59 protein-coding genes and 1 pseudogene (2 of these 60 cut by a window edge) are annotated in these 55,162 nt (G+C 62.9%); 39 read left to right on the top strand and 21 right to left on the bottom strand.

The genetic code is table 11. The features are described 5' to 3' along the window. The 6 genes from ACYG9Z_RS27335 to ACYG9Z_RS27360 all read right to left on the bottom strand — a co-directional run. Window positions 1-548: the 5' portion of an ABC transporter ATP-binding protein gene (locus ACYG9Z_RS27335; RefSeq protein ID WP_023670982.1), read on the bottom strand. It extends 514 nt beyond the left edge of the window; only the first 548 of its 1,062 coding nucleotides appear in the window; the start codon lies at window positions 546-548; its stop codon lies beyond the left edge, outside the window. Between the two features lie 39 nt (window positions 549-587). Then, the gene (locus ACYG9Z_RS27340; RefSeq protein WP_023726672.1) at window positions 588-1,409 is read right to left on the bottom strand and encodes a carbohydrate ABC transporter permease; all 822 of its coding nucleotides are present in this window, start codon (window positions 1,407-1,409) and stop codon (window positions 588-590) included. Next, window positions 1,410-2,348: a carbohydrate ABC transporter permease gene (locus ACYG9Z_RS27345; RefSeq protein WP_023693414.1), complete on the bottom strand. Its 939-nt coding sequence runs from the start codon at window positions 2,346-2,348 to the stop codon at window positions 1,410-1,412. It lies immediately after the preceding gene. Then, window positions 2,348-3,685, bottom strand: coding sequence for an ABC transporter substrate-binding protein (locus ACYG9Z_RS27350; RefSeq protein ID WP_023752214.1), 1,338 nt, complete (start codon window positions 3,683-3,685; stop codon window positions 2,348-2,350). The genes ACYG9Z_RS27345 and ACYG9Z_RS27350 overlap by 1 nt, the downstream gene beginning before the upstream one ends. 66 nt (window positions 3,686-3,751) lie before the next feature. Beyond that, complete coding sequence (locus tag ACYG9Z_RS27355) at window positions 3,752-4,411, bottom strand: GntR family transcriptional regulator (RefSeq protein WP_023752215.1); 660 nt, start codon at window positions 4,409-4,411, stop codon at window positions 3,752-3,754. 23 nt (window positions 4,412-4,434) lie between these two features. Continuing rightward, entirely contained in the window at window positions 4,435-5,319 is an 885-nt protein-coding gene (locus ACYG9Z_RS27360) for a dihydrodipicolinate synthase family protein (RefSeq protein WP_023684663.1), read from the bottom strand. A gap of 250 nt (window positions 5,320-5,569) precedes the next feature. Between ACYG9Z_RS27360 and ACYG9Z_RS27365 the strand changes: the two genes are divergently transcribed. After that, the gene (locus tag ACYG9Z_RS27365; protein WP_023684664.1) at window positions 5,570-6,712 is read left to right on the top strand and encodes a hypothetical protein; all 1,143 of its coding nucleotides are present in this window, start codon (window positions 5,570-5,572) and stop codon (window positions 6,710-6,712) included. A 236-nt stretch (window positions 6,713-6,948) separates the two neighbouring features. Here the strand turns inward: ACYG9Z_RS27365 and dprA are convergent, their stop codons facing one another. Genes dprA through ACYG9Z_RS27385 form a run of 4 tightly spaced genes read right to left on the bottom strand, consistent with a single transcriptional unit; the run spans window position 6,949 to window position 10,971 of the window. Beyond that, window positions 6,949-8,076 (bottom strand): DNA-processing protein DprA, encoded by a 1,128-nt coding sequence (gene dprA / locus ACYG9Z_RS27370; RefSeq protein ID WP_023684665.1) that lies wholly within the window; start codon window positions 8,074-8,076, stop codon window positions 6,949-6,951. Beyond that, window positions 8,073-8,678 carry a glycerol-3-phosphate 1-O-acyltransferase PlsY gene (plsY, locus tag ACYG9Z_RS27375; RefSeq protein WP_023752216.1) on the bottom strand — a complete coding sequence of 202 codons (606 nt, stop codon included), beginning with the start codon at window positions 8,676-8,678 and terminating at the stop codon, window positions 8,073-8,075. The genes dprA and plsY overlap by 4 nt, the downstream gene beginning before the upstream one ends. Before the next feature lie 44 nt (window positions 8,679-8,722). Then, complete coding sequence (locus tag ACYG9Z_RS27380; protein WP_023752217.1) at window positions 8,723-10,009, bottom strand: dihydroorotase; 1,287 nt, start codon at window positions 10,007-10,009, stop codon at window positions 8,723-8,725. Next, on the bottom strand, window positions 10,006-10,971 hold the full coding sequence (locus ACYG9Z_RS27385; RefSeq protein WP_023752218.1) for an aspartate carbamoyltransferase catalytic subunit: 966 nt from the start codon (window positions 10,969-10,971) through the stop codon (window positions 10,006-10,008). Before ACYG9Z_RS27385 ends, ACYG9Z_RS27380 begins: the two co-directional genes overlap by 4 nt. Window positions 10,972-11,167: 196 nt before the next feature. Between ACYG9Z_RS27385 and ACYG9Z_RS27390 the strand changes: the two genes are divergently transcribed. From ACYG9Z_RS27390 to ACYG9Z_RS27400, 3 genes are all read left to right on the top strand, one after another. Continuing rightward, window positions 11,168-12,796: a DNA alkylation response protein gene (locus ACYG9Z_RS27390; protein WP_023700749.1), complete on the top strand. Its 1,629-nt coding sequence runs from the start codon at window positions 11,168-11,170 to the stop codon at window positions 12,794-12,796. Window positions 12,797-12,920: 124 nt separating this feature from the next. After that, window positions 12,921-13,508 carry a hypothetical protein gene (locus ACYG9Z_RS27395; protein WP_023688597.1) on the top strand — a complete coding sequence of 196 codons (588 nt, stop codon included), beginning with the start codon at window positions 12,921-12,923 and terminating at the stop codon, window positions 13,506-13,508. Further along, complete coding sequence (locus tag ACYG9Z_RS27400) at window positions 13,508-13,849, top strand: DUF6105 family protein (protein ID WP_023752219.1); 342 nt, start codon at window positions 13,508-13,510, stop codon at window positions 13,847-13,849. Before ACYG9Z_RS27395 ends, ACYG9Z_RS27400 begins: the two co-directional genes overlap by 1 nt. Here ACYG9Z_RS27400 and ruvX read toward each other — a convergent pair. Continuing rightward, a complete protein-coding gene (gene ruvX, locus ACYG9Z_RS27405; RefSeq protein WP_023724364.1) occupies window positions 13,767-14,273 on the bottom strand; it encodes a Holliday junction resolvase RuvX in 507 nt (168 codons plus the stop codon). The genes ACYG9Z_RS27400 and ruvX overlap by 83 nt on opposite strands. Window positions 14,274-14,454: 181 nt before the next feature. Between ruvX and ACYG9Z_RS27410 the strand changes: the two genes are divergently transcribed. From ACYG9Z_RS27410 to ACYG9Z_RS27440, 7 genes are all read left to right on the top strand, one after another. After that, a complete protein-coding gene (locus ACYG9Z_RS27410; protein WP_023684673.1) occupies window positions 14,455-15,162 on the top strand; it encodes a metal-dependent hydrolase in 708 nt (235 codons plus the stop codon). 44 nt (window positions 15,163-15,206) lie between these two features. Further along, window positions 15,207-15,623, top strand: a complete 417-nt coding sequence (locus tag ACYG9Z_RS27415) for a hypothetical protein (RefSeq protein WP_023670998.1) — start codon at window positions 15,207-15,209, stop codon at window positions 15,621-15,623. Window positions 15,624-15,733: 110 nt separating this feature from the next. Further along, window positions 15,734-16,021, top strand: a complete 288-nt coding sequence (gene gatC, locus ACYG9Z_RS27420) for an Asp-tRNA(Asn)/Glu-tRNA(Gln) amidotransferase subunit GatC (RefSeq protein ID WP_023670999.1) — start codon at window positions 15,734-15,736, stop codon at window positions 16,019-16,021. A 7-nt stretch (window positions 16,022-16,028) separates the two neighbouring features. Next, the gene (locus ACYG9Z_RS27425; protein ID WP_023726661.1) at window positions 16,029-16,484 is read left to right on the top strand and encodes a GNAT family N-acetyltransferase; all 456 of its coding nucleotides are present in this window, start codon (window positions 16,029-16,031) and stop codon (window positions 16,482-16,484) included. Next, entirely contained in the window at window positions 16,484-18,049 is a 1,566-nt protein-coding gene (locus tag ACYG9Z_RS27430) for an amidase (RefSeq protein ID WP_023752220.1), read from the top strand. Before ACYG9Z_RS27425 ends, ACYG9Z_RS27430 begins: the two co-directional genes overlap by 1 nt. Before the next feature lies 1 nt (window position 18,050). Then, window positions 18,051-18,581 (top strand): hypothetical protein, encoded by a 531-nt coding sequence (locus ACYG9Z_RS27435; RefSeq protein ID WP_023752221.1) that lies wholly within the window; start codon window positions 18,051-18,053, stop codon window positions 18,579-18,581. A gap of 7 nt (window positions 18,582-18,588) precedes the next feature. Next, entirely contained in the window at window positions 18,589-19,386 is a 798-nt protein-coding gene (locus ACYG9Z_RS27440) for a YdcF family protein (RefSeq protein ID WP_023752222.1), read from the top strand. Here the strand turns inward: ACYG9Z_RS27440 and ACYG9Z_RS27445 are convergent. Continuing rightward, window positions 19,335-20,078, bottom strand: coding sequence for a DUF599 domain-containing protein (locus ACYG9Z_RS27445; protein ID WP_023671004.1), 744 nt, complete (start codon window positions 20,076-20,078; stop codon window positions 19,335-19,337). The two genes, ACYG9Z_RS27440 and ACYG9Z_RS27445, sit on opposite strands and share 52 nt — an antisense overlap. Before the next feature lie 273 nt (window positions 20,079-20,351). On the opposite strand from ACYG9Z_RS27445, the gene ACYG9Z_RS27450 reads away from it, so the two are divergent. The 4 genes from ACYG9Z_RS27450 (at window position 20,352) to ACYG9Z_RS27465 (ending at window position 23,804) form a co-directional block, all read left to right on the top strand. Then, on the top strand, window positions 20,352-21,755 hold the full coding sequence (locus ACYG9Z_RS27450) for an L-serine ammonia-lyase (RefSeq protein WP_023724370.1): 1,404 nt from the start codon (window positions 20,352-20,354) through the stop codon (window positions 21,753-21,755). 78 nt (window positions 21,756-21,833) lie between these two features. Then, a complete protein-coding gene (locus tag ACYG9Z_RS27455) occupies window positions 21,834-22,271 on the top strand; it encodes a DUF1489 family protein (RefSeq protein WP_023752223.1) in 438 nt (145 codons plus the stop codon). 103 nt (window positions 22,272-22,374) lie between these two features. Then, window positions 22,375-23,106, top strand: coding sequence for a hypothetical protein (locus ACYG9Z_RS27460; protein WP_023752224.1), 732 nt, complete (start codon window positions 22,375-22,377; stop codon window positions 23,104-23,106). Beyond that, window positions 23,106-23,804 carry a DnaJ domain-containing protein gene (locus ACYG9Z_RS27465; protein ID WP_023752225.1) on the top strand — a complete coding sequence of 233 codons (699 nt, stop codon included), beginning with the start codon at window positions 23,106-23,108 and terminating at the stop codon, window positions 23,802-23,804. The genes ACYG9Z_RS27460 and ACYG9Z_RS27465 overlap by 1 nt, the downstream gene beginning before the upstream one ends. Window positions 23,805-23,850: 46 nt before the next feature. Here the strand turns inward: ACYG9Z_RS27465 and ACYG9Z_RS27470 are convergent, their stop codons facing one another. Continuing rightward, window positions 23,851-25,245 (bottom strand): D-alanyl-D-alanine carboxypeptidase, encoded by a 1,395-nt coding sequence (locus tag ACYG9Z_RS27470; RefSeq protein WP_023748392.1) that lies wholly within the window; start codon window positions 25,243-25,245, stop codon window positions 23,851-23,853. A 68-nt stretch (window positions 25,246-25,313) separates the two neighbouring features. Between ACYG9Z_RS27470 and ACYG9Z_RS27475 the strand changes: the two genes are divergently transcribed. The 4 genes from ACYG9Z_RS27475 to clpA all read left to right on the top strand — a co-directional run bounded on the left by ACYG9Z_RS27475 (window position 25,314) and on the right by clpA (window position 29,013). Next, window positions 25,314-25,589, top strand: a complete 276-nt coding sequence (locus ACYG9Z_RS27475) for a hypothetical protein (protein ID WP_156931558.1) — start codon at window positions 25,314-25,316, stop codon at window positions 25,587-25,589. Beyond that, window positions 25,586-25,915, top strand: coding sequence for a phasin family protein (locus tag ACYG9Z_RS27480; RefSeq protein ID WP_023671011.1), 330 nt, complete (start codon window positions 25,586-25,588; stop codon window positions 25,913-25,915). The genes ACYG9Z_RS27475 and ACYG9Z_RS27480 overlap by 4 nt, the downstream gene beginning before the upstream one ends. Before the next feature lie 275 nt (window positions 25,916-26,190). Then, a complete protein-coding gene (clpS, locus tag ACYG9Z_RS27485; RefSeq protein WP_023671012.1) occupies window positions 26,191-26,517 on the top strand; it encodes an ATP-dependent Clp protease adapter ClpS in 327 nt (108 codons plus the stop codon). Between the two features lie 6 nt (window positions 26,518-26,523). Then, window positions 26,524-29,013, top strand: a complete 2,490-nt coding sequence (clpA, locus tag ACYG9Z_RS27490; RefSeq protein WP_023684681.1) for an ATP-dependent Clp protease ATP-binding subunit ClpA — start codon at window positions 26,524-26,526, stop codon at window positions 29,011-29,013. 99 nt (window positions 29,014-29,112) lie between these two features. Here the strand turns inward: clpA and ACYG9Z_RS27495 are convergent, their stop codons facing one another. From ACYG9Z_RS27495 to ACYG9Z_RS27515, 5 genes are all read right to left on the bottom strand, one after another. Next, the gene (locus tag ACYG9Z_RS27495; RefSeq protein ID WP_352811741.1) at window positions 29,113-30,210 is read right to left on the bottom strand and encodes a phosphatase PAP2 family protein; all 1,098 of its coding nucleotides are present in this window, start codon (window positions 30,208-30,210) and stop codon (window positions 29,113-29,115) included. 118 nt (window positions 30,211-30,328) lie between these two features. Further along, complete coding sequence (locus ACYG9Z_RS27500) at window positions 30,329-30,757, bottom strand: HIT family protein (RefSeq protein WP_023684683.1); 429 nt, start codon at window positions 30,755-30,757, stop codon at window positions 30,329-30,331. 96 nt (window positions 30,758-30,853) lie between these two features. Next, window positions 30,854-32,068 (bottom strand): GNAT family N-acetyltransferase, encoded by a 1,215-nt coding sequence (locus ACYG9Z_RS27505; RefSeq protein ID WP_023684684.1) that lies wholly within the window; start codon window positions 32,066-32,068, stop codon window positions 30,854-30,856. A gap of 55 nt (window positions 32,069-32,123) precedes the next feature. Continuing rightward, the gene (locus ACYG9Z_RS27510) at window positions 32,124-32,852 is read right to left on the bottom strand and encodes a glycerophosphodiester phosphodiesterase (RefSeq protein ID WP_023684685.1); all 729 of its coding nucleotides are present in this window, start codon (window positions 32,850-32,852) and stop codon (window positions 32,124-32,126) included. A 14-nt stretch (window positions 32,853-32,866) separates the two neighbouring features. After that, complete coding sequence (locus tag ACYG9Z_RS27515) at window positions 32,867-33,331, bottom strand: RidA family protein (protein WP_023684686.1); 465 nt, start codon at window positions 33,329-33,331, stop codon at window positions 32,867-32,869. Window positions 33,332-33,469: 138 nt separating this feature from the next. Here ACYG9Z_RS27515 and ACYG9Z_RS27520 point away from each other — a divergent pair, with 138 nt between their 5' ends. From ACYG9Z_RS27520 to tsf, 6 genes and pseudogenes are all read left to right on the top strand, one after another. After that, entirely contained in the window at window positions 33,470-34,300 is an 831-nt protein-coding gene (locus tag ACYG9Z_RS27520) for a cell envelope integrity EipB family protein (protein WP_023684687.1), read from the top strand. A 44-nt stretch (window positions 34,301-34,344) separates the two neighbouring features. Continuing rightward, window positions 34,345-34,623, top strand: coding sequence for a DUF4031 domain-containing protein (locus tag ACYG9Z_RS27525; protein ID WP_023671020.1), 279 nt, complete (start codon window positions 34,345-34,347; stop codon window positions 34,621-34,623). A 68-nt stretch (window positions 34,624-34,691) separates the two neighbouring features. Next, a pseudogene (locus tag ACYG9Z_RS27530) lies at window positions 34,692-35,023 on the top strand (LysE family translocator). Beyond that, window positions 34,969-35,229 (top strand): LysE family translocator, encoded by a 261-nt coding sequence (locus ACYG9Z_RS27535; RefSeq protein ID WP_280938670.1) that lies wholly within the window; start codon window positions 34,969-34,971, stop codon window positions 35,227-35,229. Before ACYG9Z_RS27530 ends, ACYG9Z_RS27535 begins: the two are co-directional and overlap by 55 nt. A 177-nt stretch (window positions 35,230-35,406) precedes the next feature. Then, window positions 35,407-36,195, top strand: a complete 789-nt coding sequence (gene rpsB, locus ACYG9Z_RS27540; RefSeq protein WP_023671022.1) for a 30S ribosomal protein S2 — start codon at window positions 35,407-35,409, stop codon at window positions 36,193-36,195. Between the two features lie 108 nt (window positions 36,196-36,303). Next, window positions 36,304-37,224 carry a translation elongation factor Ts gene (tsf, locus tag ACYG9Z_RS27545; RefSeq protein ID WP_023684688.1) on the top strand — a complete coding sequence of 307 codons (921 nt, stop codon included), beginning with the start codon at window positions 36,304-36,306 and terminating at the stop codon, window positions 37,222-37,224. 33 nt (window positions 37,225-37,257) lie between these two features. On the opposite strand, the gene ACYG9Z_RS27550 is transcribed toward tsf, so the two are convergent. Further along, entirely contained in the window at window positions 37,258-38,184 is a 927-nt protein-coding gene (locus ACYG9Z_RS27550) for a LysR family transcriptional regulator (RefSeq protein ID WP_023684689.1), read from the bottom strand. Window positions 38,185-38,283: 99 nt separating this feature from the next. Between ACYG9Z_RS27550 and ACYG9Z_RS27555 the strand changes: the two genes are divergently transcribed. The 13 genes from ACYG9Z_RS27555 (at window position 38,284) to lpxB (ending at window position 51,427) form a co-directional block, all read left to right on the top strand. Next, window positions 38,284-38,811, top strand: a complete 528-nt coding sequence (locus ACYG9Z_RS27555; protein ID WP_023752226.1) for a nuclear transport factor 2 family protein — start codon at window positions 38,284-38,286, stop codon at window positions 38,809-38,811. A 34-nt stretch (window positions 38,812-38,845) separates the two neighbouring features. After that, window positions 38,846-39,955 carry an aldo/keto reductase gene (locus ACYG9Z_RS27560; RefSeq protein ID WP_023745113.1) on the top strand — a complete coding sequence of 370 codons (1,110 nt, stop codon included), beginning with the start codon at window positions 38,846-38,848 and terminating at the stop codon, window positions 39,953-39,955. Between the two features lie 150 nt (window positions 39,956-40,105). Continuing rightward, window positions 40,106-40,828, top strand: a complete 723-nt coding sequence (gene pyrH, locus ACYG9Z_RS27565; protein ID WP_023671026.1) for a UMP kinase — start codon at window positions 40,106-40,108, stop codon at window positions 40,826-40,828. Window positions 40,829-40,929: 101 nt separating this feature from the next. Then, window positions 40,930-41,484: a ribosome recycling factor gene (gene frr / locus ACYG9Z_RS27570; protein WP_023671027.1), complete on the top strand. Its 555-nt coding sequence runs from the start codon at window positions 40,930-40,932 to the stop codon at window positions 41,482-41,484. Between the two features lie 31 nt (window positions 41,485-41,515). Next, a complete protein-coding gene (locus ACYG9Z_RS27575) occupies window positions 41,516-42,238 on the top strand; it encodes an isoprenyl transferase (protein ID WP_023748403.1) in 723 nt (240 codons plus the stop codon). A gap of 11 nt (window positions 42,239-42,249) precedes the next feature. Next, a complete protein-coding gene (locus tag ACYG9Z_RS27580) occupies window positions 42,250-43,065 on the top strand; it encodes a phosphatidate cytidylyltransferase (RefSeq protein ID WP_023752227.1) in 816 nt (271 codons plus the stop codon). Window positions 43,066-43,168: 103 nt separating this feature from the next. Continuing rightward, window positions 43,169-44,311, top strand: a complete 1,143-nt coding sequence (gene rseP / locus ACYG9Z_RS27585; RefSeq protein WP_023752228.1) for an RIP metalloprotease RseP — start codon at window positions 43,169-43,171, stop codon at window positions 44,309-44,311. 217 nt (window positions 44,312-44,528) lie between these two features. After that, a complete protein-coding gene (gene bamA / locus ACYG9Z_RS27590) occupies window positions 44,529-46,931 on the top strand; it encodes an outer membrane protein assembly factor BamA (RefSeq protein ID WP_023752229.1) in 2,403 nt (800 codons plus the stop codon). Between the two features lie 77 nt (window positions 46,932-47,008). Beyond that, window positions 47,009-48,067, top strand: coding sequence for a UDP-3-O-(3-hydroxymyristoyl)glucosamine N-acyltransferase (gene lpxD / locus ACYG9Z_RS27595; protein WP_023688576.1), 1,059 nt, complete (start codon window positions 47,009-47,011; stop codon window positions 48,065-48,067). 1 nt (window position 48,068) lies between these two features. Then, window positions 48,069-48,521 (top strand): 3-hydroxyacyl-ACP dehydratase FabZ, encoded by a 453-nt coding sequence (fabZ, locus tag ACYG9Z_RS27600; RefSeq protein ID WP_023671033.1) that lies wholly within the window; start codon window positions 48,069-48,071, stop codon window positions 48,519-48,521. Between the two features lie 15 nt (window positions 48,522-48,536). Beyond that, complete coding sequence (gene lpxA / locus ACYG9Z_RS27605) at window positions 48,537-49,370, top strand: acyl-ACP--UDP-N-acetylglucosamine O-acyltransferase (protein ID WP_023752230.1); 834 nt, start codon at window positions 48,537-48,539, stop codon at window positions 49,368-49,370. Then, on the top strand, window positions 49,357-50,259 hold the full coding sequence (locus ACYG9Z_RS27610) for an LpxI family protein (protein ID WP_023752231.1): 903 nt from the start codon (window positions 49,357-49,359) through the stop codon (window positions 50,257-50,259). Before lpxA ends, ACYG9Z_RS27610 begins: the two co-directional genes overlap by 14 nt. After that, window positions 50,249-51,427, top strand: coding sequence for a lipid-A-disaccharide synthase (gene lpxB, locus ACYG9Z_RS27615; protein WP_023752232.1), 1,179 nt, complete (start codon window positions 50,249-50,251; stop codon window positions 51,425-51,427). Before ACYG9Z_RS27610 ends, lpxB begins: the two co-directional genes overlap by 11 nt. Before the next feature lie 107 nt (window positions 51,428-51,534). Here lpxB and gltA read toward each other — a convergent pair whose 3' ends face one another. Continuing rightward, entirely contained in the window at window positions 51,535-52,866 is a 1,332-nt protein-coding gene (gene gltA, locus ACYG9Z_RS27620) for a citrate synthase (protein ID WP_023671037.1), read from the bottom strand. 181 nt (window positions 52,867-53,047) lie between these two features. Continuing rightward, window positions 53,048-54,472, bottom strand: coding sequence for a glutamate--tRNA ligase (gltX, locus tag ACYG9Z_RS27625; protein WP_023752233.1), 1,425 nt, complete (start codon window positions 54,470-54,472; stop codon window positions 53,048-53,050). Window positions 54,473-54,933: 461 nt separating this feature from the next. Between gltX and arr the strand changes: the two genes are divergently transcribed. Continuing rightward, window positions 54,934-55,162: the 5' portion of an NAD(+)--rifampin ADP-ribosyltransferase gene (arr, locus tag ACYG9Z_RS27630; protein WP_023752234.1), read on the top strand. The gene runs 188 nt beyond the window's last position; only the first 229 of its 417 coding nucleotides appear in the window; the start codon lies at window positions 54,934-54,936; its stop codon lies beyond the right edge, outside the window.

The raw sequence follows: 55,162 nt of genomic DNA on the forward strand, positions 1-55,162 counted from the left end.
AGCCGCTGGTGCAGCGCCTTGATCTCGCCGCGCATCTGCACGCGCAATTTGGCGTCGAGATTGGACAGCGGCTCGTCGAACAGGAACACCTGCGGGTCGCGCACGATGGCGCGGCCCATGGCGACGCGCTGGCGCTGGCCGCCGGAAAGCTGACGCGGATAGCGGTCGAGCAGCTTGTCCAGGCCGAGAATGCTGGCGGCCCTGCCGACGCGGCCGGCGGTGTCGGCCGGATCGGCTTTCTTGATCTTCAGGGCAAAGCCCATATTGTCGGCCACCGTCATATGCGGATAGAGCGCGTAGTTCTGGAACACCATGGCGATGTTTCGGTCGCGCGCCCTGAGATTGTTGACGACGCGATCGCCAATGGCGATCCTGCCGCCCGAGATCGTTTCCAGTCCGGCAATCATGCGCAGCAGCGTCGACTTTCCGCAGCCCGACGGCCCGACCAGGATGACGAATTCGCCATCGGCGATGTCGACGCTGACATCGTGGATGATCTTGGCGGCTCCGAAAGCCTTCTGAACGTTGTTGATTGTTACCGATGCCATTGGATTTCTCCCGGAAATGAGTGATGTCGGGGCCGTGCCTCAGCCGCCCTTGACGGCGCCTGCGGTCAGCCCGGCGACGATCTGCCTTTGCGCGAACAGGGTCAGCACCAGCACCGGCAGCGTCACCACAAGTGCCGCGGCGGCGAGCGGACCCCAGCTCACCTGCTCGTAGGAAAGCATGTTGTAGACGGCGACCGGCAGCGTGCGGGTCTCGCGGCTGGCGAGCACAATGCCGAAGACGAAATTGTTCCATGAGAAGATGATCGACAGGATCAAGGCGACGACAATGCCCGGCTTGGCGATGGGCAAGGCGACCAGCCGGAACACCTGCCAGGAACTGGCGCCATCGATGTTGGCCGCTTCTTCCAGCTCCATCGGCGTGGTCTCGAAATAGCCGATCATCACCCAGACCACGATCGGCACCGTCACCACCAGATGGATGATGATCTGCGGCCACAGTGTGCCGAGAATGCCGACCCACTGGAACAGCAGGAACAGCGGAATGAGATAGGAAAGCCCCGGCGTCATGCGGGCGATCATGATGACCACCGCCGAGCGTTCGGCCTTGAGCCGCGCGATGCCATAGCCGGCCGGCACGCCGATGAGCAGCGCGAGCAACGTTGCCGTGCCCGTCACCAGAACCGAATTCCAGAAATAGAGCAGGAAATTGTTCTCCTCGAATACCTTCACATAGTTCGACCAGGCGAGATGTTCCGGGATCAGGATCGGCGGGTATGCACCGTTGTCGATCTCGAACTTCAGCGACAGCGAGATCATCCAGAGGAAGAACAGGATCGCCGGCGAGACGAAGACCAGAGCCGCGAAAAACAGCCCGATCCGGTTGAGCAGCCGTGAACTCATCTATTTGCCCTCCACCCCGATCCATTGGGAGCGCTGGCGCAGCATCAGCAGGATGAAGGACAGCGCGACGATGACGATGAAGAACACCACGGCCATGGCCGAGCCATAGCCGATGTCGTAGTAGGAGAAGGCGGTGTTGTAGAGATAGATGTTGATGGTTTCCGAGGCCGTGCCCGGTCCGCCCTGGGTCATGGCATAGATGATGTCAAAACTTTTCAGCGCATCGATGGTGCGGATGATCATCGCGATCATCAGGAACGGCGCGATCATCGGCAAGGTGAGATAGCGGAATTGCTGCCAGGCGTTGGCGCCATCGATCTCGGCGCTCTCGAAGGGCTCGCGCGGCACGGAGGCCAAGCCGCCCAGCACGATCAGCATCACCAGCGGCGTCCACTGCCATGTCTCGACCGCAACCAGGGACGGGATGACCGTCCTGGCATTAAAGATCCATTCCTGCGCCGGGATGCCGACCAGCGACAACAGATAGTTGAGCACGCCGAGCTGGGGATGGAACATCATCGTCCAGACCAGCGCCACGGCGACTGGCGTTGCCATCATCGGCATGACGAAGACGCCGCGCAACAGGCCGCGCAGCGGAAATTTGGCGTCGAAGATCAGCGCGGCGACAGTGCCGAGGAACATCGGCGCCGCAACCGAAAGCGCCGTGTAGGTCAGCGTATGGAAAAGCGATTCCCAGAAGCGTTGGTCGACGGCCAGCCGCAGGTAATTTTCCATCCCGGCAAAGCTTCGCGCCTGGCCGAGGGTCCAGCGGTTGACGCTCATCCACAGTGTGAAGGCCCAGGGAAAGACGATCACGGCGCCGACGACGACGAGCGCCGGGACGACGAAAGGCCAGTAGTTGGGAGCCAGCCGGATGGTCTGGCTCCCTTCGATGGCTTGCGTCGTCACCCCGGTGCGTTCTGGGGTGATGGCGGACATCAGCCTTGCTCGCTCCGGTCGAGCACCGGCTGGAACTGCTCGGTGGCCTTCTTCAGTTCCTCCGCCGGATCGGCGCCGGCGATCAGATTGGTCAGCGCCACGCCATAGATGTCGCGGAACTCGGTGACCGGAATGATGACCGGCAGCGACAGCCGGCTGACATTGCCCGAGCCGACCACGGCATCGAGCCAACTCGCCGGCATGGTGACGCCTTCGCGCACCTTGGGATTTTCCAGCACCGACTTGCGGAACGGCACGCCGGCACCCGCCTGCAGCAGGCGCGCGCCCATCGCGGGCGAAATCGCCCACTGGCAGAAGAGGTAGGCGGCCTCCTTCTTCTCGCTGGCGGCCGTCACGCCGAGGCCGTCGCCAAAGGTGCCGGCGGCATGCGCCTTAGGCCCCTTGGGCATGACGCCGTAGCCAACCTTGCCGACAACTCGTGACTTTTCCGGATTTTCCATTGGCGGGGCAAAGCCGACGCCATCGAACCACATCCCGATCTTGCCTTGCAGGAAGGCGGACTGGGCTTCGGCCCAGTTGAATCCGGTGACGCCTGGAGGCGCCGACTTGGTCATCAGCCGCTGGTAGAGGCTGGCCGCCTCGACCGCCTCGGGCGAGGTCGTGCGCAGCTTGCCCTTGTCGTCGAGCGGCGTCATGTCGTAGCCGAGCATAAGCGACGTCCACACCGGCGTGTTGGCGTTCTTGAGGCCGCGGGCGACAAAGCCGTAGGTGTTGGTCGACGGGTCGGTCAGCGCTTCGGCGGCCGCCATCAGTTGCTCGAAGGTTTCAGGGTATTTGAGGCCCTTGGCCTCGAACAATTCCTTGTTCCAGTAGACGATCCAGTAGTCGACTGAGAACGGCAGCGAGCGCAACACGCCCTGGCCGTCCTTGGCAAACAGCATGCCGGCATCGGCGAAATCGGTTTCCACCAGCGCAGGATCGGTCAGGGTCGAGTCAGCGAGATAGCCTGATATGTCGGCCAGCCAGCCGCCCTTTTCGAACTGCCGCTTCTGCACGTGGTAGCTCAGATGCACTACATCGAAGCTCGGCTTGCCGGAGCTGAGTTCGATCACCGTCTTCTGGCGCTGCTGCTGTTCCGGCGTCGCTTCGGCATTGACCTTGATCCCGGTCAGTTCCTCGAACTCGGCGATATATTTTATCAGCGTGTCGCTGCGCGGGCTTTTCACCAGATTGACGTCAAGCGTCGTTCCCGCAAAGCGCTTCCAGTCGACGCCGGCGGCAAAGCTTGGGCGAACACCGGCAAAGCCGGCGGCGGCAAGGGCGGCGGTTCCCTGGAGGAGTTGCCTCCTGGTTGGGTTGAACAGATTGGACGACATTTTCTTCCTCCCGGTTGTTGTCGTTGTCGATTGCGCCGCAGCGACCGCGGCGCGGCTCATGCTTCCTCAGATTTGCAGCGCCAGCCGGCGCGCCTTATCGATATGCTGGCTAATGGCCTCGACAGCCTTGCCAGGGTCGCGGCTCTGCATCGCATCGATCACCGCCAGGTGCTCGCGCATGACCGGCACGACGCGCCCGTCGATACGGAACCGTTCCTGGTGGATCAGGCGGATCTTCACCGAATTGACCAGATAGGCCTTGGCGATGATCTCGTTGCCCAGCGCATCGATGAACGTGTCGTGCATGGCCCAGTCGATGGTCTGCGCCTTGGCCTCCATCTCCGGCGTCGGGGTCTGCTCCAGCGCCTGGGCAAGCATGTCCTCATGCTCGCGCCGCAAGCGGGCAAGCTCGGCATCGGAGGCGCTTACCGTAAACAGCGCCACCGCTTCACGCTCCATGAACAGGCGGAACTGAAAGGCCTCGCGGATCAGGCTGATGTCGATATGGGCGATCTGCATGCCGCGCTGCGGGATGGTCGTGAGAAGTCCTTCAGCCTCGAGACGCGGCACGATCTCGCGAATGGCGCCGAGCGGCAGTCCGGTGAAGGCAACCAGTTCGCGTTGCGACACGAACTGGCCCGGCAGGAGGTCGCGGGCCAGCAGATGCCGCGTGAAGCTGGCATAGGCCTTCTCCCTGAGGGTGGTCGGTTCGTTGCCGTCTTCCATTTCGGCGCGCTTCCCTTTGCCGGTCAGGCCGGTTCCCTGGCAAACAAGCTGTCATAGGCTGCGGCAAGCTGCTGCTGCCCTTGCAAAGCGATCGGCTCCAGCGGCGGACGGACCGCCAGCCAGCGCTCGTCGCCGGTCTTGCGCGCCACCATCACCTTTACCGCGGGGGTGACCTGATATTTGAGCAATTCGAGCACAAAACTTTCGACGCGAGGATCGTCGCGCCCGTCCTCGGCCATGGCGCGGATTTCGCCCGGGACGAAATTGGCCATGCCCGAGATTGCGCCTTGAGCACCCAGTCTCACCGCACGCGCCAGATGCCTTTCATCGCCGATCAGGATCACCAGATCGCCATGGGCGGCAAGCAGCGCCTCGCTGTAGCTCCAATTTCCACCGGAATCCTTGACCCCGGCGACCACGTCGGGAAAAGCAGTGCGCAACCGGCCGATCAGGCCAAGCGAAAGCTGCACCATGGTAACCGAAGGGATGTTGTAGAGCAGCACGTCACGGGCGAGGGGGCCAAGCGCGGCAAAGACGGCGGAGAACCAGCCGAAAAGGCCATCGTCGCCGACATTCTTGAAGTAGCTCGGCGGGGCCAGCAGAATGTTTCGGGCGCCTCGCTGCAAGGCATGCTGTGCCTGTTCGGCGGCGTCTTCGGCGGCGTCGACCAGCACGCCGGCAACGAGTTGATGCGGCAAGATTCCAGCAGCCAGCATGGCTTCGTTCACCGACCGCCGCTCCGTCGTGCCCACCGATGCGCCTTCCCCTGTGGTGCCGAAAAGCGTCACGCTGCCGCAACCCTGCGCCAGGCAACTGTTGGCCTGAGCGATCATGAGGGCGGTGGCGATCTGCCCTCGGGCATCGAAAGGTGTGGCGAGAGCGGCCGAAAGGCCAAAGCGTGATGTCACCGGAAGGTCTCCGAAGTAGGTGTGTATGCCGCGTTAGCACACTAACATGTTAGTCGTAAATTGGGGTGGTGCGCTTTTTTAACAGCGGAGGGCCTTATCGAGCGGTTCACGGGTTCGAAGCTCATGGCGGATCGAGACCATTGGCGAAACAGCAGGATGGCCCAGTGTTCGGGCGCGGAGCGGCAGCTCCAACCTTGTCCCCATCCCAGTCGATGGCTAAACTCAGCCTTTCCCAGGGGAGGGTTCTGACATGACACTTCAGCTTTCGGCGGATGCTGTCGCTCCTAAGGCGGCGGCGCCTCAAAAGTACCTCTTCGGCCCGGTCGCCGATTTCCTCATGCTGGGCGGCAGCGCCTTTCTCATCCTGCCGGTGCTGTTTCTCGTTCCGCTCGAATATGAAGGTCCGGTGGCCGCAACGATGGTCTTCGTAGCCTATCTCGTGAACTATCCCCACTTCGCCCACTCCTACCAGCTCTTCTACCGCAATTTCGGGCGCAAGGTGACGGGCGACGGCTACGACAGGAGCCTGCAGCTCCGCTACATTTTCGCGGGCGTTGTCGTGCCCCTGGTCATGGCCGGGTTCTTTGCCTATGGCGCCGCGGCGGCGAACACGCGCCTGCTCGGCTATGCCACCAACGCCATGTTCTTTTTTGTCGGTTGGCACTACGTCAAGCAGGGCTACGGCATGCTGATGGTGGATGCGGTGCTGAAGCGCAAATTCTTCGACGACCGCGACAAGAAGGTGCTGCTGGTCAACTCCTATGCCGTGTGGATCCTGGCATGGCTGCAGACGAATACGGCGGTCACCCAGGGCAAATATTATGGCCTGGACTATTACACATTCGCGGCCCCTTCCTGGATTACCGACATCGGCGTGCTGGCGGCCGTTGCGTCGACGGCGGCCACGCTCTTGATGCTGGTCAATCGCTGGCGGAAGAACGGTGGCGGCCTGCCCTATAACGGTTTGGTGGCCTATGTCGCGTCGCTCTATCTCTGGATCCTGATTGCGCGCGTAAACCCGCTTTGGCTGCTGATCGTTCCCGCGCTCCACTCGCTGCAGTATCTCGCCGTGGTCTGGCGCTACCAGACGAACGTCGAGCGAGACAGTTCCGATGCCGAAGGCGATCCGCAGCCGAAAATCCTGTCCTTTCTTGGCCCCCTCTACAGGTTTCGGCTCCTCGGCTTCATCGTCGGCGGCACGGCCCTTGGCTATCTCGGCTTCTGGCTGATCCCATCCGCGCTGACGGCTTTGATTCCCTATGACAGGCAAGTGCTGGGGTCATCGCTGTTCTTCTTCATCGTGCTCATCTTCATCAATGTGCACCATTATTTTCTCGACAATGTGATGTGGCGCCGTGGCAATCCGGAGGTATCGAAGTATCTGTTCCGCTGACTGATGCGCAGCCTGTCGAGCCCGGTTTTCGTCAGCTGTCGAGTATGCCATTGCGAGCGTGATCGTCAGTGCAACGGAGAGCCCTGGAATGGCGGAGTGCTTTTCCGAGAGCCGCCTGGAAAAATACCCTGCGGTGGCATCTGTACCGGCGTTGGCGACTATGCCGAGGTTGGCGCCGCCGGCGTGACCCTCGACGCGTGAGTTGCGGCCGACGTGCGGCGGGATCGGCTGGAACGTCACGAAACCAGTGAGACATTGCCGCCGGCATGGCGCTCGATGCGGCCGGCAAGGTCGAGTTCCAGCAGCACCATGGAGACTTGCGCGGCGTTGAGGCCGGTGTGGCGGATGATCTCGTCCACGCCCACCGGCGTTGGGCCCAGCGCCTCGAGCACGCCGCTGCGTTCGTCCTCACCGGGCGGGGGTGTTGCCGAAAAATCGGGTGCCTTTTCTGGCGGCGCAATGCTTCGCGTTCGCGTGCCCGCCAGGGGTGCGATCGCACCGGAAACGTCGGCCGCCTCGGTGACCAGGGTGGCGCCATCCTTGAGCAGCCCGTTGGAGCCGGCGCAGCGCAGATCGAGCGGCGAACCCGGTACGGCAAAGACCAGCCGGCCCATCTCGCCGGCCAGGCGCGCGCTGATCAGCGAGCCGGAGCGTTGCGCAGCTTCGATCACCACCAGTCCGAGGGCGGCGCCCGCGACAAGCCGGTTGCGGCGCGGAAAATCCTGCGCCCGCGGCTGCCAGCCGAACGGCATTTCCGAAATAACGGCGCCGCCACGCTCGGCAATGTCTTCGCACAAGCCGATATTTTCGGGCGGGTAGGGGACATCGAGCCCACCGGCCAGCACGCCGACTGTGCCAGTGGAAAGACTGCCTTGGTGTGCGGCCGTGTCGATGCCGCGCGCCAGGCCGGAAACGATGACGTAGCCGTCGCGGCCAAGATCCGCCGCCAGCATGCGCGCCATCTTGATGCCGGCGAGCGACGCGTTGCGGGCGCCGACGATGGCCACCGCCGGCAGGCGAAAGACGGCTGCCTCGCCCTTCACGGCAATCAGCGGCGGCGGATTGTCCATGTTTTTCAGCATCGGCGGGTAGTCGGCCTCGCCGATGCCGACGAAGCGGGCGCCGTTTTCACTGGCTGCGTCGAGTTCTGCTTCGGCTTCCTCGACGGAAGGAATGCGCATGATCCTTTTGGCTCCGCCCGAAATCATCAGCTCGGGCAGCATCTCCAACGCCGCCTCGGCCGAACCAAAGCGGTTGATCAATTCGCGAAACGAGGCCGGGCCGACATTTTGGGTGCGGATCAGCCGCAGCCAGCTCAGCCGCTGCCGGTCGCTGAGGCGCGGCCCGGCGGCGGGCTTGCTCAACGCTTGGCTCCGATCTTGCCTTCGGTGCCGGCAAGAAGGCGCGAAATGTTGGCGCGGTGTTTGAAGATGACGATCAGGCTCATCACCAGGAACAGCCCGGCGGTCTCAGGTGTGCTCCAGAAATAAAGCGCGATCGGCACGATGACCGCCGCCGTCAGCGCTGCCAGCGAGGAATAGCGAAACAGAAAAGCCATCGCCAGCCAGACGACGATAAAGATCAGCGCCACATGCCAGCCGAGCGCGATCAGCACGCCGAGATAGGTCGCCACGCCCTTGCCGCCCTTGAAACCGAGCCAGATCGGAAACAGGTGGCCGAGGAAGGCGCCAACGCCCGCCCAGAGTCCAAGGCCGGCCCACAATCCGAAGTCGTGTCCAAAATGGCGCGCGATCATCACCGCCGCCGTACCCTTCAACGCGTCGAGCACCAGCGTCGCGGCGGCGAGGCCCTTGTTGCCGGTGCGCAGAACGTTGGTGGCGCCGATATTGCCGGAGCCGATCTTGCGCACATCGCCGAGGCCGGCCGCGCGGGTGATCAAGAGGCCGAAGGGAATCGAGCCGAAGAGATAGCCGAACAGCAATGCCAGGATAACGTCGTAACTCATTGTTTCCCCCGCATTCCCCGAGCAGAATATCGGTCGCGATCGCTCTAGGTGGAAAACACTGTGCGGCCCGCCACCAGCGTTTGCAAGACCATGCCTTGCAGCCGCGCACCTTCGAAGCAGGTGTTTTTCGAGCGCGAACGGATGCCGCTTTCACTGACGATCCAGGGTTCTCCGAGGTCGATCAGCGCAAGATCGGCCGGCGCTCCCGGCTTCAGCGTGCCGCCCGGCAGGCCGAACAGCCTTGCTGGTGCGGTGGACAGTGTTTCGACCAGCCGAAGCAGCGGCACGTCGCCATTGTGGTAAAGCCGAAGCGCTGCTCCAAGCAGCGTCTCCAACCCGATCGCGCCGGCAGCTGCATCGGCGAAGGGCAGGCGCTTGGTGTCGACATCCTGCGGGTCGTGCGAGGAGACGATGATGTCGATCGTGCCGTCCTTGACCGCCTCGATCATGGCCAGCCGGTCTTCCTCGGCGCGCAAAGGCGGCGTCAGCCGGAAGAAGGTGCGGTATTCCCCGACATCGTTTTCGTTCAGCGACAGATTGTGGATCGCCACGCCCGCCGTGACATTGGCCTGGTCGGCTTTCGCGCGCGTCACCGCTTGCGCTGCCGTCGCCGTCGAGATCTTGGCCGCGTGATAGGCGCCGCGCGTCAGCCGCGCCAGCGCCAGGTCGCGCTCCAGCGGGATGGACTCGGCCTCGCGCGGAATGCCGGCAAGGCCGAGCCAGCTAGCATACAGGCCTTCATTCATCACGCCTGCCGAAGCGAGGTCGCCATCCTGTGTCTCATGTGCGATGACGCCACCGAAATCGCGGGCATAGGTGAGAGCCCGGCGCATCACCAGTGCGCTGGATATTGTGTGCCGCCCATCGGTGAAGGCGACCGCACCGGCCTCGCGCAACAGGCCGAATTCGGTCATCTCGCGACCGGCGAGGCCTTTGGTGATCGCCGCCGCCGGAAAGATGTTGACGCTTGCCGTGTCCCGGGCGGTGCGCAGCACGAATTCGACCAGCGCGACATTGTCGATCACCGGGTCGGTGTCGGGCATCATAACGACGGAGGTGACGCCGCCGGCCGCCGCCGCAACGCTGGCCGAAGCGATGGTCTCGCGATGTTCGCCGCCCGGTTCGCCGATGAAGACGCGCGCGTCGATCAGGCCGGGAATGATAGCCTTGCCGGCGCAGTCGACCACGGTGGCTCCCGCCGGCAGGCCCTGGTTCAGGGCAGCCTTGCCGGCGGCAACGATCTTTTTCCCTTCGACGATGACGGTGCCGACCTCGTCGATGCCGCGTGACGGGTCGACGATGCGGGCGCGCTCAAAGACCGTCGTGCTCATGGGCCGCGGCCCTCTGCATTGCTGCGGGGATCGAGCAGCGCTTCCATGACCGCCATGCGCACGGCCACCCCCATCTCGACCTGTTCCTGGATGACGCTTTGCGGCCCGTCGGCGATCTCGGAGGCAATCTCGACGCCGCGGTTCATCGGACCTGGATGCATCACCAGCGCGCCGTCCTTGGCGGCCTTCAGCTTTTCGGCATCGAGGCCGAAATAGCGGAAATATTCGCGCACCGAAGGCACGAAGGCGCCTTCCATCCGCTCACGCTGCAAGCGCAGCATCATCACCACGTCGGCGCCCTTGAGGCCCTCGGCCATCGAGCGCGAGACGATGACGCCCATTTTCTCGATGCCGGACGGCAGCAGCGTCGAAGGCGCCACGACCCGCACCTGCGCGCCAAGCGCGTTCAACAGCATGATGTTGGAACGCGCGACGCGCGAATGCAGGATGTCGCCGCAGATCGCCACGATGAGCTTCGACAGCGGCCCCTTGGCGCGCCGGATGGTCAGCGCGTCGAGCAGCGCCTGCGTTGGGTGCTCATGCGCGCCGTCGCCGGCATTGACCACCGAGCAGCCGACCTTCTGCGCCAAAAGGGCGGCGGCGCCCGCAGATTGGTGGCGGATGATCAGGATGTCGGGGCGCATGGCGTTCAGAGTCATGGCCGTGTCGATCAGCGTCTCGCCCTTCTTCACCGAAGAGCTCGCCACCGACATGTTCATGACGTCGGCGCCGAGCCGTTTCCCGGCCAGTTCGAACGACGACTGCGTGCGCGTCGAGGCTTCGTAGAAGAGGTTGATCTGGGTGCGGCCGCGCAGCGTCGAGGTCTTCTTTTCGGACTGCCGCGAAATGGCGACGGCGCGATCGGCCCGGTCGAGCAGAAGCTCGATGTCACCGGGGGAAAGATCGCGGATGCCCAGAAGATGGCGGTGAGGATAAAGCGGCAGGGACGAAGCGTCGGTCATCTCAAGGCGCTGCTATAGGGGGGAGAATTCCTTGCCGCAAGCGCAAGCTTGGGATTGCGGCCTTTCTCCCCGGTATTTTCGTCGCGCGCGCCGCCTGCCTTGGGCTATATCTAGCCGATTGCTTCGGATTCGAAGCCTTGTGATGATGAGGCCTTTCTAGCGTTAGAAGGCCCTTCTACTTTCAGAAGGATTGGGCGTGACCGACGACGTGACCAACCAGCCGCCGCCGCTGACGGGCGGCAACGCCTGGCGGGGCGATCCGTTGCTGATCCAGCTTGCCGAGCGTTTTTCCGATCCGGTGCGCAAGGACCTCGACGGGCTTGGCCGGTTCGTCCTGACGCAGGAGGCGCAGGAGCTGGCGCGCCTCGCCAACGTCGAGACGCCGAAGCTCCGCACGCATGACCGTCAGGGCCGGCGCATCGACCTCGTCGAATTCCATCCGGCCTATCATGCGCTGATGCGCCGCTCGGTTGCCGGCGGCCTGCATTCCTCGATCTGGGAAAACGGCGATAGCGAGATCGGCCGTCGCCATCAGGTGCGCGCCGCGCGTTTCTACCTGACCGCCGAACTCGAGACCGGGCATCTCTGCCCCATCACCATGACCAGCGCTTCGCTGGCCGCCCTGATGGCCAGCCCAAAGCTGTTTCGCGAATGGGCGCCGCGCGTGACGACGCGCAAATACGACCAGAGTCAGAAGCCGCCGGTCGACAAGACAGGGCTGACGCTCGGCATGGGCATGACCGAAAAGCAGGGCGGCACCGACGTGCGCGCCAACACCACACGGGCCGAACGCGCGGGCAGCGGCTTTTATCGCCTCACCGGCCACAAATGGTTCATGTCGGCGCCGATGTCAGACGCTTTTCTCGTGCTTGGACAGGCGCCGGAAGGGCTTTCCTGTTTTCTCGTCCCGCGCATCCTTGGCGACGGTTCCGGCAACGGCTTCCGCTTTCAGCGGCTGAAGGACAAGCTCGGCAACCGCTCCAATGCCTCGTCGGAGGTAGAGTTCGTCAACGCCATCGGCGAGATGGTCGGCGAGCCCGGCGCCGGCATAAAGACGATCATGGACATGGTCACGCTGACCCGGCTCGACTGCGCCGTCGCCTCGTCGGCAATCATGCGGGCGGGGCTGGCTGAGGCCGTGCATCACGCCCGTCACCGCCAGGTGGCCGGCTCGACGCTGATCGAACAGCCGCTGATGCAGCGCGTGCTGGCGGACATGGCGCTCGATGTCGCCGCCGCCACGGCACTCTCGTTCCGACTGGCGCGCTCCTTCGACGAGGCTGCCGGCGACCGCGGCGAGGCTGCCTTTGCCCGCGCCATGACCCCGGTGGTCAAATACTGGGTCTGCAAGATCGCGCCGCCACTGCTCTATGAGGCGATGGAGTGCCTCGGCGGCAATGGCTATGTCGAGGAAGCGCCGCTCGCCCGCTACTACCGCGAAGCCCCGGTCAATGCGATCTGGGAGGGCTCAGGCAATGTCATGGCGCTCGACGTGCTGCGCGTGCTCGGCCGCGCGCCCGGCCTGTTCGAGGAGGTGCTGGCCGGCATCGACCGCGATCTCGGCGCCGGCGGACGCGGAACCATTGGCGTGCTCAAGGCGGCCATGCAGGTCGCCGGCACCGATGAGGGGTCGGCCCGCCTGCTGACCGAACAGCTGGCGCTGTCGGCGGCAGCTGCGGAATTGCGCCGGCTGGGGGCAGGGCGGATTGCGGACGCCTTCGTCGAGACGCGGCTCGCCGGCCAGTGGCGCAACACCTATGGCATGCTCGATTCGCGCCACGATGCGCGCATGATCATCGACACGCTCTATCCGCCGGTGAATTGAGGGCCTTCCGCCAGGCCGTGAACGAATTTGCCTGCCTGTGGACAGCCGTTAACCTTAACGAATGGTTTCCGTTGCAGCCGCAGGCCGCAGACCCCACTGTCTTTGTCACCAAAGCAGGAATGCCATGCGGCACATTTTGACGTCCTTTCTGGCCTTGCACTGGGCGCTGGTTTTCGCCCTGCTGGCGTTCATCTGTGTCGATGGAAACCGCGGCGTTGCGGGCGCTCTGGGCGTGCTCGGCGTGGTCGTGGAAAACACTCGTCTGGCCGATCTCGACAATGCTGCCGTCGTGGCGCCGCTGGCCATCGCCTTGCTGGTCGTGGCGGTGCTGTTTTGCTGGGTCTTCGTCGAGAGCCTGGTTAACGCCGCAGCGAGCCCGGACGGAGCCGACAGTGTGGCGCGGACCGCCTTCATTTCGGCATCCGCGGTGTTGTCGCTGATCCTGATCGGCGGCGCAGCGCGAGGCATCAACGGCCTGTTTTTGGTTGTCGCCGTGCAATTGGCGGCACTTCTGGCCTCCTATGTCGCCATGCTGGCAGAGCGGAGGTCGGTCTTCGCCGTCATGGTTTCGCGGGAGGCAGAGAGCCGCGCCACCGCCCATGCCATGGCCAAGGGTGCCGCGCACGGCTCCTTGCTGTCGCGCATTTCCGGCCGTCCGGACATTGGTCCCAGCGGTCCCAGAGGCGGTTCCAGCCGCAGGGACGGTCACTGATGCGCACGCTGTTCGCATTGTGGGCAACGCCACTCGCTCTGTTCTGGGGCTGGTTCTTCCTGTCGCTCAACGACATCAATTTCGGCTACGTCATGCTCAGCCGGCAGCTGCATGATTTCGTGTTCCAGCTCTACGGGCAGATGCTGGGCATCGATCCGGCGATCATTCCGGGCATGGTGGCAAGGGCCTGCGTCTTTGACGGCTTCCTGCTGATGGCATTGTGGGCGTTTCGCCGCCGCCGCAACATCACGGCCTGGGTCAGGCGGCAGGCGGGGAATCCGGTTCCGTCCGATCGCGTGGGTCAAGCGACTGGAGCCGGTCCAGAACTCCCTGCAGAATAAAGGCCGCAGCCGCCGAATCGATCTTGCCGGCGCGCTTTCGGCGCGAGAAATCCATCTCGATCAGCGTCCGCTCCGCCGCCACCGTCGACAGCCGCTCGTCCCACAGCACGAAGGGCAGGTCGGTTATGCCTGCCATGTTGCGCACGAAGGCGCGCGACTTCTGGGCGCGGGGACCTTCCGAGCCGTCCATGTTGATAGGAAGGCCGAGTACAAACGCGCCGACATTATCCTTCTGCAGCTGGGCGAGCAGCGCTGCCGCATCCAGCGAAAACTTTTTACGCAGGATGACAGGGCGCGGATGGGCAAAGGACAGGCCGCGGTCGGAAACGGCGACACCGATCGTCTTGTCGCCGAGGTCGAGTCCGGCCAGCGTCCTGCCGCCCTCCAGCCGTGCCGGCAGATCCTCGATTGCTATGATGCCCAACGGCTTTCCCCAACCAGCTTTACCGTGACCCAGTCTAACCGTGACCCAGACTTACCGTGACCCAGACTTGCCGTCACAAAGAGCGCGACACGTTCTTTTGAACCGCGAGCACACTATGTCACTTTAATTTTGCTGCCGGCGTTCTATCTTCCGGCGCAACCAAAATCGAGGAACACGATCGATGAAATTGACCTGGTACGGACATTCCGCCTTCCGCGTCGAGACATCAGGCGCGACCATCCTGATCGACCCCTATCTCGTCGGCAACCCATCATGGACGAGCGGCTGGGAGGGGCCGGCGGAAGGCGTCACCCATGTGCTTCTGACCCACGGCCACAGTGATCATGTCAGCGGCGCGGTGGAGGTGCTGAAGAAGAGCGGCGCCCAGCTGGTCGCCAATTACGAGATCTGCATGTACCTGGTCGGCAAGGGCGTCGACGGCAAGAAGATCAATCCCGGCAATCATGGCGGCACCGTCGATTGCGGTGCCTTCACCACCACATTCGTGCAGGCACTGCATTCCTCGTCGTTTGGGCTCGATGGCGGCCAGAACGTCTACCTCGGCAATCCCAACGGGCTGGTCCTGCATTTCCCGGAGGACAAGACGCTCTACCATATGGGCGACACCGACATCTTCTCCGATATGGCGCTGATCGAGGAATTGCATGAGCCGAAGATCGGCCTCGTGCCGGTCGGCGACCGCTTCACCATGGGCGGCGCGGTGGCGGCCCTGGCCTGCCGGCGCTTCTTCCACTTCGACACCGTCGTGCCATGCCACTTCGGCACCTTCCCGATCATCGACGCGACGGCGGAGAAGTTCGTGGCCGGCCTCGAAGGATCAGGTGTCGACGTAGCCTTGCCAGCCATCGGCCAAACGATCACACTATAGAGCGATCGTTGAAACGATCCCTTGTCGCAAAGGGGAATTAAACCATGGGTTTGAGAGAGACTCTTTGCGTTTCGATGCTGGTCGCTGCGTCGCCCGCATCCGCCGCCGAGGACTTCATCAAGGGCGTTTACCTCCAGACCCAGGAGCTTTGCGCGCAAGCCAAAAAGGACACGCTGCAGACGCTGATTGACACCGGCAATGTCATCTTGTCGGCGGACGGCCTGCAAAGCGTCGAGTATAATTGCGAGTTCGTCCAGGTCACCAAGGCGACGCGCTCGCCGAGCTGGGCGGTCACTGCCATCTGCCAGGAGCCGGGCTTTCTCTTTCCCGATATACTGTCGATCACGCAGATGAACGCGACCCAAATCGACATCGTCTCGGTGCGCCCGACCGCCGACGAAGGCGAGCAGGCCGGCAATGGCGGCAGCTATTATCTGTGCGAGGGTGTATCGCTGCCCTAGGCTGAAATGCCGCCCTGGCATGAACGGGCTCTATCCCCAAGCACGATCGATGTTGCGCGGCACGCGCCACGCCGCTATAGCGCCATCTGGTTTTCCCAAAGGCTAAAGACATGTCCGTTGATCTGCAAACTGTGAAGCGCGTCGCGCGTCTCGCCCGCATTGCGGTGAGCGAGGAGGATGCCGAGCGCATGACCGGCGAGCTGAACGCCATTCTGGGCTTTGTCGAGCAGCTGAACGAGGTCGATGTCTCCGGCGTCGAACCGATGACATCGGTGACGCCGATGGAGATGAAGAAGCGCCAAGACATCGTCACCGACGGCAACAAGGCTGCCGATATCGTCGCCAACGCGCCGGCCACTGACGAGAATTTCTTCCTCGTGCCGAAGGTCGTGGAGTAGCTGGCCGATGGCAATCGAGATCGCCGTCGAAACGCCGCTGCAGGACGATGTCCGCGCTTTGGTCGAGGAGCTCAACGCGACGCTGCTCGAACTGACGCCGCCGGAGCATTGCTACCATCTGACGGTCGAGCAGATGGCTGGCGACGACACCACCGTGTTCATCGCCCGCGACGACGGGCAAGCCATCGGTTGCGGCGCGCTGAAGCGCCATGACGCCCGCGTCGGTGAGGTCAAGCGCATGTACACGCGGCCCTCGCATCGCGGCAGGAAGATCGGCGCCAAGATCGTCGAGCATGTCGAAACGCTGGCGCGCAGCGAAGGGCTGAAGCGCCTGGTGCTTGAAACCGGCGACCGCCATCCCGCCGCCTGGACCGTCTACGAACGCGCCGGCTTCTCGCGCTGCGGGCCGGTGCTGGATTATCCCGATTCCGAGTGGTCGGTGTTTTACGAAAAGAGCCTTTGATGAGCGGATTGACCCATCTGACAATTTCGCAGGCGCGCGCCAAGCTGCGCGCCAAGGAGATTTCGGCCGTCGAAATCACCGAGGCCTATCTCGGTGCCATCGAGCGCGCCAATCCGGTGCTCAATGCCTACATCGTCGTCACCGGCGACAAGGCGCGCGATATGGCCAAAGCTTCCGACGCCAGGCTCGCCAAGGGCCAGGGCGGTGCGCTGGAAGGCATCCCGCTCGGCATCAAGGACCTGTTCGGCACCGAAGGTATCCACACCCAGGCCTGCAGCCATGTGCTGGACGGCTTCAAGCCGCGCTACGAATCGACCGTCACCGCCAATCTGTGGGCAGACGGCGCCGTCATGCTGGGCAAGCTTAACATGGACGAGTTCGCCATGGGCTCGTCCAACGAGACCTCCTATTACGGCCCTGTCGTCAATCCGTGGCGGCGTTCGCGCCTCGACACGGTGGTGATGCCGACCACGCATCAGGGCGATGGCGGTTTCGTTTCGGCCGGCGGCACCAAGACCGCGCGCACGCTGGACAATGCCCAACTGGTGCCGGGGGGCTCGTCGGGGGGCTCGGCTTCCGCCGTCTCGGCTTTCCTGTGCGCCGGCGCCACCGCCACCGACACCGGCGGCTCGATCCGCCAGCCAGCCGCCTTCACCGGCACCGTCGGCATCAAGCCGACCTATGGCCGCTGCTCGCGCTGGGGCATCGTCGCCTTCGCTTCGTCGCTCGATCAGGCCGGCCCGATCGCCCGGGACGTGCGCGATGCCGCGATCATGCTGAAGTCCATGGCCTCGGTCGACCCCAAGGACACCACTTCCGTCGACCGGCCGGTGCCGGATTACGAGGCGGCGATCGGCAAACCGATCAGGGGCATGAAGGTCGGCATTCCCCGGGAATACCGCGTCGACGGCATGCCGGAAGAGATCGAGGCGCTGTGGCAGAAGGGCATTGCCTGGCTCAGGGATGCCGGCGCCGAGATCGTCGACATCTCGCTGCCGCACACCAAATACGCTTTGCCGGCTTATTATATCGTTGCGCCCGCCGAAGCGTCATCCAATCTGGCGCGCTATGACGGCGTCCGCTACGGCCTGCGCGTGCCGGGCCAGGACATTGTCGACATGTACGAAAAGACCCGAGCCGCCGGGTTCGGTCGGGAGGTCAAGCGTCGCATCATGATCGGCACCTATGTGCTGTCGGCAGGCTATTACGATGCCTACTATCTGCAGGCGCAGAAGGTGCGCAATTTGATCAAGCGCGACTTCGAGACGGTTTTTGCCGACGGCGTCGACGTCATCCTGACGCCGGCGACGCCGTCGGCCGCCTTCGGCATCGCCGACGAGGACATGGCCGCCGATCCGGTGAAAATGTACCTCAACGACATTTTCACGGTGACCGTGAACATGGCCGGACTGCCGGGCATTGCCGTGCCAGCCGGCCTCGATGCCAAGGGACTGCCGCTCGGCCTGCAGCTGATTGGCCGTCCCTTCGACGAGGAAACCCTGTTCCAGACAGCCGCCGTCATCGAGCAGGCGGCGGGAACCTTCCAGCCGGAGAAGTGGTGGTAGCATGCCGCCTCCGTCTCGCATTTCCATCGTCGAGACGGGAAACGAACTGCTGATCACGAACCCGCCACGCACCTCGGATTTCAGGACAGTCTTTGTCCTGATCGGGGCCGCGATCGTCGCCTACACCGGCTACATGGGATTGACGGATATGTCGTCCGCAACGCTCACCAGCGGCACGCTCGGCCTGCTGTCCTTCGTGGCGGTCATTGCCCTCTTCACCTATTTACTGGGCAAGGATTTCATCTGGCGGGTGTTCGGCAGGGAAACCCTGCGGCTGACCGACACCGCAGCCGTGCGCTCGGTGAGGGGTTCTTTGCGAAATCGGTGGTCACTGCCTTTGAAAGGGCATCTTAGGGTCGAAATCCTCGACCACACCTATCCCACGGACGAAGTGGAACTGTCGGAAGTCATCAGCTTAACCAACGCGAACGGCGTGCTTGTTTTCGGCAGGGAGTTAAGCCGCCTCGAAGCGGAAGCGGTAGCGAATGCGGTCGAGCACTTCATCGGCCGTCACAATTTGAGCTGGAGATAGGCAGGCAATGTTCTTCTATCTCTCCAAGATATTCTGGTTCTTCGTCCAACCACTCAACCTGGCGATCTTCCTGCTGCTTGCCGGCTTGCTCGCGGCGCTGATCGGCCGCCGGCGATTGGCGGCGACGGGCAGTGTGTTCGCCTTCCTGATTCTGGCGCTGTCGGCCTGGACGTCGCTTGGCGCCATGATGCTCAATCCGCTCGAAGAGCGCTTCCCAAAGCCGCCGCTGCCGCGGAAGGTCGACGGCATTGTCGTGCTCGGCGGCGGCTTCGAGGGCGCCATCAACTTGGCGCGCGGCGGCTATGAGCTGAATTCGGGCGGCGACCGCATGGTCGAGGCGGCGATCATTGCCCGGCGCTTTCCCGAGGCGAAAGTGGTTATCTCCGGCGGCACCGGTGAACTGTTCATCAATGGCGAGGGCGATGCGGCCACCGCGCCGCGCCTGCTCGGTGCGCTTGGCGTCGACGCCGATCGCCTGATGCTCGAGAACAAATCCCGCAACACCTATGAGAATGCGGTCTTCACCAAGGAACTGGTAACGCCGAAACCGGGCGAGACCTGGCTGCTGGTGACCTCCGCCTTCCACATGCCGCGCGCCAAGGCGCTGTTCGACAAGGCCGGCTTTCAGACGGTCCCGTGGCCTGTCGACTATCGCACCTCGGGCAAGGAAGGCTTTGGCCTGTTTCGCGACAACGCACCCGATTCGCTGCAGACCACGACCATGGCGATCCGCGAATGGATCGGGCTCGCCGCCTATTGGCTATCGGGCCGGATCGACCAGCTTTTCCCCGGCCCGGGCGGCTGACCGATCACCGCTTGTCGCGCCGCTGAAAAGAACTGGCGCCGCACCAGCACCGCCAGAAGCAGCAGCGTCGACAGCACGAACACGATCGGGTCGACGAACCAGCCGAGATAGCCGATCGAGAAGAACACCGCGCGCAGCCCTGAATTGAAGTGCTTGCCGGCCAGCATGTTCATGCGCGCCGCGCGCCACACCGCCGTTTCGCTGACCGGGTTGCGTGACGCCTCGCCATAGGGGATCGGCACCGCGCCGATCAGGATCGTGCAGTAGTTGAAGAGACGGTAGGCCCAGCCGAACTTGAAGAAGGCGAAGGCCAGGATCAGCACCAGGCCAAAGACCTTGATCTGGAAGGCGGAGCGCGATGAGGTCGCGTTCAACGGCAGGTCGTTCAGCACGGCAAGGACCTGATCCGAGGCGCCAAGCAGCGCGAAACAGCCACCGAGCGCAATCAGCGAACTGGAGGCGAAAAAGGCGGTGCCTTGCTGCAGGCCGCTCATGATGGCGGTGTCGACGATGCGGATTTCGCGCTCGGCCATGGTGCGCATCCAGGCCTCGCGCTGCACGTTCATGGCCATCGTCAACGACACCCGGCTGACCAGTCTGCCGTCGGACGCCAGCGTATGCAGCAACCAGGCGAGCAGGAAGAAAGCCAGCGCCGCCAGATCGGCCGTCGACAGGTGGAAGGAATCGCCCATGCCCCCTTTTACCACAGGCAAAGCGGTCAGTTCGATGCTCCAAAGCATGTCGCCCAGAAGTGAGCTTCGGTTCTGGGACAACGACATGCATTAAAACAAGAACTTAAAGCGCGTCGCATGAATCCGTTTTCAGCGCGACGCGCTTTAAGCCGGTGATGTCGCTGCCGGAGCAAACAAGGTCGGCAGGTGCAGCGCCGCAATCCGCAAAACAGCACAAACATCATGGAAAGTCCTATATGTAGGCCTTGATCTCATTTCCGGAGACGGCGCAGCGTGTTTCTTTCGGTTTTCGACCTGTTCAAGATCGGCATCGGACCGTCGAGTTCGCACACGATGGGACCGATGACGGCGGCGCGGCGGTTTCTCGACGAGATCGCCGGAGATGACTGGCCGCGCCCGGCCGGCGTCAAGGTCGATCGCATTGGCGCCAGCCTGCACGGCTCGCTCGCCTATACCGGTATCGGCCATGGCTCGGATCGCGCCGTTGTCCTCGGCCTTGCTGGCCTGACACCGCAGACGGTCGATCCCGATCAGGTCGAGGGCATCGCCACGCGCATCGCAGCCGAGAAGCGGATATCGCCCCGCGGCCATCCCTCCTACCGCTTCGATCCGGCGACGGATCTGGTGCTCGACCGCAAGACGTCGCTCACCGGCCACGCCAACGGCATGGCCTTCTACGCTTACGATGCCGGCGACCGGCTGCTGCTCAAGCGCATCTATTATTCCATCGGCGGCGGCTTCGTGGTGTCCGAGGAAGAGCTGCAGCGGATAAAGGTGAAGGGCTCGGTGACCACAGAAGGCAAGAAGGTGCCCTATCCCTTCAAGAATGCCGTCGAGATGCTGAAGATGGCAGGCAAAAGCGGCCTGTCTATCGCCGACATGAAGCGCATCAATGAAGAGACGCATATGTCGCGCGAGGAGCTCGACAGCGGCCTCGATGCGATCTGGGGCGCTATGAAGGGCTGCATCGACCGCGGCCTGTCGCAGGACGGCATCATGCCGGGCGGGCTGAAAGTGCGCCGTCGTGCCCGCATGCTGCACGACAAGCTGCAGGAGCAATGGCAGCAGAACAAGCCCAACCCTTTGCTGGCCAATGACTGGCTGTCGATCTACGCCATGGCGGTGAACGAAGAGAACGCCGCCGGTGGACGCGTCGTCACCGCGCCGACCAATGGCGCGGCCGGCACATTGCCGGCTGTGCTGCGTTACTGGCTGCATTTCCACCCCGAGGCCGACCAGCCGAGCATCCGCGACTTCCTGCTCACGGCGGCCGCCGTCGGCGGCATCATCAAGACCAATGCCTCAATCTCCGGCGCCGAGGTCGGCTGCCAGGGCGAGGTCGGTTCGGCCTCGGCGATGGCTGCCGCGGGTCTCTGCGCCGTGATGGGCGGCACGCCCGAGCAGGTCGAGAACGCCGCCGAAATCGCGCTCGAACATCATCTCGGCATGACTTGCGATCCGGTCGGCGGTCTGGTCCAAGTGCCTTGCATCGAGCGCAACGCGCTCGGCGCCGTCAAGGCGGTCACCGCCGCCTCTCTGGCGATCAAAGGCGACGGCGTCCATTTCGTGCCGCTCGACGCCGCGATCGAAACAATGCGCCAGACGGGCCTCGACATGAACGAGAAGTACAAGGAAACCAGCCTTGGTGGGCTCGCCGTCAATGTCGTGGAATGCTGACCGTGCAACGCCACTGGCACTGTGGAGAAGTCGGGCAGGGCCGTTGACGCAATCGCGCGCCGGACTAAACCTTAAGCGATGGCACTCAATCTCCTAAAACTGTGCGTCGGTTGCGACAGCGTCGAGGACCTCGAAGAATGGATCGCCTTCCGCCTCGATGAGCGCCGCCGCGCCGGCGAACCCGCCGAGCACTGGCACACCACCCGCATGGTGCCTACGCGCGGCGCCGAGGTCACCGATGGCGGTTCGCTTTATTGGGTGATCAAGGGCAGCGTGCAATGCCGCCAGCTGATCACTGATATCAGGCCCTTCACGGACGATGAAGGCATCGGCCGTTGCCGCCTGATGCTCGACCTCGACGTGGTGCGCACCGACTGGCAGCCGCGCCGCGCCTTCCAGGGCTGGCGTTATCTCAGACCTTCGGATGCGCCCGCCGATATCGGCAAGGGCAAGGCCGGAATGGTCGAGATGCCGCCGAAACTGAAGCGCGAGCTCGCCGATCTGGGCTTGCTGTAGAGCCAAGGGCGCGGCCGCTTCTCCCAGAGCGTCGAGCGCTGGCCCTTCATCTTGTCCAAGGCTGGACTTGCAAGGGGCCCGACAACGCCACATCTTGCTTCTTATGAGCGACAAGAAGCAGCGCGTGCCCGCAAGGGCCAGTCCTGCGCCGGTCAAGCCTCAATCCAATGCCGGCGAGATCGACGCCTTCATCCGTCAGGCCCGGACGCTTGCCGCGTCCGCGACCGGCTCCGGGCGGCTGATCCTTGCGCTCGACGCCACGATGAGCCGCCAGCCGACCTGGGATCTCGCCACCAAGCTGCAGGGCGAAATGTTCGACGCCGTCGGCAAGGCCGGAACTCTCAGCGTCCAACTGGCCTATTTTCGCGGGTTGGGCGAGTGCCGCTCGTCGGCTTTTGTCGCCGATACTGATGCCCTGAAGCAGCTGATGACGCGGATCGACTGCCGTGCCGGCCACACCCAGATCGGCAAGGTGCTGGCGCATGCGCTAAAGGAAACGGCGGCGGCCAAGGTCAACGCTCTGGTCTATATCGGCGACGCCATGGAAGAGGATATCGACGAGCTGGCGCAGAAGGCCGGCAGCCTCGGTCTGCACGGCGTTCCCGTCTTCGTCTTCCAGGAAGGCCATGATCCCGGCGCAGAAAAGGCGTTCAAGGAGATTGCGCGGCTGTCCAAAGGGGCTTGGTTCCGATTTGATCGGCGGGCTGCCGCGACCTTGGCCGGGCTGCTTTCGGCGGTTGCCGTCTATGCGACCGGCGGATTGAAGGCGCTCGAGGCAAGGGACAGGCCGGGAGACCGGCTGCTGATCGAGCATCTCAGGGGCGGCGGGAATTGATGGGCGCTATCATTGCACTTGTTGCACTTTTTCTGGTGCTGCTCGGCGCGGCGACGATCTTTGTCCGCGCCGATGCGCAAAGACTGGCAAGCGGCATGCGCACGCTCGGGCCGGTGCTTCTGGCGCTGGTCGGGCTTGCCGTTCTGGTGGTCGGGCGCGAAGGCATTGCCGGCCTCATCCTGGCCGCGGCCCTTGCCTGGTACGGTTCGATGCGAATGAAGCGGCCGTCGGTCGGGCCGGCGCCCGGCAAGCGCTCGACGGTGCGGACCGCCGCACTGGAAATGGAGCTTGATCACGATACGGGCGGGCTTGAAGGCCTGGTTCTGGCCGGCCGCCATGAAGGCAAGATGCTGGGCGCGATGGGCCTGGCCGAGCTGCAGCAGCTTTACCGCGAACTCCCCGGCGACCCGGAGAGCCGCCAGCTCCTAGAGACGTATCTTGACGGCCGTTTTCCCGTCTGGCGCAAAGACGCTGAGGCGAACGGTGGCGAAGGGCTGGGTGTTGCGCCAGGTGCGGGCGCCATGACTAAGGAGGAGGCCTACAAGATCCTTGGTCTTGAAGCGGGGGCCGCCGCGGCGGATGTCCGCAAGGCGCACCGCCGCCTGATGCAGCGCCTGCACCCCGACATCGGCGGCACGTCTTTCCTGGCGGCGCGGATCAACGAAGCCAAGGACGTCTTGCTCTCCAATCACAACTAGTCTCCTTCGACGCAGTAAATTTCCGGGAGATGGTTCCGACGCCGCCCTACTGTTGGACGGCGTAGCAGGCGATTTTCTTTTTCTTCAGGGCATTGCAGGCATTCCAGGCCGCGTCCTTCGAGCGGAAGCCGCCGAACCGGGCGCGGTAATAGGTCTCGCCATCCTTTTCGAAGGCGACGGTGAAACCGGAAGCAGCCCCAAGAACTTTGGGCGCCTGCTTGGCGGTCTTGTCGAGGAAAGCCTGGGCTTCGGACTGCTTGGGCGACGACGCCACCTGCACCGCCCAACCAGCCGGCACCGAGGCCGTGTTGACCGGGTCGACCGCCTGTGGGGATACAGGCGTGGGTTCGGCATAGGCAGCCACAATCTGCGCAGTTTCGACCTTCGGCGCCGTCACGATGACGGTCTTGACCTTCCTGGTCTTGACGACGGGGGCGGGCTCTTCGACCGCGGCCACCGTCTGTTCGTCGGCAGACTGGCCTTCAGCAGACTGCTCGTCAGCGGATGTCGGATCGTCATTGGACGCTACGGCATCGTCTTCAACGATCGGCTTGCCATCCGGCGTCGGCGCGTCATGCTTGGGCAGGAAGACCTTGGCCAGCGCCTTGACCGGATTGTCGCCGCCGGCCTTGGCGACCAGGGCGCCGCCGCCGCGGGTCGATGCGCGCGGCATGTAGGCGTTGATCAGGCCGGCCATCTGGTTGTCGCGGCTGCGCCCCGAAGTGCCGCCCATGACGACGGCGACGAGGCGGCGGTTGCCATCCGAAACCGACGAGACGAGGTTGAAGCCGGAGGCGCGGGTATAGCCGGTCTTGATGCCGTCGACGCCCTTGATGCGGCCGAGCAGACGGTTGTGGCCATTGATGCGCTGGCGGCCGTAAAGGAAGGAGCGCTGCGAGAAATAGCCGTAATACTGCGGATAATGTTCCCTGAGCGCTATGCCGAGCATCGCCATGTCGTGGGCGGTTGTGAACTGGCCGGGATCGGGCAGGCCGTTGGCATTGCGAAACACGGTGCCGTCCATGCCGAGCGCGCGCGCCTTGGCGGTCATCATGCGGGCGAAATTGCTTTCGCTGCCGCCGAGCAGTTCGCCGAGCGCGGTCGCCGAATCATTGGCCGACTTGGTCACCATCGACAGGATGGCGGTTTCGACCGAAACCGCTCCGCCCGCCTTGACGCCGAGCTTGGTCGGCGGTTCGGCCGCCGCTTTGGCCGAGAACGGCACGGGCGTGTTCCTGCTGATCCGGCCCTTCGCCATGGCCTCGAAGGTCAGATAGAGCGTCATCATCTTGGTCAGCGACGCCGGGTAGCGCCGGCCGTTGGCATCGGACGAATAAAGCACCTTGCCGGTCTTGGCGTCGACGACGATCGCCGAAGACCTGGCGGCCATCGAGGACGCGGCATCCGCAACGACAAATGACATCGCCAAAGCGAGGATCATGATCGTTTTGAGGGAAGATGCGGATTTTGAACCGAAGACCGACAACGCCTGACGCACTGATAGTTCCTTTGAAACTCATTGCCATGGAGGCGGCAAAGGGATCCGACCTCACTTGTCGTCAAACTATCGCGGCCAGCGTTACCAATCCGTTTATGGTAACCGGCGCGTTCACCATTTTCCTCGGGCTTGAGCCTTTCTTTATTCGAATTTTAGCTGTTGCCGGCGCAGCGCGGCCTGATGCCGCTGTAATCTTGACTTTTGTGCAGCGCACAATATATTCTCGTGCATTGCACAATTGCGCTCAGGCAAGGGCGCTTCAAAACGCCAAGGGAAACGTCAAATGACCCAGACCTACGAGGACTTCTCGAAATACGGCAAGGAGTTTGCCGATACCGGATTGAAGAGCTTCACCTCGCTCTCCAAGGGCGCGCAGGCGATCGCCACCGAAGCTGGCGAATACACCAAGAAGAGCTTCGAAGCCGGTAGCGCCGCGGTCGAAAAGCTGTTCTCCGCCAAGTCGCTGGAAAAGGCGGTCGAGATCCAGTCCGACTTCGCCAAGCAGAGCTATGAGAGCTTCGTTGCCGAGGCGACCAAGTTCGGCGATCTCTATGCCGATCTCGCCAAGGAGGCTTACAAGCCCTTCGAATCGATTGTCGCCAAGGCGAAGTAATTTCGCTCGAGAATACCAGGCACGGCCTTTCGGGCTTGCAAAACAGACCCGGTCGCGGATGCGCGGCCGGGTTTTTTCATGCCGGTTCAATTCCGGGGCTTTGGCGGTTCACGATTTTGAAAATCGCCTCGGTTTCCCCACCTAGCCATATTGTCAGCTAACAAGAAGGGCTTAAAATCGTCCATCGAACACCTACATATCGAACTCGCATGGGGATTCGAAAGAGGCAGGACTACGTGACTTCAGGTTTGACTGCCACGACAAGCGTGGTGCGGATGCAAAGTGACGGCGACGGCAATGAGGCCGGTCGCGGCACAGCCGTCATTACGCGCACGAAGACCAAGACCAAGAAGCCCAGCCTTTACAGGGTCCTCATCCTCAACGACGACTACACGCCCATGGAGTTCGTGGTTCACGTCCTGGAGCGTTTTTTTCAAAAGGACCGCGAAGCCGCCACACGCATCATGCTTCATGTTCACAATCATGGGGTGGGAGAGTGCGGGGTCTATACATTCGAGGTGGCCGAGACCAAAGTGTCTCAGGTCATGGATTTCGCCCGACAGAATCAGCATCCGCTGCAATGCGTGATGGAGAAGAAGTGAGGTAACATGCCGGCTTTCTCCCAAGGCCTGGAAAAGGCGCTTCACCAGGCGCTGACGCTCGCCAATGAGCGGCACCATGAATATGCAACCCTAGAACATCTGCTGCTCGCCCTCATCGACGACACTGAGGCGGCCGCCGTTATGCGCGCCTGCAACGTCGATCTCGACGAGCTGAAGCACACCGTTCTGACCTATATCGACACCGAACTCGACAATCTGGTCACCGGTTACGATGAGGATTCCAAGCCGACCGCCGGCTTCCAGCGCGTCATCCAGCGCGCCGTGATCCATGTGCAGTCATCCGGCCGCGAGGAAGTGTCCGGCGCCAACGTGCTCGTCGCCATCTTTGCCGAGCGCGAGAGCCATGCCGCTTATTTCCTGCAGGAACAGCAGATGACCCGCTACGACGCGGTCAACTACATCTCGCACGGCATCGCCAAGCGCCCCGGCGCATCGGAGACGCGCTCGCCGCGCGGCGCCGATGACGAGCAGGGCGGCCAGAACGGCGCCGAGCCGCAGGAGGAAGGCGGCAAGAAGAAGCAGCAGCAGGATGCGCTGACGGCTTATTGCGTCAACCTCAACAACAAGGCCAAGGCCGGCAAGATCGATCCGCTGATCGGCCGCGAGAGCGAAATCAACCGCACCATCCAGGTGCTGTGCCGCCGCTCCAAGAACAACCCGCTCTATGTCGGCGATCCCGGCGTCGGCAAGACGGCGATTGCCGAAGGCCTGGCCAAGCGCATCGTCGAGGGCGATGTGCCCGAAGTGCTGCAGGACGCCACCATCTTCGCGCTCGACATGGGCACGCTGTTGGCCGGCACGCGCTATCGCGGCGATTTCGAAGAGCGGCTGAAGCAGGTCGTCAAGGAGCTCGAGGATTATCCGGGCGCCGTGCTGTTCATCGACGAGATCCACACCGTGATCGGGGCCGGCGCCACGTCAGGCGGCGCGATGGATGCGTCGAACCTGTTGAAGCCGGCGCTGTCTTCGGGAGCCATCCGCTGCATCGGCTCGACCACTTACAAGGAGTTCCGCCAGTTCTTCGAGAAGGACCGCGCTCTGGTGCGGCGCTTCCAGAAGATCGACGTCAACGAGCCGACCATCGAGGACGCCATCGAGATCATGAAGGGCCTCAAGCCCTATTATGAGGAATTCCACAAGGTGAAGTTCACCAACGAGGCGATCAAGGCTTCGGTGGAACTGTCGGCCCGCTACATCAACGACCGCAAGCTGCCGGACAAGGCGATCGACGTGATCGACGAGACCGGCGCCTCGCAGATGCTGGTGCCGGAAGCCAAGCGCAAGAAGACGATCGGCATCAAGGAGATCGAAGCCACGATCGCCACGATGGCCCGCATCCCGCCGAAGACGGTTTCGGCAGACGACGAGAAGGTGCTGCAAGGCCTCGACATCGAGCTGAAGCGCGTCGTCTATGGCCAGGACACCGCCATCACCGCGCTGACCTCGGCGATCAAGCTGGCGCGTGCCGGCCTGCGCGAACCGGAAAAGCCGATCGGCTCCTACCTGTTCTCAGGCCCGACCGGCGTCGGCAAGACCGAAGTCGCCAAGCAGTTGGCTGCCTCGCTCGGCGTCGAGCTGATCCGCTTCGACATGTCGGAATATATGGAACGCCACACCGTCTCGCGGTTGATCGGCGCGCCTCCCGGCTATGTCGGCTTCGACCAGGGCGGTCTGCTTACCGACGGGGTCGACCAGCATCCGCACTGCGTGCTCTTGCTGGATGAAGTCGAGAAGGCGCATCCGGACCTGTTCAACATCCTGTTGCAGGTCATGGACCACGGCAAGCTGACCGACCACAACGGCAAGCAGATCGACTTCCGCAACGTCATCCTGATCATGACCACCAATGCGGGCGCATCGGATGCGCAGCGCGCGGCGATCGGTTTCGGATCGACCAAGCGCGAAGGCGACGATGTCGAGGCCATCAACCGGTTGTTCACGCCGGAGTTCCGCAACCGTCTCGATGCGATCATCCCGTTCGGCTCTCTGCCGGTCCCGGTCATCCACCAGGTGGTGCAGAAGTTCGTCATGCAGCTCGAGGCCCAGCTCTCCGAGCGGGGCGTCACCTTCGACCTGTCGTCCGACGCGATCGCCTGGCTGGCCGACAAGGGCTATGATGAGCGCATGGGTGCGCGGCCGCTCGGCCGGGTCATCCAGGAGCACATCAAGAAGCCGTTGGCCGACGAGGTGCTGTTCGGCAAGCTCAAGAAGGGCGGCACGGTGCGCGTCACCGTCGAGAAGAAGGAAACCGGCGAAACCGGCCTGAAGCTCGAATCACTGGCCGACGAAGCCCCGGTGCAGCCGAAGCAGGAGCCGGAAGAGACGCCGAAAGCCCGCAAGGCGGTGGCCAAGAAGCCCGTCGCCAAGAAGGCGGTGGCGCAGAAGCCTCAGCCCAAGGGCAAGGACGAGCCTGAGCCCAAGGGCAAGGATGGCGGCAAGCGCAGCCTGGTGCCGCAACTGCCGCGCAAGAGCTGAAAGGTTCGCCTATGAAGGGCCCGGTGACGGGCCCTTTTTTCATTGGCTGGCCGGTTTGCCGACACAGCGCCCCTGCTTTTCAGGGCAGATGTTGTTAGGTCAGGCGGCGACGCCCTCGGGTGCAAACTTGCCCAGGAAGTACCCGCACGCCTTCCAGATGGCGATCGAAATCAGAACGCTCGCATAGCCATCCACGGCATAATGCCAGCCAAGGACGACCGAGCCGACCATGATGATTGCGGCGAATGCCCACATCAAAAGGCCGGCCAACCGTGAGCGGCGTGTTGCATAAAGCGCGAAAAGCACCGCCATCGCTACATGCATGGACGGGAAGGCGGATATGCCGAGACTGCCTGGCGTCGCCCCGATATAGCCGCTCCACACAATGTCCTGCGTGCTGAGCGCCCAGATCGGATAGATGCGATCGGCGGCGGCGAGTGCTTGCATCAGGGAATGATAGTCGCTGCCCAGCCCCAGTCGCTCGTAAAAGCACGGCCCTGCCGAAGACAGGCCCATCGCCAGGAAAAAACCCGCCAGTATCCACACGAGCATGAAGCTCATCAGGAACTGGTGACGCAGCTTCGTGTCCGTGCGCGTGATGCAAGCGATGAAGACCGAGGCGATAAGGACGACGAACCAGGAATTGTAAGCCAGGTTGAACGATCTTACGGCGAGCGGCGACTGGACGATAAACCACAGCCATTCATGGGGCGCTCGGCCGAAATGCAGCACCCGGTCGGCCTGAGCCAATGCGTGATCCCATGCGAATGGCGAAAGGATCGCGACCGCGCCTTTCAACACACCGAAAGCGGATATGAGCGCAATGCACGCGGCCAGACCATTCAGGCTGTTGGCGTTGCGCTCGGCGTCGCCGAAGACGCCGCCGATCGATCGCAGAAAAGTGCCGAGCGGCTCAGGATCCCGCTTGATGAGTGCAAGGTGAAAAAAGCTGCCGAGTGCGAAGGCGCAGCCACCGATCCAGAAAGCGAAAAGAAGGTATTGGGAATAGTCTTCCAGCACGCCGAAATCCGGCATGTTTCCGGTGCGCAGGCCGACCGCGGCTGCCAAAAGCAGGGCAGCGATGGCCATCGCGTGCAGCAGGCGGTGTCGCCGGTACGCGTCCGCCAAGGTGCGCAGAAAGGCCCGCCCGGCAGCTGCTTTTACCAACGGCTCTGATGTCGCAACCGAATGTTCCACGATTTTGAAAACCCAAACGCATCCCGGTACGGAGCACGTTATCACGGCGTGGTTTGATATTTTCCTAACCGACGTGGTGGATTGTGGCTGAGCGCATCGCCCTGAGGCGCGCGCCACCTCAACCGTTCAGCGCTGCTCGGATCTTCGCCGCGTTCTCCGTCAGCACTTCGGGCTTCTCCATCTGCCCCGTATGCGGCTTGAGCGCGATGCCTTCGAACCGCGGGATGACATGGACATGTAGGTGGTAGACGGTCTGGCCGGACGCCGGTTCGTTGAACTGCAGGATGGTGACCCCGTCAGCGCCGAAAGCCTTTTTGACCGCCAGCGCGACCGTTTGGACCGTGGTGAACAGCCGGCCGAGCGTCGCGGGATCGGCATCGAGCAGATTGCGCGACGGTGCTTTGGGCACCACCAGCGTGTGACCGGGGCCTTGCGGCATCACATCCATGAAGGCGACCACGGCATCATCCTCGTAGATGCGGTGCGAGGGGATTTCGCCGCGCAGGATCTTTGCGAAGATATTGCTGGGGTCGTAGGCCTCGGTCATGGCGGCGCTCCGGGAGTATGCTCCCGGTGTAGCGAAGCTGTCCTGGACCGGCAAGATGGTCAGGTAAGATGGTCAGGCGAGGGCAGGCGCGGATCGCTATTCCTCAAGATCCTTGCGGAACGGCGTATGCTCTTCCAGAATTTCGCCCATCCGCTCGACCTCGCGCCGCTCACGCCGGAGATAATCGGCCACAGCATTGCGCAGGCCGGGATGTGCGATGTAGTGCGCCGAATGCATGGTCACGGGACGATAGCCGCGCGCCAGTTTGTGCTCACCCTGCGCGCCGGCCTCGATCACCTTCAGCTTGCGCTCGATGGCGAAGTCGATGGCCTGATGGTAGCAGACTTCGAAATGCAGGAACGGGTGGTCCTCGATGCAGCCCCAATTGCGGCCGTAGAGCGCATCGGAGCCGATGAAGTTGATGGCGCCGGCGACATAGCGGCCATTGCGCTTGGCCATGACCAACAGGATGTCCTGGGACATGCGCTCCCCGATCAGCGAGAAGAACTTGCGGTTGAGATAGGGCCGGCCCCATTTGCGGCTGCCGGTATCCATGTAGAAGGCGAAGAAATCGTCCCAGGCCTTTTCGGACAGGTCCTTGCCGGTGAGCCGGTCGATCGAGATATCGTTGGCGAGCGCCTCGCGCCGCTCCTTCTTCATCGCCTTGCGCTTGCGCGATGCCAGCGTGGCGAGGAAATCGTCATAGGTCGAAAAGCCTTCGTTGAAGAAGTGGAACTGCTGGTCGGTGCGGTGCAGGAAGCCGGCTGCTTCCAGCGTTGCAACGTCGCTTTCACTGGCGAAGGTGACATGCGCGGACGACACGCCGAGCTTTTCCGTCACCGCCTTCAGGCCCGCTGCGAGACCGGCCTTCACAATGGCGCTGTCCTCGCCCTTGCTGACCAGCAGGCGAGGGCCGGTGACCGGAGAGAACGGCACGGCGCATTGCAGTTTCGGATAGTAGTTGCCGCCGGCGCGTTCGAACGCATCGGACCAGCCGTGGTCGAAGACATATTCGCCCTGGCTGTGCGATTTGAGATAGCAGGGCACGGCGCCCAGCAATCTGCCTTGGGCATTTTCCAGTCTGAGATGATGACCTTGCCAGCCGGTACGCCGCACGGCGCAGCCGGAATCTTCAAGCGCGCTCAGAAAAGCATATGAAACGAGAGGGTTATAGCCATTTTCTGTGTCGCTGCGGGTTGTGCCGGTAAAGCCGTTCCACTCGTCGCAGGTGAAGGCATTGATGCCGGCGGCGACGCGGATGGAAAACTCCGCATTCGCCGTTTGCCCGTCGCCTTCATCACCCTGATCCATGGGGCTTATTTAAGCTCTGTCGGGGCCGCTACAAGTCACGTTTCAGGCACTTCCATCAGGCGACATTGACCAGATCGGGTTCGAACCCTTCGAACGTCATCTGGTCGGCGTATTTGAAAGTGAGATCCACCGCCGGCTGGTCATGCACAGTCCAGGTGATGACAGGCATTTTAAGCCTTTCGCGCACGAAGCTGACGAACGGGTTCGGCAGATCGCCCGCGGCATAGGAGGTGAAGGCGAGGTCATGCGCCAGCATGGCGAAATGCGCCTCGATCAACTGGTTGTCCTTGCCATAGGCAGTGAGCCCGCCCGGAATTCCTGGCGCATCCCTGGGGAAATCGCGGACCAGCCAGTGGTCGAACGACATGATCGCCGCCTTGCCCTTGTAGCGCTCCAGCATCTTGCCGACGCTTGCCACCAAGCCCTCGTCGTAACCGGGCACACCCTTCAGTTCGACAACCATCGGCACACGGCCGTCGACCAAGTCGAGCGCTTCTTGCAGTGTCGGCACATGGTCCTTGGTGCCGCCGATCCTGAGCGCCGCCAGTTCCGCTGCCGTGCGCTGCCAGACGAAGCCGTCCTGGCCGGTCAACCGCCTGAGATCGCCGTCATGAATGATGACGGGGACGCGGTCGGACGACAAATGCACGTCGCATTCGATCGCATAGCCGCGCTCGGCGGCAGCAGCGAAGGCCGACAGCGTGTTTTCCCAGCGCGTCTTGTTCATGTCGTGAAAGCCGCGATGCGCCACCGGGCGGGCGGTCAGCCAGGAAAGGTCGGTCATTGTCTTGGTCCTGCTCATGCGACCTCGAAGACGGCTTCGATTTCCACTGCGGCATTAAGCGGCAGACAGGCGGTGCCGACGGCGGAGCGGGCATGCTTGCCGCGCTCGCCAAGGGCTGCGACCAGGAAATCGGAGGCGCCGTTGGCGACCAGATGCTGCTCGACGAAATCCGGCACTGATGCAACAAAGACGGTGATCTTGACCAGCCGCTGGATTTTTTCGAGATCGCCAAGTGCTGCTTTTGCCTGGGCCAAGACATTGATTGCGCAGTACTTTGCGCCTTCCTTGCCGGTTGCGGTATCGACGTCGCGGCCGAGCAGGCCGCTTGCCTGCAGCTTGCCGTCCTTGAGCGGCAACTGCCCGGCGGTGAACAAAAGATTGCCGGACCTGCAATAGGGCACATAGTTCGCGGCGGGCGCTGCGGCGGCAGGTATCGTCACGCCGAGATCGCTTAGCCGCTTTTCGATTGTTTCACTCATCGTATTTCCCTATTGCTTGGAGACGCCGCGCTGGCCGGGCCGAAATTGCTATTTTTGCCTCGCTTCCGCCACGACTTTTTTTAAGCTGGACCATCTTTACCTGCGGCCTGCCATCAGCTGCGACGATCGGAGCCCCTTATGCGCGCAACGCGCCTTGCCTTCCACGCCGTTCTCGTTCCGGTGCTTTTCTCGATGGCTCCAGCCTTTGCCGTGCCGGCGCTGCAGGCGCATCGCGCCGTCTACGATCTTACCCTCGACAAGGCGTCGGACCGCTCGGGCATCACCGGCATTTCCGGCCGCATGGTCTATGAGTTCAACGGCTCGCCCTGCGAGGGCTATACGGTAAAATTCCGTTTCGTCACCCAGATCGCCACCGGCGACAACACCAGGCTGACCGACCAGCAGACGACCACGTTCGAGGACGCCGAAGGCAAGACCTTCTCGTTCGTGACCAAATCCTTCGTCGACCAGAACCTAGACAAGGAGGTCAAGGGCACCGCCACGAAAGAGACCAAGGGCCTCAAGGTCGACATCGACAAGCCCGAGAAGAGCAGCCTGGAACTCGCCGCCACCCAGTTCCCGACCCAGCATCTGGTCGAACTGATCGGCAAGGCCGAGAAGGGCGAGAATTTCTACGAAACCAGCCTGTTCGACGGTTCGGAGGATGCCAACAAGGTGATGACCACCACCGTCATCGTCGGCAAGAAGGCCGAGGGCGACAAGGCCGACCCCGAAGCGCCGGCGCTGGCCAAGCTTGCCGGCGACAAATACTGGCCGGTCGACATCGCCTATTTCGACGAGACCGACAAATCGGGCGAAGAGGTGCCGGAATACCGCATCAGCTTCAAGCTGCACGAGAACGGCATCACCCGCGACCTCACAATGGACTATGGTGAGTTCTCGATGACCGGAAAGCTGGTCAACCTGTCGCTGTTCGATCAGACCAAGCCTTGCCCGGTCTCGAAATAGCAACAATGCGGCGCTGGCCACGGCAGGCTTGATGGCAGTTCCCGATGGCGGTCTATGTCGATGCGGCGATCTGGAAATGGGCCGGCCATCGCTGGTGCCACCTGATGGCCGACGATACGGACGAACTGCATCGTTTCGCCGCCGAACTTGGCGTCAAGCGTTCGTCCTACCAGGGGCCGCCCAGGACATCGGCGCCGCACTATGACATAACCGGCTTCGAGCGCGACCGCGCGGTGCGGCTCGGCGCCATCGAATGCAGCCGCGAGGAGATCGTTGCGATCTTCAGGCGCGTACGGGTACCCAACGGAAAGGGCCGATCGTGACGCTAATGGCATTCCTGGCTTATTGCCTTGCCATCACACTTGCCGCCGCCACGCCGGGACGACCGGCGATGTTCACGGTGATCACCAACGGCGTGGCACGCGGCTTCCTGCGTGCGTTCGTCGCCGGAATGGGCATTGCCGCCGGTGATGCCGTGCTGGTCACCTTGGCACTGCTCGGGCTGGTGGCGCTGGCCCAGACCTCGAATGGGTGTTTCTCCTGTTGAAATACGCCGGTGCGGCCTACCTGATTTTCCTCGGCATCAAGATGTGGCGGGCCGCGGCCGCGCAATCGGCCGCGCAAGGAATCCCCCAAACCGGATTGTCGCGTTCCTGCTTGGCGCCTCCGTGGCGCTCGGCAACCCGAAGGCGATCCTGTTCCACGCCTCGATCATGCCGCTGATCCTCAACCTCGACACCATGACGTTTGCCGACGGCCTGCTGGTGGTGGCAGTCGTCGTCGGCGCCAATATTCTCACCATGGGCATCTACGCCGCGCTGGCGGGGAGGGCATCCGGCTGGTTCAGGACGCCCGAACGCATGCGGCTGATTAACCGGTTCGCCGGCAGCGCCATGATCGGCACCGGAGCGCTGATTGCCGCACGCTGAGCGATGAAGCACCTCACCGCTTGCGTTTGCAGCGCTTCCCCTCTATATGCGCCCTCATTCCACACACGGACTTTGGTGTCTGCCCGGGAGAAATCCGGCTGAAACCTCCGGTGGCGTTCGAGGACAAAGTCCAAAAATGCCTGTGTCCGTGGAGGCTAACCGGAAAAGGAACTAAGAATGGCACTGCCTGATTTCAGCATGCGCCAGCTTTTGGAAGCTGGCATTCACTTCGGCCACCAGACCCACCGCTGGAACCCGAAGATGGCGCCTTACATCTACGGCGCCCGCAACAACATCCACATCATCGACCTGTCGCAGACGGTGCCTTTGCTGCACCAGGCTCTGAAGCAGGTTTCCGACACCGTTGCCAAGGGCGGTCGCGTGCTGTTCGTCGGTACCAAGCGCCAGGCTTCGGATATCGTCGCTGACGCGGCGCAGCGTTCGGCCCAGTATTATGTCAATTCGCGTTGGCTCGGCGGCATGCTGACCAACTGGAAGACGATCTCGAATTCGATCCAGCGCCTGCGCAAGCTCGACGAGATGCTGGCCGGTGAGGCCCAGGGCCTGACCAAGAAGGAACGCCTGAACCTCGACCGCGAGCGCGAGAAGCTCGACAAGGCGCTCGGCGGTATCAAGGACATGGGCTCGACCCCCGACCTGATGTTCGTCATCGACACCAACAAGGAAGCGATCGCCATTCTCGAGGCCAAGCGCCTCGGCATTCCGGTCGTTGCCATCATCGATTCGAACTGCGATCCGGACAAGATCGACTTCCCGATCCCCGGTAATGACGACGCGGCGCGCGCCATCCAGCTCTATTGCGACCTGATCGCCAAGGCTGCCATCGACGGCATCGCCCGCCAGCAGGGCGCGCTCGGCGTCGACATCGGCGCCTCGGTCGAAGCTCCGGTCGAACCGGCGCTTGATCCGGCTCCGGCCCCGGCTGCGGACGCTCCGGAAGCTTGACAATCGAAGGCCGGTTGCGGCCTTCATCATTCTCACATTTGGCACGCTAGACGGACGCATCACCGATTACCGGTGGTGCGTCGGTGCATTTGAAACAAAGAGGCGACAATGAGCATTTCGGCTGCACAGGTCAAAGAACTCCGCGACTTGACCGGCGCGGGCATGATGGACTGCAAGGCGGCGTTGACGGAGACCAACGGCAACATCGAAGAGGCCGTCGACTGGCTGCGCAAGAAGGGCATTTCCAAGGCCGACAAGAAGGCTGGCCGTACTGCCGCCGAAGGCCTGATCGGCGTCGACTCCGGCGTCCGCGAGGCCGCCATCGTCGAGGTTAACTCCGAGACCGATTTCGTGGCCCGCAACGAGCAGTTCCAGGAGATCGTTCGCAATGTCGCCAAGGTCGCGCTTGCTTATGGCACGACGGAGGCTGTCTCTGCCGCAAAGTATCCGGGTTCGGACAAATCGGTCACTGACACCATCAAGGACGCCGTTGGCACCATTGGCGAAAACATGAGCTTCCGCCGTTCGGCCAAGCTCACCGTCCCGCACGGTGCTGTCGCAACCTACGTCCACAATGCGGTTGCCGATGGTCTTGGCAAGCTCGGCGTTCTGGTCGCGATCGAGACCACGGGCAATGAGCATGCCGCGAACGCCTTTGGCCGCCAGGTCGCCATGCATGTCGCCGCCACCAACCCGCTGGCGTTGACCGCCGAGCAGATCGATCCGGCAGCGGTCGAGCGCGAGAAGGCGATCTTCGCCGACCAGGCGCGCCAGTCCGGCAAGCCGGAAGCGATCATCGAAAAGATGGTCGAAGGCCGCCTGCGCAAGTTCTACGAGGAAGTCGTGCTCCTCAAGCAGGCCTTCGTGCTCAATCCCGACATCACTGTCGAGCAGGCGCTGAAGGATGCCGAGAAGGACATCGGCGCTCCGGCCAAGATCTCCGCCTATCTGCGCTTTGCGCTGGGCGAAGGCATCGAAAAGGAAGAGACCGATTTCGCGGCGGAAGTCGCCGCGGCGGTGAAGAAGTAGTTTTAAAAATAGCCCCGAAAAGGGCTTCTCAGCTCAGGCAACTCGGCCGGGTGTCCGCAAGGATGCTCGGCCGATTTCTTGTGCGGTGTCGATGAAGGCCCTGAGCTTTGGCGCCGTCGACGCCCTGCGCGGGAAGTAAAGGAAGAGGCCGGGCTCCTCGATCGCCGTTTGCGGCAGGATCTGAACGAGGCGGCCGGCGGCCAATTCCGCGCGCACCAGCGGCTCGAACACATAGGTCAGCCCGACGCCGGCAAGCGCAAGGTCGATCGCGGCCAGCGAATCGGTGACGATGACCGTACCCTTCGTCTCGGCCACGACATCCTTGCCGTCCTCGGTCAGGTCCCAGCGATAGAGTGCGCCGGAGCGCACAAGCCGGTAGCCGATGCAATTGTGGTCCGAAAGATCCGCCACACCGCGCGGACGGCCATGCCGGCCGACATAGGCGGGGGAGGCGACGATCACGGCGTTGAATGGCGGCGTCAGCCGGACCGTGACCATGTCCTGTGCGATCATCTCGCCCAGCCGGATGCCGGCATCGAAACCCTCGCCGACAATGTCCACCAGCCCCTGGTCGGTGAGCAATTCGATGGTCACATCAGGATAGCGTTCAGCCATCGCGGCGGCCACGGGAGTGACGGCAAGTGGAACGGCGATGTTGGGAACGTTCAACCTGAGCAAGCCGGAGGGCCGGCCCTTGATGGCTCGGATGCGGTCCATCCGGTCGGCGATATCCTGGAGGGCAGGGGCTGCCGTGTCCACCAGCGCCTTGCCGGCTTCCGTCAGCGAGACGCTGCGCGTGGTGCGCGCAAACAGCGGCTGGCCGATCCGCTCCTCCACGAGGCGCACCGCATGGCTGACGGCGGATGGGGACATGCCCAGTTCGGCCGCAGCAAGCGCAAAGCCGCCGCGTCGGGCAACGGCGACGATGACAGGCAAATGACTGAGCAGATCCCGGTCCATTCATGCATGATATCGCATAGTCCTTGCGAACACTTCAATCTTCTCGATGCCGACAGGCTGACCCATATTGCCATCACCGATGCACAAAGGAGAAGAGAGATGGATGCCTTGAAACACGCTACCTTCGCCGCAGCCCTTGCTCTGGCGCCGGCTGATGCCGGCGGCGCCGAGCCGTCCGGTTGGCGCGCGCTCGCCGACGAACGCGCCGTCATCCGCATCGCCGATGCCATCGACCGTGCCGTCGATGCGCAGGACTGGAAGCTTGCCCGCTCCTATTTCGCCGACCGTGTCACCGTCGACTTCAGCAGCCTGTCAGGACAGCCTGCCGCCACCATCCCCTCCGACGATCTGATCGGTACCTGGGCCGGCAACCTCAGGGGCAGCAAGACCAGCCTGCATCTGCGCACCAATCACCAGGTGATCTTTGAGGCGGACGCGGCGACCGTCTCTTCGAACGGCTATGCCTGGAACCGGATGGAAGGCAATGGCGACCCGCTGTGGGAAGTCTGGGGCACCTACGAGCACCATCTGGTTCGCTCCGGGACCGGCTGGAAAGTCGACGGCTTCGTTTTCCGCGCCACGCATGAGCGCGGCAATCCCTGGGTCAAGATGACGCCTGGCCAGTGAGCCGGCGTCAAGAAATCAGGATAGGAAAAACACCATGACCATGAGCTATTACACACTGGGCAACAGCGGCCTGCGCGTCAGCCGGCTGGCACTGGGCACCATGACCTTTGGCACCGAATGGGGCTGGGGCGCGGACAGGGAAACCGCGCGCGCCATGGCCGACGCCTATGTCGAGGCCGGCGGCAATTTCTTCGACACCGCCGACCTCTACACCGGCGGCACAGCCGAAACCTGGCTCGGCGAATTCATCGCCGAGCGAGGCTTGCGCGACAGAGCGGTGATCGCCACGAAATTCACCTTCAACGCGGAGCCCGGCAATCCGAACGCCGGTGGCAATGGCCGCAAGAACATCTTGCGCGCCGTGGACGCCTCGCTGAAGCGGTTGGGCACTGACTATATCGACCTCTACCTCCTCCATGTCTGGGACGGGCTGACGCCGGCCGAGGAGGTCATGCGCACGATGGATGATCTCGTGCGTGCGGGCAAAATTCGCCATGTCGGCCTGTCCGATGTGCCGGCCTGGTATGCTGCCCGCGCGCAGACGATCGCCGAGTGGCGCGGCTACGAGCCGGTGTCGGCCTTGCAGCTTGAATATTCGCTGGCGGAGCGTTCGATCGAAAATGAGTTCGTGCCCTTCGGCACCCGCCATGGCGCAGGAATCATGGTGTGGAGCCCGCTGGCCAGCGGGCTGCTCAGCGGCAAGTACCGGCCGACGCAGGAAGGCCATGCCGGCCGGCTCGACGGCTTTCGCAACACCACTCATCCGGGGTTCCAGAAGTTCACCGAGCGCAACTGGGCGATCGTGGCGGAGCTCGAAAAAGTTGCCGCCGAACTCGGACGCAGCATGGCGCAGGTCGCGCTCAACTGGGTGGCAACGCAACCGGGCATCGCCACCGTGATTCTTGGCGCCACCAAGCTGGCGCAGTTGCAGGACAATCTAGCGGCGTTGGATTTCACTTTACCCGCCGAGCTTCGCGCGCGGCTGGATACGGTCAGCAAGACACCGCCGCCATTCCCGTACGCCTATTTCGGTTCCGACATACAAGCCCGGGTTACCGGCGGCGCCGTGACCGGCGACAAGCCGTTGGGTTATGCGCCGCCGCTGCTGGTCGAGGGCGACGCCGTCAGCATCACCAGCAACTGACGGGCCGCGACGGGAAGGCGGAATTGGGCTAGGGGCGCCGCGTGACATCGCGGCGCCCTTCGTGTATCGGAACTCGGCATCGCGCCAGCGGCGGCGCCCGCGCGAGGGCGGCCTGCCCAGGCTGCCACACGCAACAATGACGAGGTCCAGATGACGGCAAAGCCCCTCTATCGACGTGTCCTGCTGAAAGCGTCGGGCGAAGCGTTGATGGGCGAGCAGCATTTCGGCATCGATGTCTCGGTGGTCGACCGAATCGCCGCCGACATCGCCGAAGCCCGCGCACTTGGCATCGAGGTCGGCGTCGTCATTGGCGGCGGCAATATCTTTCGCGGCGTGGCGGTGGCATCCAAGGGCGGCGACCGCGTCACCGGCGACCACATGGGCATGCTGGCCACCGTCATCAACTCGCTGGCGCTGCGCACCTCGCTGAACAAGATCGGCGTCGATGCCGTCGTGCTGTCGGCCATCGCCATGCCCGAACTTTGCGAGAGTTTTTCCCAGCGCCAGGCCACCGCCTATATGAACCAGGGCAAGGTCGTCATTTTCGCCGGCGGCACCGGCAATCCGTTCTTCACCACCGATTCGGCCGCGGCCTTGCGCGCCGCCGAGATCGGCGCCGACGCGTTGTTCAAGGGCACCCAGGTCGACGGCGTCTATTCGGCCGATCCCAAGAAGGATCCGAATGCGACCCGCTTCGAGCGCATCAGCCATGCCGAAGTCATCAACAAGGGCCTTTCGATCATGGATACCGCCGCAATTGCACTTGCGCGCGAAAACAACATCCCGATAATCGTCTATTCGATCCACGAAAAAGGTGGTTTCGGCGATATTCTGCGGGGCGGCGGCCGTTGCACGATCGTCGCCGACGAGTGACCCGGAGTATACTCTCCTAAAAAGGGGATCAGTTTTCGAAAGCGGGTCCGAATATAGGCCCTAAGCACTGAACCCGGATCAAACGGGTCGAGGAGACTAAGATGAGTGGTGAGTTCGACGACCTCAAGCGGCGCATGGATGGCGCGATCGCCGCCTTCAAGCACGATCTGGCTTCGCTGCGCACCGGCCGTGCCTCCAGCAATCTGCTCGACGCCATCCAGGTCCAGGCCTACGGCACCACCATGCCCATCAACCAGGTGGCGAACGTGTCGGTGCCGGAGCCGCGCATGATCTCGGTTTCGGTATGGGACAAGTCGATGGTCGGCGCGGTCGACCGTGCCATCAGAGAATCCAATCTCGGCTTCAATCCGATCGTCGACGGCACCAATCTCAGAATTCCGCTGCCCGAGCTCAACGAGCAGCGCCGCAAGGAACTGGTCAAGATTTCGCATGGCTACGCCGAGAACGCCCGCGTTGCGGTGCGCCATGTCCGTCGCGACGGCATGGACTTCTTGAAGAAGGCGGAAAAGGACGGCGACATCAGCGAGGACGATCAGCGCAAGCGCTCCGATCAGGTCCAGAAGCTGACCGACGAAACGATCAGCACCATCGATCACCTGCTTTCCGATAAGGAAGCTGAAATCATGCAGGTCTAGGGTCGGCCCACACCGGCCCGAAAGCGAGACAATGGCAACGCCCGCGCATGTCGCGATCATCATGGATGGAAACGGACGCTGGGCCAAGGCGCGCGGCATGCCGCGGCTTGCCGGCCATCGCGCCGGCGTCGAAGCGCTGCGCAAGACGGTGCGCGCCGCGCCCGGTCTCGGCATTTCCTTCCTGACCGTCTACGCCTTTTCGTCGGAAAACTGGTCGCGGCCCAAGGCCGAAGTCAGCGACCTGATGGGGCTTTTGAAGCTGTTCATCCGCCGCGATCTGGCCGAACTGCACCAGAACGGCGTGCGCGTCAGGATCATCGGTGACAGGGCGGGGCTGCAGCCGGACATCAGGGGCCTGCTCGAAGAGGCCGAATCGCTGACTGCTCGCAATGAATCGCTGACCTTGGTCATCGCCTTCAACTATGGCGGGCGCGACGAGATCGTGCGCACGGCGCGCAAGCTCGCAGCCGCCGTGGCGCGCGGCGAGATCGACGCAGAGGCGATCACGGCAGACACTTTTGCCGGCGCCCTCGACACCGCAGGCATTCCCGATCCGGAGCTGGTCATCCGCACCAGTGGCGAGCTTCGGCTGTCGAACTTCCTTCTGTGGCAGGCAGCCTACAGCGAACTGGTTTTTCTGCCTTGCTACTGGCCTGACTTCAGCCGCGAACACCTGGCCGACGCATTGCGCGATTTTGCTGGCCGCGAGCGCCGTTTTGGCGGGCTTGCCGCTCAAGATGTCGCTGCCTCGTGATCGGCGGCGGGATGAACAATCTTCAGCTTCGCATCGTCTCGGCGCTGGTGCTGGCCGCAATAGCGCTTGGCCTGACCTGGTTGGGAGGGCTGTGGTTCCGCCTGCTTTGCGCCGGGATATCGGCGGTCATCTTCTATGAATGGGCGCGCATGTCGCGCCCCTTGGCCGGTGCGACCCTCGGCTTCATTCCCGAAGCGCTGCTTCTGGTTTTCGTCGTCGCCCTGGTTGCAGGCGTGCCGGCATCGTGGCTTCTGTCTCTTGTCCTGGCCATGGTTGTGGTCGCTGCTGTCGGCGCCCGTATGCGTGGGGCGGCGCAATGGGATGCAGCCGGTCTTGCCTACGCGGCTTTGTCCGGCTTATCGCTGGCGCTGCTGCGCGGCGGCGACCATCCCGGCCTGGTCGCAATCCTGTTTCTGTTCGCCGTGGTCTGGGCGACCGACATCTTTGCCTATTTCGTCGGCCGTGCTGTCGGCGGGCCCAAGCTCGCGCCATCGATATCCCCCGGCAAGACGCAGAGCGGCGCGCTTGGCGGCGCTGTCGGCGGCGTGGCCGCCGGCGTGCTTCTGGCTGCCGCCGCCGGGGCCGGCAATCTTGGCGTCCTCGCCTTGGTTGCGCTGGTGCTGTCGATTGTTGCCCAGGCTGGCGATCTCTTCGAATCCTGGGTCAAGCGCCGCCACGGCCGCAAGGATTCAAGCGCGTTGATACCCGGGCATGGCGGTGTCATGGACAGGGTGGACGGGCTTGTCGCGGCGGCTTTTGCCCTATACGTGATCGGCTGGATTTCGGCGGGCGCCGATCATCCGGCGCAGGGGCTGTTTCCGGCTTGAGTGATATTTCACGGCGAAGAAATGGCGCACGCCACGGATTCGCCTGGATTGATGTCACAGTCGCGGCGACACCTTTCGCCGCGGGTGAATTTGAGGGCATGACTTGAACGAAATTCTTCACGCGTTTTTCAGCACGGAAGGCTTTGTCCTCGGCACGCTGGTGCCGTTTCTGTTCGTGCTGACCGTGGTCGTCTTCATTCACGAAATGGGCCATTACCTGGTCGGCCGCTGGTGCGGCATTGGCGTGAAGGCCTTTTCGATCGGCTTCGGCCCCGAACTTCTCGGCTTCAACGACAGCCACGGCACGCGCTGGAAGCTCTGCGCCATACCGCTCGGCGGTTATGTCAAATTCGTCGGCGACATGAGCGCCACGTCGAGCCAGCCGAGTTCGGAAGATCTGGAAACGCTGACTGACGCTGAACGCAAGGTCGCCTTCCACACGCAACCCATCTGGAAACGCGCCGCCACGGTGGTGGCCGGACCGCTGTTCAACTTCCTTTTGACCATTGCCGTCTTTGCCGTGCTGTTTTCCCTCTACGGCCGCCCTGTGTTTGAGCCGATGGTGGCGGCAGTCACTGCCGGCAGTCCAGCCGAAAGGGCCGGCATTTTGCCAGGCGACCGATTCGTCGCCGTCGACGGCAGCAAGGTTGAGACCTTCGCCGACGTCCAGCGCCTAGTTTCGGGCCGCGGCGGCGACGCCATCACCTTCACCATGTTGCGCGAGGGCAAGGAGGTCACGGTCGTCGCGACGCCGGAGCCGATGGAGCAGCTGGACGCACTGGGCAACAAGGTCAAGGTGGCCGTCATCGGCGTCGTCAACAACAAGGATGTCGGCCAGCCCAGGCTGATCACCTACAGCCCTGTCGGAGCAGTCGGCGCCGCGGTCGAGGAGACGGGGCACGTCATTCAGCGCACCGGCCAGTTCCTGCAGCGATTCGTTGTCGGCCGCGAAGACAAATGCCAGCTGGGCGGCCCGATCAAGATCGCCAAGATGTCGGGGCAGGCGGCAAAGCTGGGCTTCCTATGGCTGGTGCAACTCGTCGCCGGCCTGTCGGTCGGGATCGGAATTCTGAACCTTTTGCCGATTCCCCCCCTCGACGGCGGCCATCTCCTGTTCTACGCACTCGAAGCCGTTTTCCGGCGTCCGGTATCGGAGCGGATGATGGAAATGGGATACCGGGCCGGCCTCTTTCTGGTGCTGGGATTTATGGGCTTCGTCTTCTGGAACGATCTGTTTGGGTGCTGAAATCATGAAGAAATTTGGCTTCAGCACCGGCAATGTTGAGACGCCGTTTACCATGCACGGGGGTATGCGTGACGCGAAAGCCACGCATCAGGGTTAAGTAATTACAAATTAACCAGAAGCCTTGCGTGTAGGGAAAATCCGGTTAATACGGTAGGAGAAATTACCGCACGTCCGGTTTTCTCGCCGTGGGGACTTCGAGAAAAGGTACAAAAGCCCGATGAAGGCAGCATCCAAATTTTTGAGCGCCGCGTCCGCGGTGGCTATGTCCGCCGCTCTGGTTGTACCAGGTGCGCTCGCCGTGCAGTTCGTTGCCACATCTGCGGCGCAGGCAGCCGTTGTCTCGAGAGTCGAGGTCAGCGGCAACCAGCGTGTCGACGCCGACACCATCCGCAACTACATCACGATCAAGCCGGGCAAGGCGTTTTCCAGCGCCGATATCGACGATGCGGTCAAGGCGCTGTTCGGCACCGGGCTGTTCTCGGACGTGCAGATCAATCAGGTCGGTTCGACGCTGGTAGTCAAGGTTGCCGAATACCAGGTCGTCAACCAGGTTCTGTTCCAGGGCAACAAGAAGCTCAAGGACAACGCGCTGGCAGTCGCCGTGCAGTTGAAGCCGCGCGGGACGTTTTCCCAGGCAACGCTGGACTCCGATGTCGAGGCGGTGAAGGCTGCCTACAGGCGAATTGGCCGCGATGACGCCACTGTCACGACGCAGATCATGGATCTCGGCGACAACCGCGTGAACGTGGTCTTCAACATCAACGAAGGCGGCCGCACCAAGATCGCCGCCGTCAATTTCGTCGGCAACAGCGCCTATTCGAGCCGCCGCCTGTCCGACGTCATTGCCACCAAGCGCTCGAGCTTCCTGTCCTTCGTGCTGCGTGACGACGTCTATGACGAGGACAAGCTCCGCGCCGACCAGGAATCGCTGCGCCGCTTCTATTACAATCACGGCTATGCCGACTTCCAGGTGGTCTCAGCTGTCGGCGAGCTCGACGACACGACCAACCAGTACACCGTTACCATCACCGTCCAGGAAGGCGACCGCTATACGTTCGGCGACGTCAGCGTCGAGAGCACCATTCCCGAAGTCGACTCGAAGGCGCTGGAATCGGTGGTTCAGACCCACAAGGGCGACGTCTACAACGCCAAGGATGTCGAGGACACCATCATCGCGCTGACCGAAAAGGTCGCGGGTTCGGGCTATGCCTTCGCCCAGGTGACGCCGCGCGGCGATCGCAACTTCGAGAACCACACCATTTCGGTCGTCTATACGATAGACCAGGGCACCAAGGCCTATATCGAGCGCATCGAAATCCGCGGCAACGACCGCACGCGCGACTATGTCATTCGTCGTGAGTTCGATGTCAGCGAAGGCGACGCCTTCAACCAGGTACTCATCCAGCGCGCGAAGAAGCGGCTGGAAAAGCTAGATTACTTTGAGAAAGTCGACGTTTCGACTGTCCCGGGTTCTGAGCCAGACCAGGTCGTGCTCGTGGTTGACGTAGTCGAGAAATCGACCGGCGAGTTCTCGGTTGGCGCAGGATATTCGACCGGTGGCGACACTGCTGGTCCGTCCGTCGAAGGTTCGGTCGCGGAGCGCAACTTCCTCGGTCGCGGCCAGTACATCAAGGTTTCGGCGGGTGGTGGCAAGAATTCGCGCGACTACAGCCTGTCCTTCACCGAGCCCTATTTCCTCGGGCGCCGTATCGCCGCCGGCTTCGACATCTTCCAGCAGACGCGCAACTACGACCACTATGACAGCGAGACGCTGGGTGCGACGGTCCGCTTCGGCCTGCCGATCACCGACAACATCTCGACGCAGCTGGCGTACAATATCGCCCAGGAGAAGTACAAGCTCGACGACGGTTGCGATAACAATCCTCCTATCGTGGGCAACTTACCGGGCGACGGGATTCCTGACGCCGACTGCAAAATATCTAAAGCCATCGTCGAGGGCATAAATGATAGCCCGTGGATCAAGTCGTCGGTCAGTCTGGGACTGGTCTACAACACCATCGACGACATGAAGAGCCCGCATGACGGTATCTACGCCACCACGACCGTGGAAGTGGCCGGCCTTGGTGGTGACGCCAAATTCGTCAAGGTTACCGGTCGTGGCACTGTCTACCAGACCCTGTCGGAACAGCTGGATCTGGTCGGCCTGATCTCGGGCGGCGCCGGCCATATTCAGGGCTTCGGCGGTGACGGCTTGCGTATCTTCGATCAGTTCCAGAGCAGCGACCGCATGATCCGCGGCTTCGAGTATGGCGGCATCGGCCCTGCCGATATCACGCCGGGTTCTGATGGTGACCACCTCGGCGGCACCACCTATTTCAATGCTTCGGCGGAAGCTCAGTTCCCGATACCGGTCATTCCGGAAAGCTTTGGTGTGCGCGGCGCCGTGTTTGCTGATGCCGCGACGCTATATGGCAGCAAGATTGATACCACGGGCGTCACTCAGGCCTCGGTTGATATGAAGCTGCGCGCGTCGGTTGGTGTCGGCTTGCTGTGGTCATCGCCTTTTGGCCCGATCCGCATCGACTACGCGATGCCCGTCAAGAAGGAAAAGACCGACGACGTGCAGGAATTCAACTTCGGCATGTCGAGCCGCTTCTGATCTTGCGGTAACGATGCTTCCGGGCCGTTGGGGTCCGGAAGAGAATTGATCCGACCTAGCTGGATATTGCTTCTGGAATGACCGATCCGGTGTTCTTCGCGCCATCACGCCGGTATACGGCCGGCGAAGTCGCGAATCTGACCGGCGCGTCGCTCGTCGATTCCGACCTCGCCCACATATCGATCGATGCGTTGGCGCCAGCGAACGAAGGCGGCGAGGGTGCGCTCGTCTTCGTCGACGGCAAGCGCAATTTCGCGCTGATGCAGTCGCTCAAGGCGGCGGCCGTGTTTTGTCCCGCCGAGTTCGCCGGCAAGGCGCCGGCCGGCATCGCGGTTCTGGTGCATCCGCGCCCGCAGCAGGCCTTCGCCATGATCGGCCGGCTGCTGTTCCCGACGGCGGCTACGCCGGGGCCGATGACCAGCGAAACCGGGGTCTCGCCGCAAGCTCATGTCGATGCCTCGGCGCATATCGAGGCAGGCGCGATCATCGAGGCCGGTGCGGTCATCGGCCCCCGCGCTTCCATCGGCAGCGGAACGGTCATTGCCCCCCACGCCGTTATCGGCCCCTCCTGCCAAATCGGCCGTGACGGCTACATCGGGCCGGGTGTCAGTGTTCAATATGCGCTGATCGGCAACCGCGTCATCATTCATGGCGGCGCCAGGATAGGCCAGGACGGCTTCGGCTTTGTCGGCGGCGCCAAAGGGCCCGAGCGTGTGCCGCAGGTCGGCCGCGTCATCATTCAGGACGATGTCGAAATCGGCTCGAACACGACCGTCGATCGCGGCGCCATGTCGGATACGGTCATCGGTCAGGGGACCAAGATCGACAATCTGGTGCAGATCGCCCATAACGTTCGCATCGGCCGCAATTGCATTATTGCCGGGCTCTCTGGTATTTCCGGCTCCGTCACCGTCGGCGACGGTGTCACCATGGGGGGCGGCGTTGGCCTTGCCGATCATTTGACCATCGGATCAGGGGCCAAGCTTGCTGCAAGAAGCGGGTTCATGAGCAACGTGCCGGCGGGCGAGATCTGGGGAGGCTATCCGGCGCAGCCGATGGCGGAAGCCATGCGTGAGATCGCCATGCTGAGGAAGCTTGCCAGGACGCGCAAGCAGGGCGAAGGGGGAAGTAGCTGAGATGGTGCCGGCGACGCTCGAAGCGGTCGATATATTGGGGTTGATGAAGCTTTTGCCGCATCGCTATCCCTTCCTGATGATCGACCGCATCATCGATATCGACGGCAATGATTCTGCCATCGGCATCAAGAACGTGACCATCAATGAGCCGCATTTCCAGGGCCATTTCCCGGATCAGCCGGTGATGCCGGGCGTGCTCATCGTCGAGGCTATGGCGCAGACCGCCGGCGCGATCTGCATCCGTAACCTCAACACGGAAAAGCCGTCGCTGGTCTATTTCCTCACCATCGATAACGCGAAATTCCGCAAACCGGTCGTCCCAGGCGACCAGTTGAAGATCCACGTCAAGAAAATCAAGATGCGCGGCAACCTGCTCAAATTCGCCTGCGAGGCCATGGTGGAGGGCACAAAGGCCGCCGAAGCCGAGATCTCGGCAATGATGGTTACCGGCTGACGGTTCGAAATGCTCATGAAAATGCAGACTTCAATCCACCCCTCGGCCGTCATCGAGGCCGGCGCGCAGATCGGCGAAGGCGCCGCAATAGGACCTTTCTGCTATGTCGGCGCTGACGCCGTGATCGGTGACCGCGTCGAACTGGTCAGCCATGTCTCGGTGCTGGGCGCGACAACCATTGGCGCCGCGACCAAGGTCTATCCAATGGCGACACTGGGCGGACCGCCGCAGAACACCAAGCACAAGGGCGGCCGCACCACTTTGGTCATCGGCCAGAATTGCACGATCCGCGAAGGCGTGACCATGCATCTCGGCACCGATTCCAGCCGCGGCGAGACGACCGTCGGCGACAACGGCAATTTCCTTGCCTATGCCCACATTGCCCATGATTGCGTCGTCGGTAAAAACGCCACCTTCGCCAATGGCGCGACCCTGGGCGGCCATTGCGAGGTCGGTGACAACGTATATATTGGCGGCCTCAGCGCCGTTCATCAGTTCGTGCGTGTTGGCGACAACGCCTTTCTCGGCGGCTGCTCGGCTTTTGTCGGCGATGTCATTCCTTACGCCATTGCGGTGGGCAATCGCGCCAGCCTGCGTGGACTCAATATCATCGGCCTGAAGCGCGCCGGGTTGCCGCGCGCCGAAATCTACCTGCTGCGCAAGGCTTACAAGACCATCTTCGACCGCTCCCGCACTGTCGGCGAGAACATCGAATTCGCCAAGGCCGAGTTTGCGTCGTCGCCGACGGCCATGAAAATCATCGATTTCATCACCAGTCGCGGCAAGCGGCATTTTGCCGTCCCGTCGCTTAAGGGTGGCGACGGCGACGATGCCGATGACGAAGGCTGAGGCCACTTCAACGGGCCTCGATCTTGCGCCGGACGCCAGGGTCGGCATCATTGCCGGCGGCGGTAGCTTGCCGGTCGAAGTTGCCGCCGGCCTGGCGGAGGCCGGACATCCGCCCGTCATCATCCTGGTCGAAGGTCAGGCCGACCGTCAGTCCGACCTCACAATCTATGAGCATGAAAGCCTTGCGCTGGAAGACATCGGCTCGCTGGTTGCGTTGCTGAGGCGCCGGCGGATCACCCATCTTGTGCTTGCCGGCGAGATCAGGCGCAGGCCGCGGTTGGTCGACATGCGTCCGAACCTTGGGCTACTGGCACTTATACCCTCGCTCGCCATGGCGCTTGCCCGCGGCGATGACGGGCTGTTGAAGATATTGACCCGCGGCCTGGAGGCACGGGGCGTCAAGGTTGTCGGTGCGCATGAAGTCGTGCCCCGGCTCGTCGCGGCCGAAGGGCCGCTGACCAAAGCAGTGCCGCGAAAGTCCGACTGGCGCGATATCGAGGCGGCACACGCGGCGGCAAAGGCCATCGGCGCGCTCGACATTGGTCAGGCGGCAATTGCCATCGGTGGCCGCACTGTTGCCCTGGAAGGCGTCGAGGGCACCCACGGACTGCTCGAGCGGACGCAGCAGTTGCGCGGCCATGGCAGGCTGGCCGGCAAGACGCGCGGTGTCCTGGTCAAATGCGCCAAGCCTGGCCAGGAATTGCGTGCCGATCTGCCATCTATTGGCCCCCAGACCGTCGAGGCGGCGCATGCCGCGGGGCTCGCCGGCATTGCCGTCGAAGCCGGCCGTTCGCTCATCCTCGAAGGCCCCGCCGTTGTCGCGCGCGCCAATGCGCTCGGCCTGTTCGTGTTCGGCCTGCCGGCTGCGGAGTCTGTCCATGGCAGCTGAGAAGCCGCTGAAGATTGCCATCGTCGCCGGCGAAGAATCCGGCGACCTGCTGGGCGCCGACATCGTGCAGGCGCTGAAGCGCATGACCGGGCGCGAGGTGCAACTCGTCGGCACTGGCGGGCGGCATCTGCAGGCGCTCGGACTGGCGCCGCTGTTCGACGGCGCCGAGATCGCGCTGATGGGGCTCAGCGCCATCCTGCGTGACTTGCCGCGCCTGATGCGGCGGATCAGCCAGACGGCAAGTGCTGTCGCCGCCGAAAAACCCGACTGTCTGATCACCATCGACAGCCCCGATTTCTCGCTGCGCGTCGCCAAAAAGATCCGCGCCGCCGATCCGTCGATCCCGATCGTCCATTATGTCTGCCCGAGCGTCTGGGCGTGGCGGCCGGGTAGGGCGGCCGCAATGAAGCCCTATGTCGACCACATACTGTGCATCCTGCCTTTCGAGGTAAAGGAGCTCAGCCGTCTCGGCGGCCCCCCCGGCACTTACGTCGGACATCGCCTCACGCATGATCCAGGCGTGCTGGGCGCGGCCATGGCGCAAGCCCAGCCACGCGATCTCTCTGCCGATCACGTCAAGACGCTGCTCGTCCTGCCAGGGTCGCGGCGCGGCGAGGTGAGCCGGCTTATCGGTCCGTTCGGCGAGACGGTGTCGGCGCTGCGCGCGCGTGGCCACCGGCTGCGGCTGTTGCTGCCGACGGTGCCGCATGTCGCCGAACTGGTCAAAACGTCGGTGGCGCGCTGGGATCAGGAGCCGGAAGTCATCCTTGATCCCGAGCGCAAGTGGCAGGCCTTCGGCAAGGCCGATGCGGCGCTGATTGCGTCTGGAACGGTGTCGCTGGAACTGGCGTTGTCGGGTGTACCGATGATCTCTTGCTACAAGTTCGATCCGATCATGCTGATGGCGCAGAGCCTGATCACGGTGTGGAGCGCTGCTTTGCCCAACCTTATCGCCGACCGGCCTGTCGTGCCGGAAAGCTACAACCAGTATGTGCGGCCGCACTATCTGGCGCGGCAGCTCGAGGCACTGTTTTCAGACACCGCCTACCGCACCTGGCAAAAGGACGGCGTTGCCGAGGTTGCCAGACGCATGGCCACGGACAGGCCCTCCGGCGACATCGCCGCCGATGTCGTTCTTCGCCACATCGGGAGAGCGAATAGCGCTTAGTGAATAGTGAATAGGATTAACGAGCTCTCGACTATAATCAAGCTGCTACTTACTACCTGCTTTTACTACCTGCTATTCACTACTTACCATTCACCATTCACTCTCTTTCACCTTTTCGCAATCGGCACGTAGTCGCGTTCCGGGGCGCCGGTATAGAGCTGGCGCGGGCGGCCGATCTTCTGGTGGGGATCCTCGATCATTTCCTTCCACTGCGCGATCCAGCCGACGGTGCGCGCGACCGCGAACAGCACGGTGAACATGGTGGTGGGGAAGCCCAGCGCCTTCAGCGTGATGCCGGAATAGAAATCGACGTTCGGATAGAGCTTCTTTTCGATGAAGTAGGAATCGGTCAGCGCGATCTTTTCCAGCTCCATGGCGATGTCGAGCAGCGGATCGTCCTTGATGCCGAGTTCGCCGAGCACCTCATGCGCCGTCTTCTGCATGATTTTCGCACGAGGATCGTAGTTCTTGTAGACGCGATGGCCGAAGCCCATCAGCCGGAACGGATCGTTCTTGTCCTTGGCGCGGGCGATGAATTCCGGGATGTGGTCGACATGGCCGATTTCTCCCAGCATGTTGAGCGCCGCTTCGTTGGCGCCGCCATGCGCCGGGCCCCACAGGCAGGCGATGCCGGCGGCGATACAGGCGAACGGATTGGCGCCCGACGAGCCGGCAAGCCGCACCGTCGAGGTCGAGGCGTTCTGTTCGTGGTCGGCATGCAGGATGAAGATGCGCTCCATGGCGCGCGCCAGCACCGGATTGATCTTGTATTCCTCGCACGGCACCGCAAAGCACATGTGCAGGAAGTTGGCGGCGAAGTTCAGCTCGTTCTTCGGGTAAATGAAGGGCTGGCCGATATGGTATTTGTAGGCCATGGCCGCAATCGTCGGCATCTTGGCGATCAGCCGCATCGAGGCGACCATGCGCTGGTATGGGTCCGAAATGTCGGTGGAGTCGTGATAGAAGGCCGACAGCGCGCCGACCACACCGCACATCACAGCCATCGGATGCGCGTCGCGGCGAAAGCCGGTGAAGAAGCGCGACATCTGCTCGTGCACCATGGTGTGGCGCGTCACCCGGTAGTCGAAATCGTCCTTCTGCGCCTTGGTCGGCAGTTCGCCGTAGAGCAGGAGGTAGCAGACTTCGAGGAAGTCGCCATGCTCGGCCAGCTGGTCGATGGGATAGCCGCGGTGAAGCAGGATGCCGGCATCGCCGTCGATGAAGGTTATCGCCGACTCGCAGCTCGCCGTCGAAGTGAAGCCGGGATCGTAGGTGAAGGCGCCGGTGGTGTTGTAGAGCGCACCGATGTCGATGACGTCGGGCCCGACCGACCCGCTTCGCACCTTGAATTCATGCGTCTTGCCGGCCAGTTCGAGCGTGGCAGTCGACGGGTGCGTCGTCTTGCTGCCGGTTTCCAGTCTTGTCGCAGCTTCGCTCATTCTCAAACTCCTTCATGTTCCTCATGCCGGCAAGGCAATTCCTGCAAACGACACGTCGAAATCACCGGAATGCGCGAACTCGCCACCGCATTTTGGGAGGTGCGTGCCTGATTGGGCCAAGGCCTAATGTTGCACTGCGAAACCCGCCTTTCAATGCCAATCTTTTTGGGCCAGCTCGCTCCTAATCGATTTGATCCGCAATCCGCGCCAGGCTTTCCTCGCGGCCAAGCACGGCAAGCACGTCGAACACGCCGGGCGAGGTGCTACGGCCGGTAAGGGCCGCCCGGAGCGGTTGGGCCACGGCGCCGAGCTTGTGGCCGCCGGCCGCTGCGAACTCGCGCACCGTGGCTTCAGCCGCGGCAGCCGACCAATCGCCCGAAACAGTCTGCAAAGCGGCATGTGCGCCGCGCAGGATCGCGCGCGCGTCGGCACTGAGCAGTGCTGCCGCCTTCTCGTCGATCGGCAGCGGCCGCTCGACGAACAGGAAGGCCGCGCCATCGGCCAGTTCCACCAGCGTCTTGGCGCGCTCTTTCAGGCCCGGCAAGGCAGCCAGCAGCTGCGCCTTCCTGGCGTCGTCGAGACGGGCGGCGATAGCCGGTCCGCTTTCCAGGTATGGCAGAGTGGCGACGAAAATGTCGAACAGCTCGGTATCGGCCATCTTGCGCATATGCGCGCCGTTGATCGACTCGAGCTTGGCGAAGTCGAAGCGCGCCGCACCCTTGTTGACATCGCCGATGTCGAACCACGAAATCATGTCCTTGATCGACATGATCTCGTCGTCGCCATGGCTCCAGCCGAGCCGTGCCAGATAATTGAGCAGCGCCTCGGGCAGATAGCCCATGGCGCGATAAGCCTCGACGCCGAGTGCGCCGTGCCGCTTCGACAGCTTGGCGCCGTCGGCGCCGTGGATCAGCGGGATATGCGACATCGACGGGACGTCCCAGCCCATCGCGTTGTAGATCACCGTCTGGCGCGCGGCGTTGGTCAGATGGTCGTCGCCACGGATGATGTGGGTGACGCCCATGTCATGGTCGTCGACGACGACGGCATGCATGTAGGTCGGATTGCCGTCCGAGCGCAGTATGATGAAATCGTCGAGGTCCTTGTTGGGGAAGCGCACCTCGCCCTGCACACGGTCGTGCACCACGGTTTCGCCCTCGGTCGGCGCCTTGATGCGGATGGCGCCCTTGACGCCGGGAGGCGCCTCCGAGGGGGCACGATCGCGCCACTGGCCGTTGTAGCGAGGCGGCAGGCCCTTGGCGCGTGCGGCCTCGCGCATCGCCTCGAGCTCGGCAGGCGTCTCGTAGCTGTAATAGGCCTTGCCCAGGCGCACCAGCTCCTCGGCCACCTCACGGTGGCGCGGCGCGCGCTCGAACTGCGATATGGCCTCACCGTCCCAGGAAAGGCCGAGCCAGGTCAGCCCATCCAGAATGGCCTGTGTCGCCGCCTCGTTGAAGCGTTCGCGGTCGGTGTCCTCGATGCGCAGCACCATCGTGCCGCCGGTGTGCTTGGCGTACAGCCAGTTGAACAGCGCCGTGCGCGCGCCGCCGATATGCAGATAGCCGGTGGGCGAGGGGGCAAAACGGGTGACGACCGTGTCGGACATGGAACTCTCGGGAAGCTTGGAAAGCGGGGCGTGATCGCGCGGACTTTCGCGCTTTGCGCGTTCATGTAGCATAGGAGGTCTGGGGCGCAAGGGGCAGACCCGATGGCTGGACGAGGCCGGGGCACGTCGGCAATTATCGGTTGCGTCAACGGGCGCCGGAGCCTTGTAGCACAAAATCTGTTCGCACCTCCGCGCAACCTCATTTGGCAGCAGCGTCAATGTCTGGGTTTCATTCGGCTGCAGCGTCCGTCACAGTGCCTGGAACATCGCTGCGACGGTGGTAGCCCCCTCTGACGAGCGGACATTTCTTCACGAATGCGGCACTGCCCGACTACAACGCCGCCGTGACAGCGTTGGCTTGGTCACGCATATTGACCTTCTGCAATCATTATCGTGAACACAGCAACTGTGTGCGGTCCCGTCTCGCCACGAAGGAGGAATGATTGAAAGAAGGGCTCCCGATGACCAGCAACGCCGACCATACGGAGGGTGATCCGTTCTACCATGGTACCCGGGCGGATTTGAAACCCGGGGATCTGCTGAGCGTCGGCCACCCTTCCAATTTCAGAGGTAAACCACTGTCATGGATCTATTTCACCCAGACACTGGAAGCCGCCATCTGGGGAGCAGAGCTTGCAACGGGTGACGGTCGTCAAAGGAATTACATCGTAAAGCCGACAGGGTTTTTTA

The sequence above is a fragment of the Mesorhizobium sp. RSR380A genome, from assembly GCF_054719385.1.

Excerpts from the sequence above, each read along its gene's own strand:
- ACYG9Z_RS27440 (WP_023752222.1), top strand. The coding sequence starts at position 18,589 with ATGTTCTTCTATCTCTCCAAGATATTCTGGTTCTTCGTCCAACCACTC.
- ACYG9Z_RS27480 (WP_023671011.1), top strand. The coding sequence starts at position 25,586 with ATGACCCAGACCTACGAGGACTTCTCGAAATACGGCAAGGAGTTTGCC.
- ACYG9Z_RS27460 (WP_023752224.1), top strand. The coding sequence starts at position 22,375 with ATGAGCGACAAGAAGCAGCGCGTGCCCGCAAGGGCCAGTCCTGCGCCG.
- lpxD (WP_023688576.1), top strand. The coding sequence starts at position 47,009 with ATGACCGATCCGGTGTTCTTCGCGCCATCACGCCGGTATACGGCCGGC.
- frr (WP_023671027.1), top strand. The coding sequence starts at position 40,930 with ATGAGTGGTGAGTTCGACGACCTCAAGCGGCGCATGGATGGCGCGATC.
- lpxB (WP_023752232.1), top strand. The coding sequence starts at position 50,249 with ATGGCAGCTGAGAAGCCGCTGAAGATTGCCATCGTCGCCGGCGAAGAA.
- ACYG9Z_RS27500 (WP_023684683.1), bottom strand. The coding sequence starts at position 30,757 with ATGACCGAGGCCTACGACCCCAGCAATATCTTCGCAAAGATCCTGCGC.
- ACYG9Z_RS27425 (WP_023726661.1), top strand. The coding sequence starts at position 16,029 with ATGGCAATCGAGATCGCCGTCGAAACGCCGCTGCAGGACGATGTCCGC.
- clpS (WP_023671012.1), top strand. The coding sequence starts at position 26,191 with ATGCAAAGTGACGGCGACGGCAATGAGGCCGGTCGCGGCACAGCCGTC.
- clpA (WP_023684681.1), top strand. The coding sequence starts at position 26,524 with ATGCCGGCTTTCTCCCAAGGCCTGGAAAAGGCGCTTCACCAGGCGCTG.
- ACYG9Z_RS27550 (WP_023684689.1), bottom strand. The coding sequence starts at position 38,184 with ATGGACCGGGATCTGCTCAGTCATTTGCCTGTCATCGTCGCCGTTGCC.
- ACYG9Z_RS27580 (WP_023752227.1), top strand. The coding sequence starts at position 42,250 with ATGAACAATCTTCAGCTTCGCATCGTCTCGGCGCTGGTGCTGGCCGCA.
- ACYG9Z_RS27340 (WP_023726672.1), bottom strand. The coding sequence starts at position 1,409 with ATGAGTTCACGGCTGCTCAACCGGATCGGGCTGTTTTTCGCGGCTCTG.
- ACYG9Z_RS27355 (WP_023752215.1), bottom strand. The coding sequence starts at position 4,411 with ATGGAAGACGGCAACGAACCGACCACCCTCAGGGAGAAGGCCTATGCC.
- fabZ (WP_023671033.1), top strand. The coding sequence starts at position 48,069 with ATGGTGCCGGCGACGCTCGAAGCGGTCGATATATTGGGGTTGATGAAG.
- ACYG9Z_RS27445 (WP_023671004.1), bottom strand. The coding sequence starts at position 20,078 with ATGGGCGATTCCTTCCACCTGTCGACGGCCGATCTGGCGGCGCTGGCT.
- gltA (WP_023671037.1), bottom strand. The coding sequence starts at position 52,866 with ATGAGCGAAGCTGCGACAAGACTGGAAACCGGCAGCAAGACGACGCAC.
- ACYG9Z_RS27380 (WP_023752217.1), bottom strand. The coding sequence starts at position 10,009 with ATGAGCACGACGGTCTTTGAGCGCGCCCGCATCGTCGACCCGTCACGC.
- rpsB (WP_023671022.1), top strand. The coding sequence starts at position 35,407 with ATGGCACTGCCTGATTTCAGCATGCGCCAGCTTTTGGAAGCTGGCATT.
- ACYG9Z_RS27395 (WP_023688597.1), top strand. The coding sequence starts at position 12,921 with ATGCGGCACATTTTGACGTCCTTTCTGGCCTTGCACTGGGCGCTGGTT.
- ACYG9Z_RS27345 (WP_023693414.1), bottom strand. The coding sequence starts at position 2,348 with ATGTCCGCCATCACCCCAGAACGCACCGGGGTGACGACGCAAGCCATC.
- ACYG9Z_RS27525 (WP_023671020.1), top strand. The coding sequence starts at position 34,345 with ATGGCGGTCTATGTCGATGCGGCGATCTGGAAATGGGCCGGCCATCGC.
- ACYG9Z_RS27365 (WP_023684664.1), top strand. The coding sequence starts at position 5,570 with ATGACACTTCAGCTTTCGGCGGATGCTGTCGCTCCTAAGGCGGCGGCG.
- ACYG9Z_RS27515 (WP_023684686.1), bottom strand. The coding sequence starts at position 33,331 with ATGAGTGAAACAATCGAAAAGCGGCTAAGCGATCTCGGCGTGACGATA.
- pyrH (WP_023671026.1), top strand. The coding sequence starts at position 40,106 with ATGACGGCAAAGCCCCTCTATCGACGTGTCCTGCTGAAAGCGTCGGGC.
- ACYG9Z_RS27415 (WP_023670998.1), top strand. The coding sequence starts at position 15,207 with ATGGGTTTGAGAGAGACTCTTTGCGTTTCGATGCTGGTCGCTGCGTCG.
- ACYG9Z_RS27510 (WP_023684685.1), bottom strand. The coding sequence starts at position 32,852 with ATGACCGACCTTTCCTGGCTGACCGCCCGCCCGGTGGCGCATCGCGGC.
- ACYG9Z_RS27505 (WP_023684684.1), bottom strand. The coding sequence starts at position 32,068 with ATGGATCAGGGTGATGAAGGCGACGGGCAAACGGCGAATGCGGAGTTT.
- ACYG9Z_RS27520 (WP_023684687.1), top strand. The coding sequence starts at position 33,470 with ATGCGCGCAACGCGCCTTGCCTTCCACGCCGTTCTCGTTCCGGTGCTT.
- ACYG9Z_RS27400 (WP_023752219.1), top strand. The coding sequence starts at position 13,508 with ATGCGCACGCTGTTCGCATTGTGGGCAACGCCACTCGCTCTGTTCTGG.
- plsY (WP_023752216.1), bottom strand. The coding sequence starts at position 8,678 with ATGAGTTACGACGTTATCCTGGCATTGCTGTTCGGCTATCTCTTCGGC.
- lpxA (WP_023752230.1), top strand. The coding sequence starts at position 48,537 with ATGAAAATGCAGACTTCAATCCACCCCTCGGCCGTCATCGAGGCCGGC.
- tsf (WP_023684688.1), top strand. The coding sequence starts at position 36,304 with ATGAGCATTTCGGCTGCACAGGTCAAAGAACTCCGCGACTTGACCGGC.
- ACYG9Z_RS27455 (WP_023752223.1), top strand. The coding sequence starts at position 21,834 with ATGGCACTCAATCTCCTAAAACTGTGCGTCGGTTGCGACAGCGTCGAG.
- ACYG9Z_RS27350 (WP_023752214.1), bottom strand. The coding sequence starts at position 3,685 with ATGTCGTCCAATCTGTTCAACCCAACCAGGAGGCAACTCCTCCAGGGA.
- ACYG9Z_RS27610 (WP_023752231.1), top strand. The coding sequence starts at position 49,357 with ATGACGAAGGCTGAGGCCACTTCAACGGGCCTCGATCTTGCGCCGGAC.
- ACYG9Z_RS27430 (WP_023752220.1), top strand. The coding sequence starts at position 16,484 with ATGAGCGGATTGACCCATCTGACAATTTCGCAGGCGCGCGCCAAGCTG.
- ACYG9Z_RS27410 (WP_023684673.1), top strand. The coding sequence starts at position 14,455 with ATGAAATTGACCTGGTACGGACATTCCGCCTTCCGCGTCGAGACATCA.
- ACYG9Z_RS27575 (WP_023748403.1), top strand. The coding sequence starts at position 41,516 with ATGGCAACGCCCGCGCATGTCGCGATCATCATGGATGGAAACGGACGC.
- ACYG9Z_RS27560 (WP_023745113.1), top strand. The coding sequence starts at position 38,846 with ATGACCATGAGCTATTACACACTGGGCAACAGCGGCCTGCGCGTCAGC.
- ACYG9Z_RS27465 (WP_023752225.1), top strand. The coding sequence starts at position 23,106 with ATGGGCGCTATCATTGCACTTGTTGCACTTTTTCTGGTGCTGCTCGGC.
- ACYG9Z_RS27470 (WP_023748392.1), bottom strand. The coding sequence starts at position 25,245 with ATGATCCTCGCTTTGGCGATGTCATTTGTCGTTGCGGATGCCGCGTCC.
- gatC (WP_023670999.1), top strand. The coding sequence starts at position 15,734 with ATGTCCGTTGATCTGCAAACTGTGAAGCGCGTCGCGCGTCTCGCCCGC.
- ACYG9Z_RS27555 (WP_023752226.1), top strand. The coding sequence starts at position 38,284 with ATGGATGCCTTGAAACACGCTACCTTCGCCGCAGCCCTTGCTCTGGCG.
- bamA (WP_023752229.1), top strand. The coding sequence starts at position 44,529 with ATGAAGGCAGCATCCAAATTTTTGAGCGCCGCGTCCGCGGTGGCTATG.
- ACYG9Z_RS27435 (WP_023752221.1), top strand. The coding sequence starts at position 18,051 with ATGCCGCCTCCGTCTCGCATTTCCATCGTCGAGACGGGAAACGAACTG.
- ACYG9Z_RS27385 (WP_023752218.1), bottom strand. The coding sequence starts at position 10,971 with ATGACCGACGCTTCGTCCCTGCCGCTTTATCCTCACCGCCATCTTCTG.
- gltX (WP_023752233.1), bottom strand. The coding sequence starts at position 54,472 with ATGTCCGACACGGTCGTCACCCGTTTTGCCCCCTCGCCCACCGGCTAT.